The organism is Acidovorax sp. LjRoot117 (assembly GCF_964252695.1).
GTDB lineage: Bacteria > Pseudomonadota > Gammaproteobacteria > Burkholderiales > Burkholderiaceae_C > Acidovorax.
In genome coordinates, this window is sequence record NZ_CAXUPO020000003.1 from 169470 (window position 1) to 223657 (window position 54188).

General features: G+C 66.4%; 60 protein-coding genes (1 of these 60 only partly in view). 22 read left to right on the forward strand and 38 right to left on the reverse strand.

Annotated elements, in window-relative coordinates; genetic code table 11:
* The 6 genes from ACSQ3D_RS10380 to ACSQ3D_RS10405 form a co-directional block, all read right to left on the reverse strand.
* A protein-coding gene (locus tag ACSQ3D_RS10380; protein WP_436126828.1) for an alpha/beta fold hydrolase crosses the window boundary here: on the reverse strand, positions 1-13 show its start. Its footprint begins 734 nt before the window's first position; the window shows 13 of its 747 coding nt (coding positions 1-13); the start codon lies at positions 11-13; its stop codon lies beyond the left edge, outside the window.
* Between the two features lie 75 nt (positions 14-88).
* Complete coding sequence (locus ACSQ3D_RS10385) at positions 89-1222, reverse strand: zinc-binding metallopeptidase family protein (RefSeq protein WP_436126829.1); 1134 nt, start codon at positions 1220-1222, stop codon at positions 89-91.
* A gap of 173 nt (positions 1223-1395) precedes the next feature.
* Complete coding sequence (locus ACSQ3D_RS10390) at positions 1396-1713, reverse strand: BON domain-containing protein (RefSeq protein ID WP_056161625.1); 318 nt, start codon at positions 1711-1713, stop codon at positions 1396-1398.
* A 217-nt stretch (positions 1714-1930) separates the two neighbouring features.
* Positions 1931-2323: a hypothetical protein gene (locus ACSQ3D_RS10395; protein ID WP_056418061.1), complete on the reverse strand. Its 393-nt coding sequence runs from the start codon at positions 2321-2323 to the stop codon at positions 1931-1933.
* 56 nt (positions 2324-2379) lie between these two features.
* A complete protein-coding gene (locus ACSQ3D_RS10400; RefSeq protein WP_082485988.1) occupies positions 2380-2544 on the reverse strand; it encodes a DUF1328 domain-containing protein in 165 nt (54 codons plus the stop codon).
* Between the two features lie 335 nt (positions 2545-2879).
* Complete coding sequence (locus tag ACSQ3D_RS10405) at positions 2880-4343, reverse strand: sensor histidine kinase (protein ID WP_436126830.1); 1464 nt, start codon at positions 4341-4343, stop codon at positions 2880-2882.
* Between the two features lie 125 nt (positions 4344-4468).
* Between ACSQ3D_RS10405 and ACSQ3D_RS10410 the strand changes: the two genes are divergently transcribed.
* A complete protein-coding gene (locus ACSQ3D_RS10410) occupies positions 4469-5101 on the forward strand; it encodes a response regulator (RefSeq protein WP_056418058.1) in 633 nt (210 codons plus the stop codon).
* 117 nt (positions 5102-5218) lie between these two features.
* On the opposite strand, the gene ACSQ3D_RS10415 is transcribed toward ACSQ3D_RS10410, so the two are convergent.
* The 4 genes from ACSQ3D_RS10415 to gpmA form a co-directional block, all read right to left on the reverse strand.
* Complete coding sequence (locus tag ACSQ3D_RS10415) at positions 5219-5644, reverse strand: response regulator (protein WP_056418372.1); 426 nt, start codon at positions 5642-5644, stop codon at positions 5219-5221.
* 114 nt (positions 5645-5758) lie between these two features.
* Entirely contained in the window at positions 5759-6508 is a 750-nt protein-coding gene (locus ACSQ3D_RS10420; protein WP_436126831.1) for a HesA/MoeB/ThiF family protein, read from the reverse strand.
* Between the two features lie 95 nt (positions 6509-6603).
* Positions 6604-8040, reverse strand: coding sequence for a S41 family peptidase (locus tag ACSQ3D_RS10425; RefSeq protein WP_056418052.1), 1437 nt, complete (start codon positions 8038-8040; stop codon positions 6604-6606).
* 122 nt (positions 8041-8162) lie between these two features.
* A complete protein-coding gene (gene gpmA / locus ACSQ3D_RS10430) occupies positions 8163-8906 on the reverse strand; it encodes a 2,3-diphosphoglycerate-dependent phosphoglycerate mutase (protein WP_436126832.1) in 744 nt (247 codons plus the stop codon).
* Between the two features lie 64 nt (positions 8907-8970).
* On the opposite strand from gpmA, the gene ACSQ3D_RS10435 reads away from it, so the two are divergent.
* The 4 genes from ACSQ3D_RS10435 to ACSQ3D_RS10450 all read left to right on the forward strand — a co-directional run bounded on the left by ACSQ3D_RS10435 (position 8971) and on the right by ACSQ3D_RS10450 (position 11524).
* Positions 8971-9378 carry a rhodanese-like domain-containing protein gene (locus ACSQ3D_RS10435; protein WP_396503811.1) on the forward strand — a complete coding sequence of 136 codons (408 nt, stop codon included), beginning with the start codon at positions 8971-8973 and terminating at the stop codon, positions 9376-9378.
* A 78-nt stretch (positions 9379-9456) separates the two neighbouring features.
* A complete protein-coding gene (gene grxC / locus ACSQ3D_RS10440; RefSeq protein ID WP_396503812.1) occupies positions 9457-9720 on the forward strand; it encodes a glutaredoxin 3 in 264 nt (87 codons plus the stop codon).
* A 110-nt stretch (positions 9721-9830) separates the two neighbouring features.
* On the forward strand, positions 9831-10289 hold the full coding sequence (secB, locus tag ACSQ3D_RS10445) for a protein-export chaperone SecB (protein ID WP_056161602.1): 459 nt from the start codon (positions 9831-9833) through the stop codon (positions 10287-10289).
* 221 nt (positions 10290-10510) lie between these two features.
* Positions 10511-11524, forward strand: a complete 1014-nt coding sequence (locus tag ACSQ3D_RS10450; RefSeq protein WP_436126833.1) for an NAD(P)H-dependent glycerol-3-phosphate dehydrogenase — start codon at positions 10511-10513, stop codon at positions 11522-11524.
* A 79-nt stretch (positions 11525-11603) separates the two neighbouring features.
* Here the strand turns inward: ACSQ3D_RS10450 and ACSQ3D_RS10455 are convergent, their stop codons facing one another.
* Both ACSQ3D_RS10455 and lysA read right to left on the reverse strand, forming a co-directional pair.
* Positions 11604-12293 carry an N-acyl amino acid synthase FeeM domain-containing protein gene (locus ACSQ3D_RS10455; protein WP_396503814.1) on the reverse strand — a complete coding sequence of 230 codons (690 nt, stop codon included), beginning with the start codon at positions 12291-12293 and terminating at the stop codon, positions 11604-11606.
* Between the two features lie 477 nt (positions 12294-12770).
* Positions 12771-14018 (reverse strand): diaminopimelate decarboxylase, encoded by a 1248-nt coding sequence (lysA, locus tag ACSQ3D_RS10460; RefSeq protein ID WP_436126834.1) that lies wholly within the window; start codon positions 14016-14018, stop codon positions 12771-12773.
* A gap of 111 nt (positions 14019-14129) precedes the next feature.
* Here lysA and ACSQ3D_RS10465 point away from each other — a divergent pair, with 111 nt between their 5' ends.
* Entirely contained in the window at positions 14130-15086 is a 957-nt protein-coding gene (locus tag ACSQ3D_RS10465; protein WP_436126835.1) for a LysR family transcriptional regulator, read from the forward strand.
* Between the two features lie 166 nt (positions 15087-15252).
* Here ACSQ3D_RS10465 and coaD read toward each other — a convergent pair whose 3' ends face one another.
* Positions 15253-15753, reverse strand: a complete 501-nt coding sequence (gene coaD, locus ACSQ3D_RS10470; RefSeq protein WP_056161593.1) for a pantetheine-phosphate adenylyltransferase — start codon at positions 15751-15753, stop codon at positions 15253-15255.
* Positions 15754-15936: 183 nt separating this feature from the next.
* Positions 15937-17139, reverse strand: a complete 1203-nt coding sequence (locus ACSQ3D_RS10475; protein ID WP_235507216.1) for a helix-turn-helix transcriptional regulator — start codon at positions 17137-17139, stop codon at positions 15937-15939.
* 364 nt (positions 17140-17503) lie between these two features.
* Here ACSQ3D_RS10475 and ACSQ3D_RS10480 point away from each other — a divergent pair, with 364 nt between their 5' ends.
* The 8 genes from ACSQ3D_RS10480 to ACSQ3D_RS10515 all read left to right on the forward strand — a co-directional run bounded on the left by ACSQ3D_RS10480 (position 17504) and on the right by ACSQ3D_RS10515 (position 23531).
* Positions 17504-17785: an IPTL-CTERM sorting domain-containing protein gene (locus tag ACSQ3D_RS10480; RefSeq protein ID WP_436126836.1), complete on the forward strand. Its 282-nt coding sequence runs from the start codon at positions 17504-17506 to the stop codon at positions 17783-17785.
* Between the two features lie 222 nt (positions 17786-18007).
* Positions 18008-18787 (forward strand): hypothetical protein, encoded by a 780-nt coding sequence (locus ACSQ3D_RS10485; protein ID WP_436126837.1) that lies wholly within the window; start codon positions 18008-18010, stop codon positions 18785-18787.
* Positions 18788-19295: 508 nt separating this feature from the next.
* On the forward strand, positions 19296-20471 hold the full coding sequence (locus ACSQ3D_RS10490) for a helix-turn-helix transcriptional regulator (RefSeq protein WP_436126838.1): 1176 nt from the start codon (positions 19296-19298) through the stop codon (positions 20469-20471).
* A gap of 53 nt (positions 20472-20524) precedes the next feature.
* Positions 20525-22267: a TPM domain-containing protein gene (locus tag ACSQ3D_RS10495; RefSeq protein WP_436126839.1), complete on the forward strand. Its 1743-nt coding sequence runs from the start codon at positions 20525-20527 to the stop codon at positions 22265-22267.
* Positions 22268-22275: 8 nt separating this feature from the next.
* Positions 22276-22596, forward strand: coding sequence for a hypothetical protein (locus ACSQ3D_RS10500; protein WP_436126840.1), 321 nt, complete (start codon positions 22276-22278; stop codon positions 22594-22596).
* A gap of 77 nt (positions 22597-22673) precedes the next feature.
* Complete coding sequence (locus ACSQ3D_RS10505) at positions 22674-22817, forward strand: hypothetical protein (protein ID WP_436126841.1); 144 nt, start codon at positions 22674-22676, stop codon at positions 22815-22817.
* A complete protein-coding gene (locus ACSQ3D_RS10510; RefSeq protein WP_436126842.1) occupies positions 22814-23107 on the forward strand; it encodes a lysozyme inhibitor LprI family protein in 294 nt (97 codons plus the stop codon). The genes ACSQ3D_RS10505 and ACSQ3D_RS10510 overlap by 4 nt, the downstream gene beginning before the upstream one ends.
* A complete protein-coding gene (locus ACSQ3D_RS10515; protein WP_436126843.1) occupies positions 23100-23531 on the forward strand; it encodes a hypothetical protein in 432 nt (143 codons plus the stop codon). Before ACSQ3D_RS10510 ends, ACSQ3D_RS10515 begins: the two co-directional genes overlap by 8 nt.
* 285 nt (positions 23532-23816) lie before the next feature.
* Here the strand turns inward: ACSQ3D_RS10515 and rsmD are convergent, their stop codons facing one another.
* From rsmD to ACSQ3D_RS10530, 3 genes are read right to left on the reverse strand one after another with little or no spacing between them, the layout of a single operon-like run.
* Positions 23817-24524, reverse strand: coding sequence for a 16S rRNA (guanine(966)-N(2))-methyltransferase RsmD (rsmD, locus tag ACSQ3D_RS10520; RefSeq protein ID WP_436126844.1), 708 nt, complete (start codon positions 24522-24524; stop codon positions 23817-23819).
* The gene (locus tag ACSQ3D_RS10525; protein ID WP_056417998.1) at positions 24521-25867 is read right to left on the reverse strand and encodes a M16 family metallopeptidase; all 1347 of its coding nucleotides are present in this window, start codon (positions 25865-25867) and stop codon (positions 24521-24523) included. Before ACSQ3D_RS10525 ends, rsmD begins: the two co-directional genes overlap by 4 nt.
* A gap of 22 nt (positions 25868-25889) precedes the next feature.
* Complete coding sequence (locus ACSQ3D_RS10530; RefSeq protein WP_396503826.1) at positions 25890-27323, reverse strand: M16 family metallopeptidase; 1434 nt, start codon at positions 27321-27323, stop codon at positions 25890-25892.
* Between the two features lie 381 nt (positions 27324-27704).
* On the opposite strand from ACSQ3D_RS10530, the gene ftsY reads away from it, so the two are divergent.
* Entirely contained in the window at positions 27705-28841 is a 1137-nt protein-coding gene (ftsY, locus tag ACSQ3D_RS10535) for a signal recognition particle-docking protein FtsY (RefSeq protein ID WP_436127201.1), read from the forward strand.
* Positions 28842-28963: 122 nt separating this feature from the next.
* Positions 28964-31621 carry an EAL domain-containing protein gene (locus ACSQ3D_RS10540; RefSeq protein WP_396503827.1) on the forward strand — a complete coding sequence of 886 codons (2658 nt, stop codon included), beginning with the start codon at positions 28964-28966 and terminating at the stop codon, positions 31619-31621.
* Between the two features lie 113 nt (positions 31622-31734).
* Here ACSQ3D_RS10540 and ACSQ3D_RS10545 read toward each other — a convergent pair whose 3' ends face one another.
* Together ACSQ3D_RS10545 and ACSQ3D_RS10550 are read right to left on the reverse strand one after the other, a co-directional pair.
* On the reverse strand, positions 31735-32028 hold the full coding sequence (locus ACSQ3D_RS10545) for a hypothetical protein (RefSeq protein WP_056167760.1): 294 nt from the start codon (positions 32026-32028) through the stop codon (positions 31735-31737).
* Positions 32029-32119: 91 nt separating this feature from the next.
* A complete protein-coding gene (locus ACSQ3D_RS10550; RefSeq protein WP_056415001.1) occupies positions 32120-32407 on the reverse strand; it encodes a hypothetical protein in 288 nt (95 codons plus the stop codon).
* A 491-nt stretch (positions 32408-32898) separates the two neighbouring features.
* Here ACSQ3D_RS10550 and rpoH point away from each other — a divergent pair, with 491 nt between their 5' ends.
* A complete protein-coding gene (rpoH, locus tag ACSQ3D_RS10555) occupies positions 32899-33840 on the forward strand; it encodes an RNA polymerase sigma factor RpoH (RefSeq protein WP_056417989.1) in 942 nt (313 codons plus the stop codon).
* Between the two features lie 133 nt (positions 33841-33973).
* Positions 33974-35032 carry a Bug family tripartite tricarboxylate transporter substrate binding protein gene (locus ACSQ3D_RS10560; protein ID WP_396503829.1) on the forward strand — a complete coding sequence of 353 codons (1059 nt, stop codon included), beginning with the start codon at positions 33974-33976 and terminating at the stop codon, positions 35030-35032.
* 125 nt (positions 35033-35157) lie between these two features.
* Here the strand turns inward: ACSQ3D_RS10560 and ACSQ3D_RS10565 are convergent, their stop codons facing one another.
* The 5 genes from ACSQ3D_RS10565 to ACSQ3D_RS10585 are packed head-to-tail and all read right to left on the reverse strand — an operon-like array spanning position 35158 to position 39328.
* Positions 35158-35769, reverse strand: a complete 612-nt coding sequence (locus tag ACSQ3D_RS10565) for an SCO family protein (protein WP_436126845.1) — start codon at positions 35767-35769, stop codon at positions 35158-35160.
* A 5-nt stretch (positions 35770-35774) separates the two neighbouring features.
* The gene (gene cyoE / locus ACSQ3D_RS10570) at positions 35775-36674 is read right to left on the reverse strand and encodes a heme o synthase (protein ID WP_056417983.1); all 900 of its coding nucleotides are present in this window, start codon (positions 36672-36674) and stop codon (positions 35775-35777) included.
* Positions 36671-37852 (reverse strand): COX15/CtaA family protein, encoded by a 1182-nt coding sequence (locus tag ACSQ3D_RS10575; RefSeq protein WP_436126846.1) that lies wholly within the window; start codon positions 37850-37852, stop codon positions 36671-36673. The genes cyoE and ACSQ3D_RS10575 overlap by 4 nt, the downstream gene beginning before the upstream one ends.
* Before the next feature lie 2 nt (positions 37853-37854).
* The gene (locus ACSQ3D_RS10580) at positions 37855-38601 is read right to left on the reverse strand and encodes a hypothetical protein (protein ID WP_436126847.1); all 747 of its coding nucleotides are present in this window, start codon (positions 38599-38601) and stop codon (positions 37855-37857) included.
* Entirely contained in the window at positions 38543-39328 is a 786-nt protein-coding gene (locus ACSQ3D_RS10585) for an SURF1 family protein (protein ID WP_436126848.1), read from the reverse strand. The genes ACSQ3D_RS10580 and ACSQ3D_RS10585 overlap by 59 nt, the downstream gene beginning before the upstream one ends.
* A gap of 15 nt (positions 39329-39343) precedes the next feature.
* Between ACSQ3D_RS10585 and ACSQ3D_RS10590 the strand changes: the two genes are divergently transcribed.
* Positions 39344-39574 carry a twin transmembrane helix small protein gene (locus ACSQ3D_RS10590; RefSeq protein WP_396503920.1) on the forward strand — a complete coding sequence of 77 codons (231 nt, stop codon included), beginning with the start codon at positions 39344-39346 and terminating at the stop codon, positions 39572-39574.
* Positions 39575-39730: 156 nt separating this feature from the next.
* On the opposite strand, the gene ACSQ3D_RS10595 is transcribed toward ACSQ3D_RS10590, so the two are convergent.
* The 8 genes from ACSQ3D_RS10595 to ACSQ3D_RS10630 form a co-directional block, all read right to left on the reverse strand.
* The gene (locus ACSQ3D_RS10595) at positions 39731-40612 is read right to left on the reverse strand and encodes a cytochrome c oxidase subunit 3 (protein ID WP_056417971.1); all 882 of its coding nucleotides are present in this window, start codon (positions 40610-40612) and stop codon (positions 39731-39733) included.
* Between the two features lie 103 nt (positions 40613-40715).
* Positions 40716-40946 (reverse strand): DUF2970 domain-containing protein, encoded by a 231-nt coding sequence (locus ACSQ3D_RS10600; protein ID WP_056417968.1) that lies wholly within the window; start codon positions 40944-40946, stop codon positions 40716-40718.
* Positions 40943-41575 (reverse strand): cytochrome c oxidase assembly protein, encoded by a 633-nt coding sequence (locus tag ACSQ3D_RS10605; protein ID WP_436126849.1) that lies wholly within the window; start codon positions 41573-41575, stop codon positions 40943-40945. Before ACSQ3D_RS10605 ends, ACSQ3D_RS10600 begins: the two co-directional genes overlap by 4 nt.
* 17 nt (positions 41576-41592) lie before the next feature.
* Positions 41593-41703 carry a cytochrome oxidase small assembly protein gene (locus ACSQ3D_RS10610; protein WP_232727916.1) on the reverse strand — a complete coding sequence of 37 codons (111 nt, stop codon included), beginning with the start codon at positions 41701-41703 and terminating at the stop codon, positions 41593-41595.
* 10 nt (positions 41704-41713) lie between these two features.
* Entirely contained in the window at positions 41714-43345 is a 1632-nt protein-coding gene (gene ctaD, locus ACSQ3D_RS10615) for a cytochrome c oxidase subunit I (protein WP_056167726.1), read from the reverse strand.
* 33 nt (positions 43346-43378) lie between these two features.
* A complete protein-coding gene (gene coxB, locus ACSQ3D_RS10620) occupies positions 43379-44548 on the reverse strand; it encodes a cytochrome c oxidase subunit II (RefSeq protein WP_056417962.1) in 1170 nt (389 codons plus the stop codon).
* A gap of 59 nt (positions 44549-44607) precedes the next feature.
* Complete coding sequence (locus ACSQ3D_RS10625) at positions 44608-45084, reverse strand: DUF2244 domain-containing protein (protein WP_056417959.1); 477 nt, start codon at positions 45082-45084, stop codon at positions 44608-44610.
* Between the two features lie 241 nt (positions 45085-45325).
* Entirely contained in the window at positions 45326-46252 is a 927-nt protein-coding gene (locus ACSQ3D_RS10630; protein WP_436126850.1) for a biotin synthase, read from the reverse strand.
* Between the two features lie 38 nt (positions 46253-46290).
* Between ACSQ3D_RS10630 and ACSQ3D_RS10635 the strand changes: the two genes are divergently transcribed.
* Positions 46291-47013 (forward strand): ComF family protein, encoded by a 723-nt coding sequence (locus tag ACSQ3D_RS10635; protein WP_436126851.1) that lies wholly within the window; start codon positions 46291-46293, stop codon positions 47011-47013.
* A gap of 63 nt (positions 47014-47076) precedes the next feature.
* Complete coding sequence (locus ACSQ3D_RS10640; RefSeq protein ID WP_396503838.1) at positions 47077-47604, forward strand: tRNA (cytidine(34)-2'-O)-methyltransferase; 528 nt, start codon at positions 47077-47079, stop codon at positions 47602-47604.
* 188 nt (positions 47605-47792) lie between these two features.
* On the opposite strand, the gene ACSQ3D_RS10645 is transcribed toward ACSQ3D_RS10640, so the two are convergent.
* From ACSQ3D_RS10645 to ACSQ3D_RS10665, 5 genes are all read right to left on the reverse strand, one after another.
* Positions 47793-48056, reverse strand: a complete 264-nt coding sequence (locus ACSQ3D_RS10645) for a hypothetical protein (RefSeq protein ID WP_436126852.1) — start codon at positions 48054-48056, stop codon at positions 47793-47795.
* Between the two features lie 28 nt (positions 48057-48084).
* Positions 48085-49026: a LysR family transcriptional regulator gene (locus ACSQ3D_RS10650; RefSeq protein WP_056417948.1), complete on the reverse strand. Its 942-nt coding sequence runs from the start codon at positions 49024-49026 to the stop codon at positions 48085-48087.
* A gap of 209 nt (positions 49027-49235) precedes the next feature.
* Positions 49236-49700: a MaoC family dehydratase gene (locus tag ACSQ3D_RS10655; RefSeq protein WP_056417946.1), complete on the reverse strand. Its 465-nt coding sequence runs from the start codon at positions 49698-49700 to the stop codon at positions 49236-49238.
* Between the two features lie 105 nt (positions 49701-49805).
* Positions 49806-50423: an AAA family ATPase gene (locus ACSQ3D_RS10660; protein WP_436126853.1), complete on the reverse strand. Its 618-nt coding sequence runs from the start codon at positions 50421-50423 to the stop codon at positions 49806-49808.
* A gap of 171 nt (positions 50424-50594) precedes the next feature.
* Positions 50595-51233 carry a LysE family transporter gene (locus ACSQ3D_RS10665; protein ID WP_056417939.1) on the reverse strand — a complete coding sequence of 213 codons (639 nt, stop codon included), beginning with the start codon at positions 51231-51233 and terminating at the stop codon, positions 50595-50597.
* Positions 51234-51592: 359 nt separating this feature from the next.
* On the opposite strand from ACSQ3D_RS10665, the gene kefC reads away from it, so the two are divergent.
* Complete coding sequence (gene kefC / locus ACSQ3D_RS10670) at positions 51593-53497, forward strand: glutathione-regulated potassium-efflux system protein KefC (protein ID WP_436126854.1); 1905 nt, start codon at positions 51593-51595, stop codon at positions 53495-53497.
* 128 nt (positions 53498-53625) lie between these two features.
* Here the strand turns inward: kefC and ACSQ3D_RS10675 are convergent, their stop codons facing one another.
* Positions 53626-54111, reverse strand: a complete 486-nt coding sequence (locus ACSQ3D_RS10675; protein WP_436126855.1) for a hypothetical protein — start codon at positions 54109-54111, stop codon at positions 53626-53628.
* Between the last annotated feature and the right edge of the window lie 77 nt (positions 54112-54188).

The following is a 54188-nucleotide window of genomic DNA, read 5'->3' on the forward strand; positions in this document are numbered from 1 at the left end:
AAGATGTCGTCATGTCCGCCAGTGTCGCAAGGATCGCGCCGGGCTGCTGGCCGCGGCGCGGGAGGCCGTCCGCCGGCCGGGGGCGATCTCAGATGGCTGTGGGCACGCCGGGGTCTGGCACGCCTGCATCCGGCCGGCCGCCGGCCTGGGTCTGCGCCCGCACCAGGTCGTGCACGAACCGCAGCTTGCGCATGGCGCCCGCCGACAGCGCAAACGGATAGGCGTCGTGCTGGCCCAGGCTGCGGCTCAGGCTGTTGAGCATGAGCGTGAGCGGCACCCACTGGCGCACCATGTCCTGGAACCCGGGGCGCGGCATCGCAAACGGGTCGGTGACATGGTGGCGCACACTGCCGCGCGGGTCGGGCACGGTGACGCCGGCCGAGTAACTGGCGGCGGTCTCCAGCAGGTCGATCATGTGCAGGTAGTGCGCCCAGGTTTCGGCCCAGTCTTCCCACGGGTGCGAGGCCGCGTAGGCGCTGACGTGGCGCGTGGCCCAGTCGCCCAACTCGCCCTGCTTGGCGTAGTGGGCATCGAGCGCGGCGGAGTAATCCTGGCGCTCGTCGCCGAAAAGGTCACGGAACGACTCCAGCAGGCCTCCGTCGCGCACCAGCTGGTCCCAGTAGAAGTGGCCGGATTCGTGGCGCAGGTGCCCGATCAGCGTGCGGTACGGCTCGCCCAGCGCGATGCGCCGGCGCGCCCGCTCATCGTCGTCGGCCTCTGCGATGTTGAGCGTGATGATGCCGCCCAGGTGCCCGGTGAGGATGGGCGGCCCGCCCGGCATGTCTGCCAGGAACTCGAACACCGGCCCCGCCCGGCCCGGCACGGGCTCCAGCCCCAGCCGCGCCAGCGTGTAGAACAGCTGGCGCTTGGCGCCTTCGATCTGCTTCCAGCGCCGCATGTTGGCGTAAGCCGACAGGTCGGGCAGAAACCGGGTTTGCCGGCACGACGCGCACAGGTCGGCAAAGTCATTGGCCGGGATGGCGAAATTGCACGCCTGGTATTCGGTATGGTTGCGGCACATGCGGTACAGGCGCCCGGTGTGCTGCGTGCTGCCCTCCTGGCTCCTGCGCCGCCACAGCCCATCACCGTCCTGCGGAGCGGGCGTCAGCGCAGCCAATGTCATCTGGTCGGGCAGAAACGCCAGCGTGCTCCCGCAGTTCAGGCACTGCACGCTATCGAAGAAAACCAGGTGACCGCAATGGTCGCAATTGAATACGCGCATGGTGGTGAGCTTAAACCCTGGTGCGCTCTTCGGCACACGGTGTGCGTGTCAAAGAGGAAAACAACGTATGTCAATGAAAAAGAGCAGGCTCCAGGGGACCCTGGAGCCTGCTCAGTTCTCGTCCCGGCGGGCGACGGCCTGAATGGCCGTCACCCTGGGGTCAAGCGTTCCGCTCAGGGACGGACAACGATGCTGTTGCGCACTTCGCGCACATGCTTGGTGTTGCGGGCAATGGCTTCAGCCTGGTTCTTTTCGGTTTGCGACTTGGCAAAGCCAGACAGCTGCACCGTACCGTTCAGCGTTTCCACGCTGATGGAGGTAGCGGACACGCTCTTGTCTTCAGCCATCTTGGCCTTCACAGCCGTGGTGATGCCTGCATCATCAACGTAGGAACCCATAGTTTGCTGGTCGCGAGCCACCGAGCAGCCCGTGGCCGTGACGATGGTGATGCCAGCTACTGCGGCGAAAGCGAGGGCACGTGCGTATTTCATGATGTTGTCCTTGTTGAAAAATGGTTGGGAACGCGGGTGCTGGAGTTATCTCAGTCTGCCGGCCTGTTGCACCCTCCGCGGCCAGCGGACTGTGGGGGATCGATGAAGTGTCTGGGGGTTGCCCTGTCACCTGGGTTGCGTGTCCTTCAGCGTCTTGGTGAGCCAGAGGACCTGCGGGTCAGGCGGCGTGGAGCAACTCGCACGATTTGATTTTGAGTTAGTACGCTGGGCGGCGGCGCGAGGCCCACAGCAGCAGGGTGGCCAAAGCGGCGCCCGATGCGGCGGCAATCACCAGCGACTTGGCGGGCTCTTCGGCCACGTAACGCGTGGTGGCCTCAGCAGCTTGCTGCATCTGGCGGCGGGCACGGGCACTGGTTTCTGCGCAGTAGTCGATACCGCGGCTGGCCAGTTCCTGGGCGCGGGCTGCCAGGTCGTCGATGACGGGGTCGGTCTGCTCGCGCAGGCTACGCACGCCTTCTTCGGCTTTTTCGAGCGACTTGTCGGCGGCCTTGCGGGTGGATGTCACGGCGTCTTGGGCGCTTTGCAGAACGTCGTCAGCCAGGTGGCGGGCGTTGTCGGCGACTTTATCGGTGGCGGTCTGGATGCTCATTGTTCAAACTCCTGGTAAATGGGGATGCTGGTGTGCGGTCGGGTTGCCGGCGGGCGTCAGCCCTTTCGCAGCAGCCCCAGGACAAAGGTCACAACGGCCATGATCACGAACACGAAGAACAGGATCTTGGCAATGCCCACGGCGCCAGCAGCGATGCCGCCAAAGCCGAACAGTGCCGCGATCAGCGCGATCACCAGAAAAACAACTGCGTAGTGCAACATTTCCTTCTCCTTGTGAGGGGCCGGGCTGGCCGGCTGGTCGGTCGGTTGGCACGAGAACTTCAGCGCCTGGGGTCAACTGTATGGATGAACCAGGCTGGCCGATGCCGGTGCCCGGCGCGCCCCCGTGTCGGCGGCACCGCGCGGGCCGTGTAGGACGGCGCCGTGTAGATGGCGAATTGACTGCGCGACTGCGGGCGCAGCGCCATGCGCTCTGGCCCCAGAGCGCAGCAAAGGTCACCAAGGGAAAGAGGCGCTGCGATGACGCAGCGCGCACCGGCGCAGGTGCCGTGTACCTGCAAGCCCGCCGTGGATCGGCGCGCCCGTGGCGCACCGGCTCAGAAGGTCGAGGAAGAAACGGGCGCCGCAGCCACAGTCGCTGACGTGGCTTGAGCGGTCTGGGTCGCGTTGTCTTGCTGAGAGGACTCGTCGCCCTCTTCGCGCTTCAAGGGCAGGACCGCAGATACCAGCGTGCCGTTACCCGGCCGCGAGGTGATCGACAGGCGGCCGCCGGCAGCCTCCACCCGGTGGCGCATGCCGGACAGCCCGTGCGAGGTGGGCCGCACGCTGCTGGGGTCGAAGCCCTGGCCGTTGTCGCGCACCTGCACCGAGACATGCGTGGGATAGGCGTGCACCGACACCAGCACCTTGTCGGCCTTGGCGTACTTGCCGATGTTGGTGAGGGCCTCCTGCACCATGCGGTACACGGTGAGTTGGGAGGCATCGGGCAGCTGCACGGATTCGAGGCTGGTCTCGACCTCGATGGCGGCGCGCTCGGCATATTCGCGCGTGAGGATTTCGATGGCCGCAGTCAGCCCCAGGTTGGACAGCGAGGAAGGCCGCAGGTCTTCGATGATGCGGCGCTTGAGCGCGATGCCACTGTTGAGCGTCTCGGTCAGGTGCTTGAGCCGTTCCGAGACATCCGGCGCGGTGGCGTCGATCTTGGACTTGAGCCGTGCCACATCGAGCTTGGCCGCCGTCAGCAGCGCACCCAGTTCGTCGTGCAGTTCGCGCGCCAGGTGGGCGCGCTCTTCCTCGCGCACCTGCTGCAGGTGGTTCGCCAGTTCGGACAGCGTGGCCGTACGCTCCTTCACCAGGCCTTCGAGCCGGTCGCGCTCGCGCTCAAGCAGCGCCTGCTCGCGCTGGCTCACCTGCTGCACGGCCTGCGTCTGGCGCAGGTACATGTAGAACGCCAGCAGGCCGATGGCCGTCACGGTGGCAATGCCGATGCGCGAGAGCATGAGGGACTGCTCCACCTGCTGCTGCCCCTGCTGCACATAGCGGTCGCTGCGGGCGATCAACTCCTGCGAGTGCTTGCGGATCGCCTCCATGTGCTCCTTGCCCAGGTCGGTGTGCAGGATGAACTTCCAGGCGTCGTCGTTGCCCTGGCGGCGCAGCCGCAGGCTGAGCTCCATCTCGGCGAGCTTGCGCGAGATCTGCCGCGACAGCAGCGCGAATTCCTGCATGTCGTCGGGGGCATCCATGAACTGCTGGCGCAGCCCGTCCAGATTGGTCTGCACCGTGGCGACAGCCTTGTCGTACGGCTCCAGGTAAGCTTCATTGCCGGTGAGCAGGTAGCCGCGCTGGCCGGTCTCCGCGTCCAGCATGCTCTGCAGCAGCGAATTGACGGCCTTGCGCGTATCCTGGCCATGCGCCATCTGCGCCACGGCGTCCTGCGACCGCATGTGCCCGGTCTCGTTGATACCCACCAGCACCATGGCTGCCAGCAGGGCCATTGGCAGGCTGATCGCCATCCTCCGGACCTTGGGTAACCATCGACGGGTGTTTTCTTTGAGGCTCATACGCGTTATTCTGGATAATGTCCGGTGACCCGGGCGTCATGTTGCCATTGCGCAGCATGAGGCTGGAGAACCTGTGCAACCAACAAGCATCGGGTGCGGCACCCCGCCCTGTGAAAGAAAGATCGATGATCAAGATTGGTATTGTGGATGACCACGCGATTGTTCGCTCCGGCCTGCGGCAGTTTCTGTCGGAGCATGTAGACCTGCGGGTCGAAGGTGAGGCCTCCAATGGCCGCGAAGCCATCGATCTCGTGCGCAACAAGGAAATCGATGTCCTGCTGATGGACCTGTCCATGCCCGGCCAAAGCGGCCTGGACGCCCTCGCCATGCTGCGCGCCAAGGCCCCCGACATGGGGATCCTCATCCTGAGCGGCTACCCCGAAGAGCACTACGCGATCAACCTGATCCGCCAGGGCGCCAGCGGCTACCTCAACAAGGAATGCGAGCCTGCGGAGATCGTGGAAGCGATCCGCACCATTGCATTGGGCCGCCGCTACCTCACGCCCGCCGTGGCCGAGCTGCTGGCGCAGCAGCTCAACCGCAAGGACGACGCACCACCGCACGAGCAGCTGTCGGAGCGTGAGTTCCAGGTGTTCCTGAAGCTGGCCAAGGGCGAGACGGCGGGCGATATCGCCAAGGCCCTGTCGCTCAGCGTGAAGACCGTGAGCACCTACCGCACACGGCTGATGGAAAAGATGAGCCTGTCGTCCAACAGCGACCTGACGTACTACGCGCTCAAGAATCGCCTGATCGACTGACATGCTGTGCCAACGGCCTCTAGTCCGGACCGGCCGGACAGGGCCGGCCATGGCTGTCGCACCACACACACGGGTAAAAAACGAGCCTCCCGCATGCGACGGGGAGGCTGCGAGGGATCACAAGGGCTGACCAGGCGCCGCCAAGGGCTGGCCAGATTCCAAGACGGCGGGGGCTGTGCTGTGCTGGACACAGTAGTCCACCAGCGCGTCGATTTCATTGGATTTGTCGAACACGGCATCCACACCCAGTTGCGCACAACGCATGCGGACATCGGGGGTGGCATAGTTGCTCAGCACTACCATCTTCTGGCCCGGCCGGCGCGTGCGGCAGGCCGCCAGCACTCCCAGCCCGCTGCCCTGGCGCAGAAACAGGTCCACGATGGCCAGGTCCCACATGCCGGCATTGGCGGACAGCCAGTTCTTGCCTTCATCTTCCGTTTCTGCAACCCCCACGGCCTCTACCGACGCCAACTCTTCGAGGGTTCCGATCAGGTTCTCACGAATGGTCGCGTTGTCTTCAACAATGTAGGTGCGCAGTTTCACAGGAGTATCCAGTTTCACGAGCAACGCCGGGTTGACGTTGGTCGAGCCTCAAATTTAGATGCTCATGACTTGGGATTCTGCCAGCGGCCGGACGCGAGGCCTGTAGGAACATTCCTACCGCGCAACACATACTGCGCAATCAGGGGCGCGCGGCACATGCATCGTGCTCCATTCCATGGTGCGACCATCCAGCATCAAGAGCCGGCCCGCTAAAGACGTGCCCACGCCGGCCACCAGCTTCAGGGCCTCGGCCGCCTGCATGGCGCCCACGATGCCCACCAGCGGCGCAAACACGCCCATGGTGGAGCAACGCACTTCCTCGAACTGGGCCTGCGGCGCAAAGATGCAGGCGTAGCACGGGCAGGCGGCGTCGCGCGGGTCGACCACGGTGATCTGCGCATCAAAGCGGATCGCCGCCCCCGCCACCAGGGGCTTGCCATGGCGCACGCACGCCCGGTTGACCGCGTGGCGGGTGGTGTAGTTGTCGCAGCAGTCGAGCACCACCGTGGCATCGCGCACCAGCACGTCGAGCGCCTGGTCATCGACCCGCGTCTTGAGCGCAGTGACCTTCACCTCGGGGTTGATGGCCGCCATGGCCGCTGCCGCGGACGTCACCTTGGCCTGCCCCACCCGCTCCGTGGTGTGCGCGATCTGCCGCTGCAGGTTGGTCAGGTCGACCACATCGTCGTCCACGAGCGTGATGTGCCCGACGCCTGCCGAGGCCAGGTACAGGGCTGCGGGCGAGCCCAGCCCCCCCGCGCCGATGACGACCGCATGCGCTGCCAGCAGCCGCTCCTGCCCTTCGATACCGATGTCATCGAGCAGGATGTGGCGGGAGTACCGCAGGAGCTGGTCGTCGGTCATGGGGGCAATCTCAGGCTGGAAAACACAATCGGTGGCGCAAAAGCAAAAAGCCGGATTCCGCAGGAATCCGGCTTTCAGGGCTCAGAAGCGAAAGCTCAATTCTCTTTCTTTTCTTCCTTGCGTTCGGTCTGCGTCTTGCTGACCAGCACCGCACGGCCCTTGAGCTGGTTGAGCGCCTGCACGAGCTGGAAGTCCTTGTCCGAACCGAACTCGGGGATCTTGCGGTCCGCAGCGGGCTTCTTGGCTTCTTCTTCCAGGCGCTTGCGGGCATCCTCGCGGGCCTTTTCACGGGCCTCGTCCTTCTTCTCTTCGCCCTGGCCGCTGTTCAAGTGCTTGTCCAGGTCGGCCTCGCGCATGCGCAGGGCGGCAAAGATGTTGCCCTCTTCCGACTCGTCGATCATCACGTCGGGCACGATGCCCTTGGCCTGGATCGACTTGCCGCTCGGGGTGTAGTAGCGCGCTGTGGTCAGCTTGATGCCGGTGTCGGGCCCCAGCGGACGCACGGTCTGCACCGAGCCCTTGCCGAAGGTCTGGCTGCCCATCACGGTGGCACGCTTGTGGTCTTGCAACGCACCGGCCACGATTTCGCTGGCCGAGGCCGAGCCTTCGTTCACCAGCACCACCAGCGGCACCGACTTGAGCGCGGCCGGCAGGCGGCGCAGCGGGTCGCCGCCGCCACGGCGCTGATAGAAGTCCGGCGAGGCCTTGTACGTGGCCTTGCTATCGGCCAGCTGGCCGTTGGTACTGACCACCGTGACGTTCTCGGGCAGGAATGCGGCCGAGATGGCGACGGCCGCATCGAGCAGGCCACCGGGGTCATTGCGCAGGTCGAGCACCAGGCCCTTGAGGTTGGGCTCCTGCTTGTAGACCTCTTCCACCTTGCGCACGAAGTCATCGACCGTGCGCTCCTGGAACTGCGACAGGCGGATCCAGGCGTAACCGGGCTCCACGACCTTGCCCTTGACGGACTGGGTCTTGATCTCTTCCCGCGTGATGTTCACGGGGAAGGAGCGGTTCTCGTCCTTGCGGAAGATGGTCAGCGTGACCTTGGTGTTGGGCTCGCCGCGCATGCGCTTGACGGCGTCGTTGAGCGACAGGCCCTTGACCGCGGTTTCGTCGATCTTGGTGATCAGGTCGTTGGTCTTGAGGCCTGCGCGGAAAGCGGGAGAGCCTTCGATGGGGGAGACCACCTTGATGAGCCCGTCTTCCTGGGTGATCTCGATGCCCACGCCCACGAAGCGGCCGGAGGTGCCCTCGCGGAATTCCTTGAAGGACTTCTTGTCGAAGTACTGGGAGTGCGGATCCAGGCTCGACACCATGCCCGAGATGGCGTCGGTGATGAGCTTCTTGTCATCCACAGGTTCGACGTAATCGGTCTTCACGAGCCCGAAAACCGCCGACAACTGCTGGATTTCCTCCAGCGGCAGCGGCGTCATCGCCCCGCGCGCCACTGTCTGCAGCGACACGGTGGTGAGCGCACCCGCCACCACACCTACCGACACCCATCCCGCAATTTTGAGTTTCTGGCCCATAGAGCACCTTTTACCGCTTCGAAATCAATATACACCTTGGAGGGGTAGAACCCGCCGCAGTTCCGCTCGGGCGCTCGTTCTGACGGGGGATTTGGCTGGTTTTCCCCGTCTTTACGCGACTTTTACGCCTTGCCTTGCGATGCCACGGCCGCTGCAGCCTTCGCCGCCGCTTCGGCGTCACCCAGATAGTAGTGACGGATGGGCTTGAGGTCGGCGTCCAGTTCGTATACCAGTGGAATTCCGTTGGGAATGTTCAGGCCCACGATGTCCGAGTCGGAGACGCCGTCCAGGTACTTCACCAGCGCGCGGATGGAGTTGCCGTGGGCTGCCACCACCACACGCTTGCCCGAACGGATGGCCGGGGCCATGGCGTCGTTCCAGAACGGCAGCACGCGCTCCACGGTGTCCTTGAGGCATTCGGTCAGGGGCACGTTGCCTTCGGCCAGGTTGGCGTAGCGGCGGTCGCTGCGCTCGCTGCGGGCGTCGGTCGCTTCCAGGGCTGGCGGGGGCGTGTCGTAGCTGCGGCGCCAGACCAGCACCTGCGCATCGCCGTATTGCTTGGCCATGTCGGCCTTGTTCAGGCCCTGCAGGGCGCCGTAGTGGCGCTCGTTCAGGCGCCAGTCCTTCACCACGGGCAGCCAGGTGGAGTCCATCTCGTCGAGCGTGTACCACAGCGTATGGATGGCGCGCTTGAGCACGCTGGTGAAGGCCAGGTCGAACTCGTAACCTTCTGCCTTGAGCAGCTTGCCGGCGGACATGGCCTGCGACACGCCGGTCGGCGTGAGGTCCACATCGGTCCAACCGGTGAAGCGGTTTTCAAGGTTCCAGGTGGATTCGCCGTGGCGGATCAGGACGAGTTTGTACATGGCTTCCCTAAGGTCAAAACTGAGCATTCTAAAATTACGCCGTTCGCCAACCCAAGGAATCTTCGTGAAATTCATTATCGACAACTGGTATCTGATCTTTGTTGCACTGGCTTCGGGCGGCATGTTGCTGTGGCCGGTCCTCAAAAGCGCCAGTGGCGGCTCGCTGACCCCGGCCGGGGCCGTGCAGCTCATCAACCGTGAAAAAGCCGTCGTCATCGACGTGTGCGAGACCGAGGAATTCGCCGCCGGCCACGTGAACGGCGCCAAGAACGTGCCCCTGGGCCAGCTCGAAGAGCGCCTGCCCACGGTCGTGAAGAACAAGGCCTTGCCGCTGGTGCTGGTGTGCGCGAGCGGCGCCCGCGCCAACCGTGCGGTGGGCATCGCCAAGAAGCTGGGCTACGAGAACGCCCAGGCCCTGGCCGGCGGCCTCAAGGCCTGGCGTGAAGCCAGCCTGCCTGTGGAAAAAGCCTGATTCGCCCCCAGCTATTCCCATCGCGATAGGCTGGCAACCCGTTTTGTTGCCCCACAGGAAAGAAAAGGAAGGATCGCCATGCAACCCGTGAAGATGTACACCACCGCTGTCTGCCCCTACTGCATCCGGGCCAAGCAGATCCTCAAGTCCAAGGGCGTCGAGCAGATCGAGGAGATCCGCATCGACACCGACCCCGCGGCGCGCAACCACATGATGGAGATCACCGGGCGCCGCACCGTGCCCCAGATCTTCATCGGCACGACGCACGTGGGCGGCCACGACGACCTGGTGGCCCTGGACGGCCGCGGCGAGCTCATGCCCCTGCTGGGCGCCACGGCCTGACCCCACCCCGGGCGGCTGCATAATGCTGCCCCATGTGCCCGCTGCGGGAGTTGTCCCCCGGCGGGTTTTGTTTTGCTGAAAATTCCGTTAGAGCAAAGAGACTATCCACCATGGCCGATCAAGAAAACCCCGTCTTCCAGATTCAGCGCGTCTACCTCAAGGACCTGTCGCTGGAGCAACCCAACTCCCCCGGCATCCTGCTCGAACAGGAGCAGCCCAGCGTGGACATCCAGCTCGGCGTGGAAGCCACCCCTGTGGCCGAAGGCATCTTTGAAGTCGCGGTGACCGCCACGGTGCAGACCAAGATCAAGGACAAGACCGTGTTCCTGGTCGAAGCCAAGCAAGCCGGCATCTTCGAGATCCGCAACATTCCCGAAGACCAGATGGGCCCCATCATGGGCATCGCCTGCCCCCAGATCGTGTACCCCTACCTGCGCGGCAACGTGGCCGACCTGATCAACCGCGCCGGCTTCCCGCCCGTGCACCTGGCAGAAATCAACTTCCAGGCCATGTACGAACAGCAGCAGGCCCAGGCCGCCGGCCAGCCTTCGCCGATCATCACGCAGTGATGCAACGCGGCCCCTGGGCCGCATCGCGCCTTCCTTTCCCCTGTCTCGTCGCGCTGCGCGCACGGGATGGGGACGCAGCCGGGGGTCTGCCCAAGCCAGTTCCGCGGCGGCCTCGCCCGGACAGTGCTGTCCGGTGGGCTGAGGGCGAGATGCAGCATCAGGGACGATTGAATTCACAATCTTTTGGGACTCCAGCGCTTACCTGACAAGCGCAAGCAGCTATGAAAATCATAGTATTGGGCGCTGGCGCCTGGGGTTCGGCCGTCGCCATGAGCGCGGCCCAGCACCCGGCCGGGCATGCCGTCACCCTCTGGGCCCGTGACACGGCCCAGGCGCAGCAGATGCGCAGCCAGGGGCGGAACGCGCGTTACCTGCCCGACATCGCCTTTCCCCCTTCCCTCACCTTGGCCGACGGCGACTTTGCCGCCCTGCTGCCCGGTGCCGACCTGGTCATCGTTGCCACGCCCATGGCCGCCCTGCGTGGCATGCTGGTGTCGTTGCGCGGCTGTACCGCACCGGTGGCCTGGCTGTGCAAGGGCTTCGAGGCGGTGGCCCCGGGTGCGGATGTACAGGGTTTCGGGCTGCTGGCGCATGAGGTACAGGCGCTGGTAGCTCCTGATTTAATAGCAGGCGTCTTCAGCGGCCCCAGTTTTGCGCAGGAAGTGGCGCTGGGCCAGCCCACGGCGCTGGTCGCCGCCAGCAGCCACGCCGCCGTGCGCGACGCGCTGGTGGCGGCGTTTCACAGCAAGAGCGTGCGCGTGTACGCCAACGAAGACATCGTGGGCGTGGAAGTGGGCGGCGCCGTGAAGAACGTGCTGGCCATTGCCACCGGCCTGTGCGACGGCCTGGCGCTGGGGCTCAATGCCCGCGCGGCGCTCATCACCCGCGGCCTGGCAGAGATGACACGCCTGGGCCTGGCGCTGGGTGCGCGCCCCGACACCTTCATGGGCCTGTCGGGCCTGGGCGACCTCGTGCTCACCGCCACCGGGGACCTGTCGCGCAACCGGCGCGTGGGCATGCTGATGGCGCAAGGCCACAGCCTGGCCCAGGCCGTGGAGTCATTGGGGCACGTGGCGGAGGGGGTCTACAGCGCCCGCACCGTGGTGCAGCGGGCGCAGGCTCTGGGGGTGGACATGCCGATCGCGCAGGCTGCCGTGGCGCTGCTCGATGGTGAGGTCCAGCCTGCCGAAGCGGTGGCGCAGCTGATGGGGCGCGGGCCCCGCGACGAAATTTGATCGGTGACCCCGGGCCCGGTGTGCCCGTGGCCCTGCCCGGGTTCCCGCCGCGCAAACTGACGCACCGCTGAACGCTGGACTACCCACCCACCGACAACCGCAGCAGCAGGCCCTCTTCATCGTCGGGATGAAAGAAATACGGGTAGAAGCTGCGCTCGTCCTTGGACAGGCTGGGCCGGCCGCCAAACTGGTCGATGAGCCGGCGCGCCTTCTCCGCACTCATGTGCAACAGCACCGCCGGGGCTCCCACCCGCTGGCAGATGCGTTCGGGCCCCAGTTCGTCGAAGCGCAGCATGCGTTTGTAGAACGGCGCGTGGCGCGGATTCACCTCCACGATGATGTCGGTCGCCCGCCGTGCCCGAAAGGCCACGATGCAACCGATGTGGAAGATCGCGCCCAGCACCTGCTTGGAGCGCACGCCGGGGTCCATGGCCAGCTTGCCGATCTCGCAGATCCGGGCCCCGCGCGCGCGCAGGGCCTCGATGTATTCGGGGTACTGCTCCTCGGCCCCCAGGTGGCCGTCGTCCATGTGGACTGACAACGTGCCCTGGGCCTGCCCGTCGATCTGCACCACGATGCTGCTCAGGTCGCTGTCGTGCGACAGCGTGGCCTGCATGTGATAGCCCCGGCTGGCATACATGCGGGCCAGCAGGCCCTGGCCTTTGCGCGACAGGCGGATCTTGCAGGTCTTGGTCTCGACGCCGCCCAGGACGCTCAGGTACTCCCCCGGATAGGCGAGCTCGACGATGGTGTGTCCTTCGGCATGCATGGACGGCTTCCCTGTGTTGGAGGACCGGCCGACAGCGATGCACGGGGCCTACAGCCAAGTCCCTGGTGTGTGTTGAGACTGCCAGCTTAGCGGGATGCGGGGCGCCTGTCGTGACAGGGTTTTATAGTGCGACGAACGGCGCATTGCGGTATGCCAGCGGCATCTGCGGCGCACGGAGCATGATGCGGCGAGCCAACAAAAAACGCCGCCCGGCGCTTTTGCAAGCGCCGGGCGGCGTCATACCTTGGAGGGTGACGGGTCAGAACACGCCGAACAGCATGAGCAGCAGTACGACAGACAGTGGGACGCCGAGAAGCCAGGCAATGATGGGCATGGTGAACTCCTTGAAGGGGTGAGGTGTTGAGATGTGTTCACCTTATCGCCCACCCCGGCAGCAGAATGTGCGCCACCACTGCGCATGCGCGTAGTCCCCTGCCTACCGGGTGTCGGCCCTGCGCCCGCCGCGCGCTACTGCTCTCAAAGCCCCAGTTCGAGCGCGAGCAATTCGTCCACCGTCTGGCGGCGGCGAATCAAGCGGGCCTGGCCGCCGTCCACCAGCACTTCGGCGATCAAGGGGCGCGTGTTGTAGTTGGAGGACATCGATGCGCCATAGGCACCGGTGTCGTGGATCACCAGCAGGTCGCCCACCTGCGCCGCAGGCAAGTCGCGCGGCAGCACCACGCCGCCGTCACCCTGGGTGAACACGTCGCCCGACTCGCACAGCGGCCCCGCCACCACGGTGGGTTGCGATGCACCGGTGGTGGTGCCATCGCGGCGCAGCAGCTCCATGGCGTGGAAGCTGCCGTACATCGAGGGGCGCATGAGTTCGTTGAAGCCCGTATCGACCAGCACGAAGCGGTTGTTGCCCGCGTTCTTGGTGGCACGCACCTCGCCGATCAGCACGCCGGACTCAGCGACCAGAAAACGGCCCGGCTCGATCTCCAGCCCCAGCTTGTGGCCCACCACCGCCTCGGCCTGCTGGCGCGCCGCGTCCCACAGGCCGTGGTAGTGCTGGGTGTCCACCACCGGGTCACCACTGCGGTACGGAATGGACAGCCCGCCGCCAGCCGAAATGGCGTGCAGGTCGTGCCCCGTCGCGTGCGTGGTGCGCACCAGGTTGACCATGGCGCCGCACACTTCAGCCAGGTGGCTGTAGTCTACGCCGGAGCCGATGTGCATGTGCAGGCCCACGAGCTTCAGGCCGTGCTGGGCGATCGCAGCCAGCGCCGCGGGCAGGTCGGTGTGCCAGATGCCGTGCTTGCTGTGCTCGCCGCCGGTGTTGGTCTTGTTGCTGTGCCCGTGGCCAAAGCCAGGGTTGATGCGCAGCCAGACGCCGTGGCCTGGCGAGCGCCGGCCCAGTTGGTGCAGCATGTCGATCGAGCCCGCATTCACAGGCACGCCGTGCTCGACCACGCAGTCGAGCGTGGCGGCATCGAACAGGTCGGCGGTGAAGACGATCTCGGACGACTCGCCGCCCGCCACATAGCCAGCGGCCAGTGCCCGCAGGATCTCGCCGCGCGAGACGGCATCCACCTTCACGCCCTGCTCGCGCATGAGCTTCAAGATGTGGATGTTGGAACACGCCTTCTGCGCAAACCGCACGGTCTCGAAGTTGGACACCTGCGCAATGCGCTGGCGGATGGTGGCCGCGTCATACACCCAGGTGGGGGTGCCGAACTGGTCGGCCAGGGCCCACAGCTGGGCGGGCGAGAAAGGGTTGGACATGCAGAAGTCTCCAGAAGGCGCTGTGTCAAAGCCGGAATGATGCCGACCGTTGCCCATTTCATCAAATACCGAAATGTGCACACCCCATTCATAATGGATATGCTCTCAACCATGCCCTCCCCCACCCAGAGCGCCCCTGCACCGCCCCTGGCCAGCCGCATCTCCCACCGACACATCGAAGTCTTCCGCGCCGTGATGACGGCGGGCGGTGCCACGGGTGCGGCCGACCTGCTGCACAGCTCCCAGCCCACCGTGAGCCGCGAACTGGCGCGGCTGGAGTCCTTGCTGGGCTACGCGCTGTTCGAACGTGCCCAGGGCCGCTTGCGCCCCAATGCCCGCGCGCTGGCGCTGTGGGACGAGGTCCAGCGGTCCTGGCAAGGGCTGGAGCGGGTGGTGGACCGCGCAGTCGCCCTGGGGCGCGACGGCGCAGTGCAACTGTCGGTGCTCTGCCTGCCCGCACTCGCCCATGCGCTGCTGCCCGCTGCGGCCGCGCAGCTGGTGCAGACCCACCCGGATACCCGACTGGCGGTCACGCCGCAGGAATCACCGCTGCTGGAGGAATGGATGAGCGCCCAGCGCTTCGACCTGGGCCTGTGCGAGCAGACCGCCGCACCGCCCGGCACCAGCGCCGAAGTGCTGCTCACGCTGGATGAGGTGGCCGTGCTGCCCGCAGGCCATGCGCTGGCGCACCAGGCGGTCCTGCAGCTGCAGGATTTCGCCGGCCAGCCGTTCGTGAGCCTTTCACCCGACGACCCCTACCGCCGCCAGATCGATGCGCGCTTTGCCGAAGCAGGCATCACCCGCAGCCAGCGCGTGGAAACCCACAGCGCTGCCGCCGTCTGCGCCATGGTGCAGCACGGCCTGGGCGTGGCCATCGTGAACCCGCTGACGGCCCTGGCCGAGGCGAGCGACCGGCTGGTGGTGCGACGGCTCGGGTTTTCGATCCCGTTCAGCGTGACGGCGCTGCGCCCTTTGTACCGACCACCGCAGCCCGAGCTGGAGCCCATGCTCGACGCCCTCCGGCAGCAGGCCGAAGTCCTTGAGAAGCAGTGGGCGCGGATTGCCTAGTGCCAGGCCCGAGCGCGGCAAAACGGCAATCCCGTAATCTCGATGCAAAGCCGTGCGTGGCCCCGCGCAGGCACCCAGTCTTTCTCACCAGGCCAAAACCCATTGCTATTCTTTAAATAGCACAAAATCCACTATAGGCAAGCGGTATAGGCGTTTTTCCCCTGAATCAGGGCGGCGTGAGGCTGCGCACCTTCACCGCCAGGCGCTCCTGCACGGAAGGCGACACGAATTTGACCACCTCACCACCCAGCACCGCGATCTCGCGCACGAAGGTGCTGCTGATGAACTGGTACTTGTCGCTGGGCGTGAGGAACACGGTCTCGACCTGCGGCATCAGGCTGCGGTTCATGCCGGCGAGCTGGAACTCGTAGTCGAAGTCGGTCACCGCCCGCAGGCCGCGCACCATGGCCTTGCCGCCGCGCGCCACCACGAAGTCGCGCAGCAGGCCCGAAAAGGCTTCCACCTGCACCTGCGGGTAGTTCTTGACGGCTTCCTGGACCATGTCGATGCGCTCTTCCAGCGAGAACAGGGTCTTCTTGTGGTGCCCCGCCGCCACGGCGACGATCACGCGCTCGAACAACTGGGTGGCCCTGCGCACCACGTCTTCATGCCCCAGCGTGATGGGGTCGAAGGTTCCGGGGTATACGGCGAGCACGTTCTGGGCCATGGCTGGTTGTCTCCTGTCTGGCGAATGACGTTGGCCCCGGCCTCTGGAAGCCAGGGCTCCCGGGGCCTGCCGGGCCGCGTGCGCGCATTATGCAGTGCAGTGCAACATGAAACGGGGCGGGTGCTCTGTGGTCCCCCACCTGTCCACCGCCACAGGACGGCGCCTCAGTGACGTCAGGCCAGCTCAGGCCAGCGGCTGCCCACCCGGCGCCAGCAGCATCAGGCGCGCCACCAGCGCCACCAGGTCCTGTTGGCGCACCGTGCGGGTCTTGAACAAAAGCGCACTGAGCTGCGTGCGCACGGTGGTGATGCGCACCCCGCGTGCATCGGCAAAGTCCTGCGGCGTCTGCCCGCGCATCAGCGCCTGCAGCAGGTCCGCCTCTGCCGGGCTCAGGCGATACGCCTGGCGCGCCAGCGCCACCGCCGCCTCGCAGCCCAGGCTGCGCTGCATCACCACCCAGGCCACGCCCGGCGCCTGCTGCAGCATGCCGAGCGATGCCAGGTCGCTGATCGACAACGCGACCAGCAACAGCCCGCCGTCGAGCTCCACACAGCCACTGTGCCCCTGCAGCGACTGCACGAACAGTGCGCGCAGGGTCGGGTCGGCCGTGCTTGCCAAGAGCGGGCCGCGCTGCAGCGTCTGCAGCAAGCCGCCTTGCCCTGCCCCAGCCCAGAGCGCGCGCACCCGGGCATTGGCGTGCAGCAGCCGGCCAGCGGTGTCGAAGAACAGGATGCCCATCGGCATCTGCTCCATCAGCGCCTCCATGCCGCGCGTGCGCGCACGCAGGGCCACCATCTCTCGGTGCAGGTAGGCGGCGCGCTGCACGGTGGCGAATTCCGCCTCGAAGCGGGCCACCTCCTCGCGCGAGAAGCCCTCGTCGTCGCCCTGGCGGAACATCGACATGAACAGATTGCCCACCGGGCTCGACGCGCCCTGGCTGCCCCCGAACATGCGCGTGCCGATGCCGTATTGCCGCAAGAAGTCGTTGTAGATCTCGGTGCGGCGAAAGCCCCGCGTGGCCTCCAGCGGCGCATCGGTGGCCACCCAGACACCCGACAGCCCCATGCGCGCACGCCGTGCCATGGCGTCGTCCCAAAGCGGGTCGCTCAGCCGGTAGTGCGTGGCGTAGCGCTGTGCGGCTTCGGGCGTGACGCCCATGGCCAGCAGCGCGGGAGCGCCGTCGCTCGACGGCGACTGCAGCCAGTAATCCACCTCGGGATGCGCGGCAAACTGCGCGCCCCATTGCGCCAGTTGGTCCAGCCCGCTGGCCAGGAAGGCACCGCCCAGCAGGTCGGCACGAAAGCTCGCGGCGTAGCCCGACAGCGCCTCGCTGAAACGCTCGCCGTCGGCCACCGAACCCATCAGATTGCCCAAGGCAGGATGCAAGGGGAAGTCCTTGTGAAAAGGGGCGGATGCTAGGCACATCCGCTGCAGGCGTCATCGTCCATATGAATGATGTTGCGGCGCAGCACCGACTCGTTCACCTGGCGGATGGGCGGCGGACACAGGCGTTTTTACAGTCCCGCCAAGCTGCAGTCAAACCGGGCTGCGGCCATGTGTGACCGTTACTTTTCATCCAGCTGCCCATGAACCTCCATCGCCCATTGTTCCGCCTCGCCCTTGCCAGCCTTGCGCTGGCAGCGCCCCTTGCCGCGCAAGCGCAATGGGCCGTCATCAACCCGATCAGCCAGCCTGCAGGCCAGTTCACCATCACCTGTACCGACTACCCCATTCCCTCCAGCCAGCAAGTTTGCGCGGTCACGCCGCCGCCTTCCGCAGCGGGGGGCACCGTCAGCGGCAACTGTGGCGGGCAGTTGCGCCTGCCGACGACCCGCTCCAGCCCAATACCTGGCTCTACCAGGTAGGCCCTCGGCCGGCCAACCCGCCCACCGCCACCTGCGATCTGCGGGTCACCGCAGCGCCCACCGCTGGCACGGCGGCCATCCCCACGCTGAGCGAATGGGCGCTGATCGTCATGGCGCTGGTGGCCGCAGCCGTGGGCCTGGGAGCGCTGCGCCACAAGAGAATTTAAGGTCATTCCCACCTGCCGGCGCGCACCCAGCAGGCGCCAGCAGCCATCAAAAAAGGAGCACTCCCTGGTTCTACCGGCGGGCACCAAAACATCGATGCGACGGGCACACGGGCACACGGGCACACGGGCAAGCGTCGGGGCTTTTCACATCATTCACCTGAACGATGCCAAGCACGGGCTCGCCGCCCTACGATGCGCAGCCCTTGCCTTGATGCCCCACCCGTGACCTCCCTCACCACCGACGCGATTTTCGACACCCCGCAGTGCCTGAACTGCACCGCCCTGCTCACCGGCCCCTACTGCGCGCAGTGCGGGCAAAAGAAGGCCGGCCGCATGGGCGCGGCGACGGTGCGCAAAGAGGCATGGGCCCGGTTTCGTTGGTTTGAATGGGAGGTGATCCGCCACGCCCTGCGCGTGCTGCCGCAGCCAGGCACGCTGGCGCGCGAATACGTGCTCGGGCAGCGCAAGGACCATCCGCACCCGCTCACGCTGCTGTGCCTGGCCATCGGCCTGCTGCTGATCGTGCTGGGCCACACCGATTACCTCAAGCCCGAATTTCCGAGCGAGGCCGCCGCCAGCATGTATGCCCTGGTGAGCGCCTATTCGAAGTGGTCGTTTTCGCTGGGCGCGGTGGCCGCATTCGCCAGCGCCTGGCTGCTGTTTCGACGCCGGCTGGGCTACAACGCCACCGAGCTGCTGACGCTGGCGCTGTACTGCCAGTCGGTGTTCATCGCGCTGCAGATGGCCAACCAGTTGCCCCTGGTGCTGGCGCATTCGCCCGCCCTGCTCAAGTGGCACAAGCAGTGGTCTCCCTGGTACATGACCGCACTGCAGGCTTTGGCGTTCATGCTGGCCCTGCGGCAGTTCTACCTGCTCGATGTGCGGCGCGACGCGGTGCGTCTGCTGCTGGCCGGCGCGCTGTTCGCCGTGCTCAAGTGGCAGGCGACGGCGCTGTATGCCCGCGGCATGGTCGAGATCGTGCTGTGGCAGATGGGGCTCTAGGGATCCTCTGCACGCATCGAGCTGCCAAGTGTGCGCTGCGGATCGGGATGGCGTGCAAGGCGCAAAACGCAGCCATAGCCGTAGCTATTGCGAGTATTTGCAACGCCGCAGGCCGCCCGAGACCGCAGATGCACACGGCGCGATGATTCGTGTAGAGGGTCCCTAGGGATCCTCTGCACGAATCGAGCTGCCAAGTGTGCACTGCGGATCGGGAAGGAGTGCAAGGCGCAAAACGCAGCCATAGCCGTAGCTATTGCGAGTATTTGCAACGCCGCAGGCCGCCCGAGACCGCAGATGCACACGGCGCGATGATTCGTGCAGAGGGTCCCCAGAGCGTGCGGCGATCGCGCCGGACGGCGCAGGTTCGGCACGCACGGCCGCCACAACGCTCCTCAAGACTTCATGAAATGTGTGAAAAGTCCGCCACATCATTCACCTGAATGATGTGACTGCGAGCCTGCCGCTCCTACCATCCGGCGCATTCATCGACACAACCGGGGAGCGCGCATTGAGCAGCAAGGATTGGCATGGGCAACAGCTCGGAATTGCAGGGTTCGAGACCCTGATGGCCGAGAGCCTGGAAGCCCTGGGCGAGCCCGACATGGCGCCGCGCCTGCTGCGCCACCTGGGCGAGGCCCTGGGCAGCCACAAGCTCGTGCTGTTTTGCCCGCTGCCCGGCGAAGGCGACCCGCTCGCGGCCAGCCAGTGGGGCATGCCCGACGACTTTCTGCAGCGCTACGCCGACCTCATCCAGGTGAAGGACGCCTGGAGCGACGCGCTGGAGCGGCAGCACGAGCAGGCGCTGGCACGCGGCGGCTCCCTCAGCCAGCAGCTGGTGGCCACCAGCGCGCTGAAAAAAAGCGCGTTCTACGCCGACTATCTGCGGCCCCTGGGCATCGACGCCATGGTCAACAGCATCGTCGAAGCGTCGCCCGAGTGCGGCATGCACGTGCTGGCGCTGTACAACGAACTGGGCCAACCCGAATTCACCCCCGCCCAGTTCGCCCAGTTGCGCGCGGTCACGCCCTGGGTGCGCAGCCTCATGCGCGCCCAGCGCCGCCTGCGCCTGGCCGAGCGCCACACCGCCGCGCTGGAGCGCACGCTGGACCAGTTGCCGCTGGGCCTGCTGCATGTGAACCCCCACGGCACGGTGCGCTACCTGAACGACCACGCTCGCCACTGGCTGGGCGTGCAGGACGATTGCCGCGTGCTGCTGCGCCATGCCACGGGCTGGCATGCGCGCCAGCCGCTGCAGCTCGCCCAGGTCCACGCAGCCTTGCCGCCGCTGCTCACGGCCTGCCTGAGCACACGCACACCGGTGTCGGCACGCCTGCAGACCCCGCACCACCACGCGCTGGTCGCCCTGGCCGCGCCCCTGCGCGGCCAGCCGGGGGCGGCACTGCAAGACCCGCTGGTGCAGTTCGTTCTGGTGCCGGAGACCGTGCAGGACACCCAGGCCGCGATGCCCGTGTGCAGCGCGCTGTACGGCCTCACGCCCGCTGAAGGCGCGCTGCTGCCGCTGCTGCTGCAGGGCATGACCCCGCGCGAGATGGCCGACAACCAGGGCGTGAAGATGCCCACGGTGCGCACCCAGCTGGCCAGCCTGTATGCCAAGACGGGCACCCGCGGCCAGACCGAACTGGCCCAGCGCGTGCTGCGCGTGGCGGCCCTCGTCCAGCCCTGAATTTCCATCCCTCTCATTCTCCATACATATCCCAGACCCAGGAGCCTGACCGCATGAATCACATCCCCACCGCCAACATCCGCCCCGTCGCCATCGCCTGCGCCGCCCTGCTGGGCCTGGCCTGCGCGGGCGTCGCACTGGCGCAAAAGGCCGCCGCCACCGCGGGCCCCAAGCCCACCAAGGCGCAGCTCGTGGCCGAGCTGGCCGCCACGCTGCAGGCCTGCTCGTACGACGGCAGCCCGGTGGCGTTCTCGCCGCCTGACCTGTCCAAGGGCGGCGGCACCGGCAAGCAGGTGGTGGCCGAGATCATGAAATACACCGGCCTGCCCGCCAACTTCGTGGTGGTGGAAGGCCAGGTGCCCAACGCGGCGGCCGTCATCATGCAGGGCCCCGACAAGGTGCCGCGCCGCGTGATCGCCTACAACCCGTCCTTCATGGGCGACGTGATCCGTGCCACCAAGGCCAACAACTGGGCGCCCGTGAGCATCATGGCGCACGAGATCGGGCACCACCTGTCGGGGCACACGATCGTGCCCGGCGGCAGCCAGCCGCCCATCGAGCTGGAATCGGACAAGTTCAGCGGCTTCGTGCTGTACAAGATGGGCGCGCCGCTCAAGGACGCGCAGAACGCCATCGCCACGCTGATCCCCGAGAAGGACGGCGAGACCCACCCCGGCCGCCGCAAGCGCCTGGCCGCCATTGCCGCAGGCTGGACGGAAGCCTGCGAGCTGCAGGGCGGTGGCGCTGCATGCCAGGGCGGCACCCCAGGCGGCAAGTCGGTCGCCGTGGCCCAGGGGCCTGCGCCAGCGGCCACTCCTGCGCCTGCAGCGACCGCAGCCACCCCAGCACAGACGACAGTCGCCAAGCCCGCCCCTGCACCCGCCAATGCCCCTGCCATTGCGGCAGCGCCCGCACCGGCGCCCGCCGCCACGGCAGCCGTGGCCCAGGTCCTGCCCAAGGCAGACGCCAACGCCCTGCCCTCCAAGGGGGTCCAGTTCATCTACGACGAGTTCGGCATCCTCGACCCTGCGATCCGCGCACAGTTCGAAAAGCAGATGCACGACCATGCACAGAAGACCGGCGTGGAGATCGTCACCCTGCTGGTGAAGGACCTGAACGGCAAGACCGCCGAGGAATACGCCCAGGCCATGATGCGCCAGCTGCGCGTGGGCAAGCTCGACGTGGGCAACGGCGCCGTGCTGGTGGTCGCCCCGGAGCAGGGCCAGGCCGCGGCCGTGCTGGGCGCGGGCGTGGCACTGGACATGGGCAGCCAGGACAAGGCTGCCCAGCTCGACCGCTGGATCAAGACTGCCTGGACCCTGTGCAAAAAGAAGAACGCGTGCGGCAACTGGACGGAAAACCTGATGCTCGCGGCCGACCACATCCGCCGCGACACCAGCCATTCGGACTGGACCATCGCCTACAGCTCTCTGGGTGACCTGCAAAAAACCGATGCCGCCGAGAACGGCAAGGTGACGGACCCCAAGCAAAGCAAGACCTGGCGCAAGATCACCCGCCTGTCGGGCACCGTGGAAAACCTGGCACCGCCCGCTGGCGTCAAGAGCGCCTGGGTGAACGAGGCAAAGTTGAAGGCCGGCACGAAAGCCGTGCTCATGCGCAGCGCCGAGGGCCTGACCACCATGCTCTACATCGACCCACGCACCGAGGCCCTGATGCCCGGCGGCAAACTCGAGCAGGGCAAGACCTACACCGTGATCGCGCGCGCGGCCGGCCTGTCGTGGAACCCCAAGGACACGCAGTCGCTGGACCTGCTGAGCTACGCGGTCACGGAGTGACCACCGGCATGCGCACCACCACCTTGGCCATGGCGCTCACCGGCGCCGCCAACCTGCTGCCCGCGCTGTTCTTCATGTTCACCGTCCTGCTGGGCAGCAACGGCCTCAACTCCACACAGGGCGCCCGCCTGCTGGGCACGATGGCACTGCTGCTGGCGCTCATCTGGATCGCGGGCCTGTTCCTGGCCCGGCACATGGCGCAGTGGGGGATGGAGCGCGGCTGGTCGGGCCTGGCCAGCGTAGCGGCAGCTGGCACATGCGCCGTAGCGGTCTATACCGTTATGGCGGTGCTGGCTACGTTCATGGTGCTGCTGTGGGTGGGTGCATGAACGAGTGCCGCCGCATCCCGCAATGCGGGCACCAACGCCTGGGCTATATGAAAAGCGACAACCTTTCCCAACCCACCATGCTCCGCACCCTGCACACCATCACCCTCGCCCTGCTCATGGCCTCCAGCGCCGCCCACGCAGCCGAGCACTTCTGCGCCAGCCCACCGCCCACCCGATCGACAAGGCCCTTAGCGCTGCGTCCGCGCGCAGCGGTGGCGTGACCGTCGAACTGCACGACGCCCAGTCCGCCGCCTATGCGGCGTGGGACAAGGAGCTCAACCGCATCTACGCCCAGACACTCAAGGCCGCAGGCCCTGCCCGGCGTGATGCGCTGCGTGCGGCGCAGCGCGCATGGCTGGCTTTCGACACCGCACAGGGCCAATGGGACGTCGCGATGCATGCCGACCAAGGCAGTTCGGCCGCCCTGAACATTGGCGGGGCCGCCCTGGAGCGCCGGCGCGCCCGCGTGTGCGACCTGAGCCGCGACCTGCAAAGCCTGAAAAATGAATGAGCGGCCTGCTGCCCGCCGAGCCCTGCTGGCCGCGTGGTGCGCACTGCTGGCCCACCCAGGCCGCGCCCAGGGCGGCGCACGCGTGTGGCTGCGCATCCGCAACGACTCCCATGAACCCTTCGAGCAAGTGTGGCAGGGCCTGCCCACCCACGGTACCGCCGTGGCACTGGGCCCCCTGGCCCCGGGCCAGACAAGCCGCTGGCACGCCCTGCCGGCAGAGCCTGCCGCGCACTACCGCAAGACGCGCATCCAGCTGGCCCGGCGCCAGATCATCCACGTGAACGATGGTGCCTACCCCGATGGCCGGGCCACACTCGCTGCCAACCACCGCTACACCTTGGCCTACGCACTGACCGACCGCGGACTGGCACTGACCGTGATCGAAGAAGGCACCCGGCCGCCAGATACAGCCTCACAGTCCTGATTGCCCCTGAAAGCATAGGTATTTGCGCACTGCAGACAAGCGCAAGCAGCACTGGAGACGCCACATTCCACGACCGTACGAGACACCACCCCAACCGCAGCAGTGGGACCTGGCGCGCGGAGCACGACAAACGATTGCGCAGAGCAAAATTTTGCGTGAGGCCGTGACGTCGTACACATCGGCCCAGCTCGCCTCCACCACACACCGTAAAGTCTGGAAGCCCAACGCTGGGGCGCTTCAACCCCCACCAGACGCCAGATCGCCACGAACGACGAGCGGACCTATTCAGGTGCTGACCGCTCCCCGGCGCAGCAAGTGCGCGTGCACCGCCCCCGCCTTCAGATGCCGGTGCACCACCAGACCCCAATCCGCCAGTTCCTCGTCCACCCACACCCGCGGTGCTTCCAGGTAGATGTGCCCATCGGCCGCCACGGCGCGTGCTGCGGCCTGCAATGCCTTGCCGAAGATATCGCTGCCAAACGGGGGGTCGAGCAGGATCAGGTCGAGGCTACCGGGGCCGGCCTGTTGCAGCGCGGACAGGCCGTCGCCGCGGGTCACGCGCACGGTGGTGGCCTTCAGACGCTGCTGCTGGGTGTTCAGCTGCGCGACCAGGGCGGCATCGTTTTCGACCAGTTGCACGGCTGCGGCGCCGCGCGACGCGGCTTCCAGGCCCAGGGCACCGGTGCCGGCGAAGGCGTCCAGGCAGCGCCAGCCGGTCAGGTCCTGGCCCAGCCAGTTGAAGAGCGTTTCGCGCACGCGGTCGGGAGTGGGCCGCAGGCCCGGGTGGCGGGCCACGGACAGGCGGGTGCGCTTCCACTGGCCGCCGATGATGCGGATCTCGCCCGCGCCCTTGTGCACCACGGCAGATGCGGCGGGGTCCTTGGGCGTTTTCTTGGTAGGCGCTGGCGCAACTACACCGGCCTTGCCGCCAGCGGGTCCGCCACCGGGCAGGATGCGCGACAGTGCGCCTGGGCGCAGGGTGGAGCGGCTCATGGCTTGCCTCCCACCACCACGGTCACCATGCGCTCGGGCTGCAGCTTGCGGGCCATGGCGGCGCGCACTTCGGCCACCGTGAGGGCATCGACCTTTTGGGTCCACTTGTCCAGGTAGTCGAGCGGTAGGTCGTTCCAGGCGATGTTGGCCACGTTGCCCAGCAGCTTCTTGTTGCTGTCGATGCGCAGCGCAAAGCCGCCGATGAGGTTGTCCTTGGCCGCGCGCAGCTCGGCCTCGGTGGGGCCTTCGGCCACGAAGCGGGCGATGACGTCGCGCGAGACCTTGACGGCCTGGGCCGCCTGGTCCGGGCGGGTCTGCAGGCCCACGGTGAAGGCACCGGCATGCATGCCGGCCGCAAAGTAGCTGTACACGCTGTACGAGAGGCCGCGCTTTTCCCGCACCTCGTTGGTCAGGCGCGATACGAAGCCACCGCCGCCCAGGATGTGGTTGCCCACCAGCAGCGCGATGAAGTCCGGGTCGCGGCGCTGAAAACCGGGCTGGCCGATCAGCACATGGGCCTGGGCCGACGCGAACGGGATGTTCTGCTCGGCCGGCGCAGCCAGCGCGTTGATCTCGCCCACCGCTGGCAGCGGCGCACAGCCCGACGTGGCGGGCAGGCGCGAGAGCAGCGTGGCCACCAGTGTCTGTGCCTGTGCACGCGAGACGGCGCCCACGATGCTGACCTTGGCGCGGCAGGCCGCGATGAGCTGGGTGTGGAAGGTCTGCATGTCCGCGATGTTGACGCGGGCGAGGCTCTCTTCGGTGGTGCGCCGGCCGTACGGGTGGCTGCCGTACACGGCCGAGGCGAACGCGTAGCCCGCCACGGTCGCCGGACGCGTGTTGGCTTCCTTCAGGCTGGCGGTCCAGCGTGCGCGGTCGCGGGGCCAGACATCGGCGGGCCAGCTGGGCTCGCCGATCTGGCGCGCGGCCAGGCGGGCGGCCTTGTCGAGCAGTGGCGGGTCGGTGAGCGAACGCAGGGAATAGTGCAGGACGTCGTTCTCGGCGCCGGCTTCGAAGTTCGCGCCCAGGTCGGCCCACGCCTCGCCCAGGCCGTTTTCGTCCAGCGCGGGCTCATTGCCCGCGGCCTTGACGCCCTTGGACGCCATGGCGGCCACGGCGCTGGCCAGGCCCTCCTGCCCCGCAGGGTCGCGGCGGCTGCCGGCATCGAAGTCGATCTGCACGTCCACCATCGGGATGACCGGGCTTTCGACCAGGTAGATCTTGGCGCCGTTGGCCTCCGTCCAGTGCTGGATGGGCAGCAGAGCCCAGGCCGGGCTTGAAGAAAAAATTGCTCCAGCGCTTATCAGACAAGCGCGAGCAGCTATATTTTTGATAGTAATCATGTGCAATGGCCCCAGTGCGGGTTCAACGGATCACAGCGCCGGGCGGCAGTGTGGGGCGGGGGCGGGGTCCATCCAGCGGCTGCGGCAGCAGCGTGCCGACGGTCAGTTGGTCGTCGCCGAAGTACTTGGCGGCCACGGCCTGCACCTGCGCGGGCGTCACGGTGCGCAGCAGCGCCAGCAGGCGCTCGTTGGCGTCGAGCGGAAAGCCCTGGATCCAGTTGCCGCCCAGCTCCTGGGCCTGGTTCATGACGGAGTCGCGCTCGTACACGGTGGAAGCGATCCACTGCGTCTTGACGCGTGCGAGTTCGGCCTCGCTCACGCCGTCACGCGCCACGCGGGTGACTTCGGCGCGCAGCGCGTCTTCGACCTGCTGCGCCGTCTTGCCCGCAGCCGGCACGCCGCTGAGCATGAACAGGCTGGGACCGCGGCCCGTGACCATGGCGCCGCTGTTGGCACTGTCGGCCACACGGTTCTCGCCCTGGGTCAGGGCGCGGTCCAGGCGGGCGCCGTCGTAGCCGCTGAACACGGCCGACAGGACCATCAATGCCAAAGCGTCGTTGTCGGCGTCGGTGAGCTTGTCCAGCCGCTCCAGGCTGGGCGTGCGAAACGCCAGCGCCACGTAGGCCTGCTCCGCAGGGGCCTTGACGGCGATGCGGCGCATGCCCTGCTGCACGGGCTCGATGCGCGGCTTGCGCTCGGGCAGCGCATGGGCGGGGATGCTGCCGTAGTACTTTTCGGCCCACGCGCGTACCTTGGCGGGCTCCACATCGCCGGCCACCACGACCACCGCATTGGTGGGCGTGTACCACTGGCGGTAGAAGGCGCGGGCGTCGTTGGGGGTGAGCGCATCCAGGTCGCTCATCCAGCCGATGATGGGGCGCCGGTAGGGCGATGCGATGAAGGTGGTGGCAAAAAGCTGCTCGGACAGCATGGCCCGGGGCTGGTCTTCGGTGCGCAGGCGGCGCTCTTCCTTCACCACCTCCAGCTCCTTCTTGAACTCCTCGTCCGGCCACTGGTTGTTGGCAAACCGGTCGGACTCGAGCTTCATCACGTCTTCGAGCCGGTTGGACGGGATCTGCTGGTAGTAGCCCGTGTAGTCGCGGCTGGTGAAGGCGTTCTCCCTCCCGCCCAGGGCCGCGACGCGGCGCGAGAAGTCGCCGGGCGGCAGCGTCTTGGTGCCCTTGAACATCATGTGCTCGAGCACGTGGGCGACGCCCGTGACGCCGTCGACCTCGTCCATGGAGCCCACGCGCACCCACACCATGTGCACCGCGGTCGGCGCGCGGCGGTCCGGCTGCACGATGAGCTGCATGCCGTTTTTGAGCGTGAACAGCTCTGCGCCAGAGGCCGTACTCGACGGCGTGGCGGGGGTTGGGACAGCCGGGGTGGTCGCCGCAAAGGCAGCCCCGGACGAGAGGCAGGCCACCAGGGCCAGGAGGGTGAAAGCGCGTTTCATAGAATGGCTGATTCTAAGAACCCGCCAATGTTCAGTTTTTTCAAGAAAAAGCCCTCCCCAGAGTCCACCCCGGCCCCGGAAGCCGCCGCACCTGCGGACGCGCCCCCGGCCACAGCCGCGCCGACGCCGCCCATCGCCCCCACAGCCCCTGTAGCCGCGCCCGTGCCATCGTCGTGGCCTGCCGCGCCGGCCACCCAGGCTCCGGCGCCGGTGCCCCCCGTGCCCCCGGTCGCAGCACCGGCCCCGTCGGCCTTTGGCTGGCTGCGCAATCCCTTCGGCAACAAGGCGGCGGAGCCTGCACCCGCGGCACCGGCAGCCGTACCGGTGGCTGCACCTGCAACCGCACCTGCAACCGCACCCGCACCGGTATCTGCTCCTGCGGTGGCACCTGCAGCCACACCGGTGTTTTCGCCCGTCCCGGTGACGCCGTCGGTGCCCGCACCGGCGCCTGCGCCCACGTCACTCCCCACCTCACCTCCCGCGCTGTCCCCCGCGCTTCGGGTACCAGCACCTTCGCCGTCCATCCCGGCACCAGCCCCGGTGCTCGCCCCCGTGCCGCCCGCGCCTGCCCTGACGCCCGCACCGGCACCGGCCCCCGCCGTCGCGCCGCCACCGGCGGAACGCACGGGCTGGCTCGACCGCCTCAAGTCCGGCCTGCGCAAGACCGGCACCAGCATCACCACGGTCTTCACCGGCACGCAGATCGACGATGCGCTGTATGAAGAACTGGAAGAAGCCCTGCTCATGGCCGACACCGGCGTCAAGGCCACCACGCACCTGCTGCTGGACCTCAAGCGCCGGGTGAAGGAGGCCAAGGCCACCGATCCCGCCGCGGTCAAGGGCTTGCTGGCGGACGCCTTGGCCGACCTGCTGCGCCCGCTGGAAAAGCCGCTGGTCATCGGCGAGTTCACGCCCACCGTGATCATGGTGGCGGGCGTCAATGGCGCGGGCAAGACCACGTCCATCGGCAAGCTCACCAAGCACCTGGCCGACGAAGGCGCCGCCGTGCTGCTGGCCGCGGCCGACACCTTCCGCGCCGCAGCGCGTGAGCAGCTGGGTGTCTGGGCCGACCGCAACACGGTGGAGATCGTGAGCCAGGAAGGCGGCGACCCCGCTGCCGTGAGCTTCGATGCCGTGACGGCCGGCAAGGCACGCGGCAAGGACGTGGTGCTGGTGGATACGGCCGGCCGCCTGCCCACGCAACTGCACCTGATGGAAGAGCTGAAAAAGATCCGCCGCGTGGTCACCAAGGCCGATGCCACGGCGCCGCACGAGGTGCTGCTGGTCATCGACGGCAACACCGGCCAGAACGCGCTGGCCCAGGTACGGTCCTTTGACGATGCCCTGCAGCTCACCGGCCTGATCGTGACCAAGCTCGACGGCACGGCCAAGGGCGGCGTGCTGGCCGCCATCGCGCAGGAGCGCCCCATCCCGGTGTACTTCATCGGCGTGGGCGAGAAGCTGGAAGACCTGGAAACCTTCAACGCCCGCGAATTCGCGCAGGCACTGCTGAACTGACCCTGGCACCACGCTCCGCCCGACACCATGGCCCCGCCCCGGGGCCATTTTCACGTTTACGGATCCCGGCAATTCCCCCATGATGGGGCTTTCCCCTTCTGGAAGAAGCGTGCGGAAGGCCCATGTTCATTGAGCTGGTCAAAGGTCTCGCCCTGTTGCTGGCTCTGTGTTTTCTGCACAGCACCAGCATTCGCCTGTGGCGCCAGCACCCACTGACCGGGCAGGCCGTCTCCGGCGTGTTGTTCGGCGGCATCTGCGTGGTCGGCATGCTGACCCCCGTGGTGCTGATGCCGGGGGTGATCTTCGACGCGCGGTCGGTGGTGCTCAGCATGGCCGGCCTCTTCGGCGGCCCGCTGGTGGCCTGCATCGCCGCCGCCTTGGCCGCGGCAGGCCGGCTGTGGCTGGGCGGCGGCGGCACCGCCGTGGGCCTGGCCAGCATCGCGCTGTGCACGGTGCTCGGGCTGCTCTACCGTGAAGCCCGCACGCGCGGACACCTGAGCGTGAAGCCGCTGCCGCTGGCACTGTTCGGGCTGCTGGTGCACGCGGCGCTGCTGGGCGTGTTCCAGTGGCTGCCAGCCGCGGTGGTGGCGCGTGTGAACGAGACGCTGGCGCTGCCCTTCTTGCTCACCTTCACGCCTGCCACGGTGGCGCTGGGCCTGCTGCTGCGCGACGTGGAGCAGCGCCTGGCCACCGAACGCGCGCTGGCGGGCAGCGCCGCCCGGCTGCGGGCCATTGCGCATGCGATCCCGGACGTGCTGCTGGTGCTCGATGCACAAGGCCGCTATGTGGAGGTCTTGTCGCCCGACGATGCGGCGCTGGCGGCCCGCCCGTCGCACCTCATCGGGCAGCGGCTGCATGACGTGCTGCCCGCCGGGCAGGCAGACAGATTCCTGCACCTGGTCACGCAGACACTCGCGTCGGGCCAGACACACAGCATGGAGTACGAGATGCAGACGTTGTCCGGGCTGCGGCATTTCGAGGGGCGTGCGCAGCCACTGGGCGTGACGGTGAGCGGCCAGCCGGCGGTGGTGTTCCTCGCGCGCGACATCACCCACCGCAAGCAGGCCGAGAGCGCGCTGCGCGAGTCGGAACTGCGCTTTCGGTCGCTGCTGCGCAACATACCGTCCATCTCGGTGCAGGGCTACCTGGCCGACGGCACCACGAGCTACTGGAACCAGGCCTCCGAGCACCTATACGGCTACACGGCCGAAGAGGCGCTGGGCAGCAACCTGCTGGACCTGATCATCCCGCCGCCGATGCGCGAGGCGGTGCGTCAGAACGTGCAGCAGATGTTCGCCACCGGCGAGGCCATCCCCGCGGGCGAGTTGCAACTGCGCCGCAAGGACGGCACGCCCGTGCACGTTTTCTCCAGCCACGCCTACATCCACGTGCCCGGCCAGCCGGCCGAGATGTTCTGCATCGACATCGACATCTCGGGACGCAAGGCCGCCGAAGACGAGGCGCGGTACCTGGCGTTCTACGACGCGCTGACCCAGTTGCCCAACCGCCGCCTGCTGGTGGACCGCCTGCAACAGGTGCTGGCCAGCGGCGCGCGCTCGGGCCTGACCACGGCGGTGCTTTTTGTGGACCTGGACAACTTCAAGACGCTGAACGACACCCGCGGCCACGAGGTGGGCGACCTGCTGCTCAGGGACATGGCCGACCAGCTGCGCCGCTGCGTGCGCGAGCAGGACACCGTGGCCCGCCTGGGCGGCGACGAGTTCGTGGTGGTGCTGCAGGCGCTGAGCAGCGATGCAGCGGAGGCCGCCGCACAGGCGCGCACGCTGGGCGAGCAGATCCTGGCCCAGTTGCGCCAGCCCTCGGTCCTGGCAGGCCACGAGCACCATTTTTCGGCCAGCATCGGCATCACGCTGCTGCGCGGTCACCAGGACTCGGTGGACGAAGTGCTCAAGCAGGCCGACATGGCGATGTACCGCGCCAAGGATGCCGGGCGCAACACCCTGCGGTTTTTCGACCCCGACATGCAGCAGGCCGTGAACCGCCGCGCCCAGCTGGAAACCGAGCTGCATGCGGGCCTGCGGCAGTCGCAGTTCCTGCTGCTCTACCAGCCGCAGGTGGACAGCCACGGGCACGTCATCGGCGCCGAAGCCCTGGTGCGATGGATGCATCCGGTGCGCGGCATGGTGCCGCCGGCGGAGTTCATTGCGCCGGCCGAGGAGTCCGGCCAGATCGTGCCGCTGGGCCGCTGGGTCTTGCAGACCGCGCTGCGCCAGCAGGCGCTGTGGCGCGCGCACCCCGCACTGGCCCGGCTGGCGCTGGCCATCAACGTGAGCGCGCGGCAGTTCCTGCAGGACGACTTCGTGGCCCAGGTGCTGCAGCTGCTGCAGGACACCGGCGCGGACCCCACGCGCATCAAGCTGGAGCTGACCGAGAGCCTGCTGCTGGACAACGTGGACAGCGTGATCGCCACCATGCGCGCCCTGAGGGCCCACGGCGTGGGCTTTTCGCTGGATGATTTCGGCACGGGGTACTCGTCGCTGAGCTATCTCAAGCGCCTGCCGCTGGACCAGATCAAGATCGACCAGGGCTTTGTGCGCGGGGTGCTGCAAGAGCCCAACGACGCGGCGATCGCACGCTCCATCATCGCGCTGGCAGGCAGCCTGGGCCTGGACGTGATCGCCGAAGGCGTGGAAACCGTGGCGCACCACGAGTTTCTGCTGGCGCACGGCTGCCGGTCCTTCCAGGGCTACCTGTTCGGGCGGCCGCTGGCGCTCGATGTGTTCGAGCGTCAGGCGCGCGAATCATCGTTGCCTGGCTGATTTGCACCTCGCAAGCCTTGCTCCCCGGCCAGCGCCCGGCGCCGCACAGTGCGCCCGGCCACAAAAAAAGCGCCCGAGGCGCCTTTCTTGTCAGCGGGGCCAGAGCCCAGCCATTACATCGCGCTGATTTCGCCCGACGAGATCTGGCCTGCGCGCAGAGCCTGGGCAGCCTGGGCCTGCACGGCAGCGCGGTCAGCGGTGGACTTGTAGGTCACCACGCGGGAGCCTGCGGGTTCGATGCTGCGGGTCTGGGCGACGCTGGTCGCTTCAGCAGCCACTTCGGCGCGGGTGCGGTTGGTGTCGAACTTGGCGGCGAACTGAGAAGCATCGGCTTCGTCAGCGTGGGCGCCGAAAGCAGCGAAAGCGGACACAGCGGCGATGGAGAGGAAGCGTGCGGTCTTGTTCATGATGGAACTCCTGTGATGCGGTGAATAAGGATGAGGATCGAAAGTACCTAGGTACTCAGTGATACGGGGCGCTGAATCGATTGGATTCAGATCAACCCTGCTCACCCGAAGGGATCTGGCCGGTGCGCACAGCGTCAGCAGCCTGGGCACGCACGGCAGCGCGGTCGGCGGTGGATTTGTAGGTCACGACGCGGGAGCCTGCGGGCTCGATGCTGCGGGTCTGGGCGACGGTGGAGGCTTCGGCAGCCACTTCAGCGCGGGTGCGGTTCGTGTCGAACTTCGTGGCGAATTGCGAAGCATCGGCTTCGTCAGCGTGGGCGCCGAAGGCAGCGAAAGCGGACACAGCGGCAATGGAGAGGAAGCGTGCGGTCTTGTTCATGATGAAAGTCCTTGAAGTTGAAAGCGTCTCAATAAAGCCGGTACAAAAACCATTCTTGAACCGGGTTCGGTGAGTCGCCTTGCGGGTTCGGCTCATCGATGGGTTGAACTGTACGCCGGTGGTGTTCAAAGAAAAACCGCTTGGTCGCGAACTGACTGTTCTGTAAATGGCAACAATCGCTTTTCAGCACCGAATACACGCAATGAACGCAGGAATCATCGAAATTTTGTTCTTTTAGCCGCACACAATGCAGCAATAGGACTCCTTTTCAAACACCCTCGCAGTGATTGGCCGGGCGTTGTAGTTTTCATAAATTCCATATGAATCAATGGCCTGCGTGCGAATTGGCCGACATCCGCGACGCATGCCGCCCTACCCATGGCTGCCTGCATGCCATGGCACGATGGTTGAACAACCAGAGGGAACTTGGGGCTTAGCACTCGATCAGAACGAGTGCTAATATTCACGGCTTAGAGGAAAGGATTCCTGGAATGAACATTCAGTATGGAACCGCGACGACGACTTTGGCGCCTTCCAACCCTTGGGCGCTCGTGCCCCCGCTGGGCAATTTGGACGCCTACATTTCGGCCGTCAACCGCCTGCCGCTGCTGACCCCCGAGGAAGAGCAGACCTACGCCCGCCAACTGCGCGACCACAGCGATGTGGACGCTGCCGGACGCCTCGTGATGTCGCACCTGCGCCTCGTGGTGTCGATCGCTCGCCAGTACCTCGGCTATGGCCTGCCCCATGGCGACCTGATCCAGGAAGGCAACGTGGGCCTGATGAAGGCCGTCAAGCGCTTCGACCCTGAACAGGGCGTGCGCCTGGTGAGCTACGCCATGCACTGGATCAAGGCCGAAATCCACGAATACATCCTGAAGAACTGGCGCATGGTGAAGGTGGCGACCACCAAGGCCCAGCGCAAGCTGTTCTTCAACCTGCGGTCCATGAAGCAGGGTTTCAAGGCAGACGCTGCTGCGGCCGATGCTGCGACCCACCGCGACACCCTGTCGGACAGCGAGATCAACGCGGTGGCCGCGCAGCTCAACGTCAAGCGCGAGGAAGTGATCGAGATGGAAACCCGGATGTCGGGCGGCGACGTGCTGCTGGACCCGGCTCCGTCGGACGACGGCGAGCAGGCGTTCGGCCCCATCGCCTACCTGGCCGACGCTTCGCACGAGCCCACCGCCATGATCGAGTCGCGCCAGCGTGACGCGCTGGCCACCGACGGCATCGCCACGGCCCTGGAAAGCCTGGACGACCGCAGCCGCCGCATCGTCGAAGAGCGCTGGCTCAAGGTCAACGACGACGGCACCGGCGGCATGACGCTGCACGAGCTGGCGGCGGTCTACGGTGTGAGCGCCGAGCGCATCCGCCAGATCGAAGTGGCTGCGATGAAGAAGATGAAGAAGGCACTGGCTGAATACGCATAAGCTTCCGCACCGTTAGCCAGAGGCAGCACGAAGTAGCGCGTTAACATCGCTGCTTCGCGGCTGGCACAACCACCAGAGGGCCCCGTCGGGGCCCTCTGTCATTCCAGCCTACCGAACGAACAATTCCAAGGAGATGCTCTTGTCACGCCCTGTTCCCCGCCGCGCCGCCCTGGCATTGGCGCTTGCCGCCCTGTCGCCATGGGCCCTTGCACAGCAGTCCCCGCAGAAGCCCGCCACCAAACCTGCGGCGGCGGCTGCCCCCGCTGCGGCTGCGGCACCCGTGGCGTGGCCCACCAAGCCAGTGCGCATCATCGTGGGCTTTCCCGCAGGCTCTTCGCCGGACCTGACGGCACGCACCATCGCCGAGCCCCTGTCCAAGGCGCTGGGCCAACCGGTGATCGTGGAGAACAAGGTGGGTGCGGGCGGCAACATCGGCGCCGATGCAGTGGCCAAGGCGCGTGACGACCACACCATCGGCCTGATGATCAACGGCAACATGACCATCGCCAAGATGCTCAACCCCGCCGTGCCCTATGACCCCATCAAGGACCTTGCGCCGCTGAGCCTGATCGGCACCTCGCCGCTGGTGCTGACCGCGCCCGTGAGCCAGCCCGGCGTATCCGCCACGGCCGATGCCCGCGAATTCTTCGTGGCCGCCCGCAATGGTGGCGACAAGTGGAGCTACGGCACGCCGGGCGTGGGCACGGTCGGCCACATCGGCACCGAACTGCTCAAGTCGCGCAGCAACATCAACCCCGTGCACGTGCCCTACCCCGGCTACCCGCAGGTGGCCACGGCCATGTTGGGCGGCCAATTGCAGATGGCGCTGCTGCCCCCCGCCCTGGCCCAGGCCCAGGTCAAGGCCGGCAAGCTGCGCGCCATCGGCGTCACGTCCGCGGGCCGCAGCCCGCTGGTGCCGGACGTACCGAGCCTCGCGGAGGCCGGCATCACGAACTTCAACCTCGAGATCTGGAACGCCTTCGCGGCACCAGCCACCATGCCCAAGCCCATCCAGGCCAAGGTGGCGGCACTGATCAGCGAGATCGCCCGCAGCCCCGACGTGCGCAGCAAGCTGTTCCAGCAGGGCTGGCAGGTGGTGGGCACCTCGCCCGAGGGCCTGGCCAACCGCATCAAGGCAGACACCAACCTGCTGGGCGGCGTGATCGCCATGCGGGGCATCAAGGCCGAATAAGGGCCTCGGCTGTACCTGATAAAAACCAAGGGCCCGCAAGCGGGCCCTTTTTGTTTCGCCACGCGTTGCCGATGCAGACGTGGTGGAAGTGACTGAGGTGGTGGCGGCGAGGATCGCTCGGCCGCTCAGCCCGCTTCGCCCAGCAGCGCCTTCACGTCCGAAGCCAGTGCCTGTGCGCCGCTGCCGTAGCGGTTGTACACCCGCAGGCGTCCTGCCGTGTCGTACACGTAGCTGCCGGCGGAGTGGTCCATGGTGTAGCTCGTGGGCGTCTTGCCGTCGACCTTCTTGTAGTAGATCTTGAAGTCCTTGGCGACCGCAGCCAGCTCTTCGGGTGTGCCGCGCAGGGCCAGGAAGCTGGGGTCGAAGTTGGTCATGTAGGCCTTGAGCACTTCGGGCGTGTCGCGCTCCGGGTCGACCGTGACGAAGATGCCCTGCAGGCGATCGCCATCCTTGCCCAGCATCTGCTTGACCTCGGCCAGCTCCTGCATCGACGTGGGGCAGACATCGGGGCACTGCGTGAAGCCGAAGAACACCACCACCACCTTGCCCGCAAAGTCCTTGATGTGGCGCGGCTGGCCGTTGTGGTCGGTCAGGGGCAGGTCGCGTGCATAATCGGCGCCGGTGATGTCCACGCCACGGAACTCGGCCTTTTTCTCGGTGCATGCCGTCAAAAGCCCGCCACCGCTGATGGACAGGGCGGCAACAGCTATCGTTTTAAGAGCATTTCTCTTGAGCATGGTATTTACAGCACATAGTGGTCCACCAGCAGCGCCGCGAACAGCACGCTCAGGTGGATGAGTGAAAAACGGAAGGTCTTGCGCGCCAGCGCGTCCGAGTAGTTGCGCCACAGTGCAAAGCCGTAGCCGCAAAAGCCCGCGCTGAGCACCACCGCAGCCGCCAGGTAGATCCACGAGCTCATGCCATACACGAAGGGCATGAGGCAGCCCGCGAACAGGATCAGCGTGTAGAGGAACACCTGCAGCCGCGTGAACTCGTTGCCGTGGGTCACCGGCAGCATGGGCAGGCCGGACTTGCGGTAGTCCTCCACGCGGTACAGCGCCAGCGCCCAGAAGTGCGGCGGCGTCCACAGGAAGATGATGAGGAACAGGATCAGCGCCTCGGGGCCCACATCGTTCGTCATGGCCGCCCAGCCCAGCACCGGGGGCATGGCGCCGGACGCGCCGCCAATCACGATGTTCTGCGGCGTGAGGGGTTTGAGGATCACCGTGTACACGACGGCATAGCCGACGAACGTGGCGAAGGTGAGCCACATGGTCAGCGGGTTCACCCAGAAGTAGAGCAGCAGCGACCCGGCTGCGCACAGCGCCGCCGAAAACAGTAGCGTCTGGGCATTGGAAAGCTCGCCCTTGGCCGTGGGGCGCCAGGCGGTGCGCTTCATCTTGGCGTCGATGCCCTGCTCCACGATGCAGTTGAACGCGGCGGCCGCGCCGGCGACCAGCCACACCCCCACGCAGGCGATGAGCATCAGGCCGAACTGCGCCGCGGTGGGCATGCCCGGCACCGCCAGCACCATGCCGATGAGCGCGCAGAACACGATGAGTTGCACCACGCGCGGCTTGGTCAGGGCATAGAACTGCGCAAAGCGCGATGGCGGGGCAGCAAGGGCGGGGACAGCGGTCATGCAGAGACTCTCGGTGCGGTGGAACGCACAGGAAAATTGTGGGTGGCGGCAGCCACGCGGCTGGACGCCAGGGCCCAGGTCAGCACCACCACCAACGCAGCAGCGCCGCCGGTGTGCAGCACGGCGGCGACCAGGGGCCAGTCCAGCACCACGTTCGACAGGCCCGTGGCCAGCTGCAGCAGCGCCAGGCCTGCCAGCCACCGCGCCTGCACCGGCAGCGCGCCGGTGCGGTGCAGGCGCCATGCGGTCAGGCCCAGCGCCAGCAGCACCACATAGGCCGCGAGCCGGTGCACATAGTGGATAGCGGTCAGGCCCGCAAAACTGATGTGGCTGCCGTCTTGCAGCATGCCGAGCGCGCGCCAGATCTGAAAGCCCTGCGCAAACTCCATGTCGGGCCACCAGCTGCCCTGGCAGGTGGGGAAGGTCGTGCAGGCCAGCACGGCGTAGTTGGTGCTGACCCAGCCGCCCAGGACCACCTGCGCACTGACCAATACGCCCGTCCACACCAGCGCACGGCGCAGACCTGGGGACACCGCCACGGGGACCCTGCCCAGTGCGGTGTGGGTGTGGCGCACGGCCTGCACACAGAGGAGCGCCAGCAGCACCAAGCCGCCGATCAGGTGGAGCGTGACGATGGCAGGAAAGAGCTTCATGGTCACCGTCAGCGCGCCAAAGGCGCCCTGCAGGCACACCCAGAACAGCGTGAACGTCGGCCACCAGGGGCTCAGCGGCGGTCGCTCGCCCTCGCCCCGCGCCGCGCGGCGGTGCTGCACCCAGGCAGAGACCGTGAGCACAATGATGAGCACGCCCACGCCGGTGGCCAGGTAGCGGTGGATCATTTCGACCCAGGCCTTGCCGTGCGTCACCGGGCCGGTGGGCATGGCCTCCTGTGCGGCCGCGATTTCGCTGCGGGCGCCCACGGGACTGGCGCTGCCATAGCAGCCGGGCCAGTCCGGGCAGCCCAGGCCCGAGTCGGTCAGGCGCGTGAACGCACCGAACAGCACCAGATCGAAGGTGAGGAACAGCGTGAGCACCGTGAGGGCCTGCAGGCGGCGCAATGGCGTCGTGCCGCGGTTGCGCAGCCCCACCCACACGAGCGGGCCCAGCGCGATCACCACGCCCAGCAGCATCATGCGGGCCAGCGGCGCGAGGTCGTACAAAGGCTGTGAAGCGTCCATCGTCAGGGCGTTCCTGGCCGGCCGGCCTCGTCCCAGGACGACGACGCGCGCAGCAGGCGTTCCAGGTCACGCTTGGCCTTGGCCGCACCGCTGCTGTCCATGGCAGCCGGAAAACGCATCATCCAGTTGCCCATGGGATCGACCACGTACAGGTGGTCGGTCAACTGATGGCCATCGGCCGGGGCCAGCCAGGCACCCAGCGCCGCAGCGTCCACCCGCAGCGCCGTGGCCTTCTGCAGCGCGGGCTGCAGCTCGGCAGGCACGGGCGCGCCATCGTTCACGAGCCACACCCAGTCCACGCGGTCCTTCTCCCTGCCAACGCTCTCGCGCAGTTGCCGCTGCAGGTACAGGTGCTTCTGGCACGCAGCATCGCAAGCCCCCCCGGCCACGCTGACCAGGAGCCATTGGCCCTTGAGCGAGGACAGCGGCACCGGGCTGCCATCGAGCGCCGTGGCGGTCAAGGCCGGCATGGTGCGCTGGGGATCGATCAGCTCGCCATAGTTGCGCCGGCCTTCGGGGCGGATGACGTAGTAGGTGAAATAAGAGGCGACGACCGGGGCCGCGCAGATGAGCAGCACGCCCAGCATCTTCCAGCGGCCGTGGTGCGTGCGCTGTGCCGACGCCACCGCATCGCCAGCGGCAGGCAGCGTGTGCACGGTCAGGCCCAGGGGATGCTCGTCCCCCTGGCCCTCAGGCGGCAGGCTGGCTGCGCGGGCGAATGAACCGTCGGACGAGTTGGAACCAGACATAGAGAAGTGCAATCAGGCCGCAGAGCCCGAACCATTGAAATGCGTAACCGTAGTGTTTGTCGACACCGGCGCCGACCACAGGCCAGTCGCGTTGCAAGCCTTCGCTTGCCGTGCCGGTCTGGAGCACCGTGAGGTTGGCGAGCGCAAGACCGGTTTCGGTGCGGTACGCTGCCAGGTCGAGATTTTGCCGGATGCGAGAAGACCCCTGAGCACTATCGGCGCCCTGGAACTCATACAGCCGCGATGGCGACGCTGCCACGCGGCCCTCCACCCGGACCAAGGCATCTGCCGGCGTCTGGATGAGCGGCAACTGGGTGCGGTCCTGGAAATTGCGTGGCGCCCAGCCGCGCTGCACCAGCACCACCCCACCGCCGGGCGCGCTCAGCTGCAGCGGCGTGAGCACGAAAAACCCCGGGCGGCCCTGCATCTGGCGGTTGTCGAGGTACACCGTGTGCGCAGGCAGCCAACGCCCCTCGATCTGCACCGCACGGTGCACCAGCGCCTGCGTGTCTGCGGCTGGCACTGCGGGGCCCGCGCTGGCGAACAGGCTCACCCCATCGATCGCGGGCAGCCGCCCGCGCTCGTCCAGCGCAGCCTGCAGCGCCTCTTTCTCGGCCGCGCGCGACAGCTGCCAGCGGCCCAGCGAAGCCGTGATGGCCATGCCTACCAGCGCAGCCAGCGCGATCAGCCAAAAACGCAGGCCCACAGGACGTTGGACAGTGGTCACGGGATAATGGGCTCCATGAAATATCTTGTGGTGATGGCGTTCATTGCTATTTTGGCGAGCCTCGCGTCGGCGCTGTTCTTCATGATGCGCAGAGGCCGGAGCGAGAAGGACGACCGGGCCAAGGGCAACCACATGGCCAAGGCCCTGGCAGTCCGGGTCGGATTGTCCATTGTGCTGTTTTTGTGCCTGCTGCTGGCCTGGAAGCTCGGCTACATCCAACCCACTGGGCTGCCTGCGAGCCGCTGAACGCCCTTTGGGGTGCGCGCCCCTGGTCGCCGCAGCCAAGGATCCCGGCAGGGCCCACCAAGCTGCCTGCAGCCGCGAGCGGTGCGCCTTGGCTGGTCCAACAACCAACAAAAAAGCGCCTTGCGGCGCTTTTTTTGTCAGTGCCTGGCGCTCTGCCTACATCCAGTAGACCAGCACGTACAGGCCCAGCCAGACCACGTCCACAAAGTGCCAGTACCAGGCAGCGCCTTCGAAGCCGAAGTGCTTGTCGGCCGTGAAATGGCCCTTTTGCAGGCGCAGCGTGATCACCAGCAGCATCAGCATGCCCAGGAACACGTGGAAGCCGTGGAAGCCGGTCAACATGAAGAAGGTGGAGCCGAACACGCCCGAGTTGAGCTTGAGGTTCAGGTCGGTGTACAGGTGGTAGTACTCGTAGCCCTGCACGCACAGGAAGACGAAGCCCAGCAGCACCGTGGCCCACATGAAGGCGATGGTCTTGCCGCGGTGGTTTTCACGCAGTGCGTGGTGGGCGATGGTCAGCGTCACGCCCGAGGTCAGCAGCAGCGCGGTGTTGATCGTGGGCAGCCAGAAGGGACCGACGGTCTGGAAGGGCTCCACGATGCCGGCGGGCGATGCCGTGACGCCCGCGGCGATGCTGGGCCAGACGGCCTTGAAGTCAGGCCAGAGCAGCGCGTTGTCCAGGCTGCCCAGTGCGGGCACCGAGTGCGAGCGCGCCCACCACAGGGCCGTGAAGAACGCGCCGAAGAACATCACCTCGGAGAAGATGAACCAGCTCATGCTCCAGCGGTAGGAGATATCGATCTTGTGGCCGTACAGGCCACCCTGGCTCTCGCGCACGGCGTCGCCGAACCACTGGTACAGCACGAACAGCCACCACACCATGCCCAGGGCCAGGGAATACTTGCCCCAGTCGTGGCCGTTGATCCATTGGCCTGCGCCCAGGATGACGAAAAACAGCCCAGCTGCCGCCATCACCGGGTGGCGAGACTCTGCAGGCACGTAGTAGTACGGGGTTCCGCCGTGGGTCGATGCACTCATTTCAGCTCCTGGCTCTCAAAATCTTTGTTTGTCTCGGTCTTGTCTTCGGAGTACGTCGTCCCCCACCCGATTCGACCAATATTCATCTACTTATTCACGCAACTCAAACGATCCAGTTCACCAGCCCGATCAAGCCGATCACCAGCAGGAAGACAGCCACCAGGCCGACCACGATGATGTGCAGCGGATTGAGCTTCTCCACATCCTGCTGGTACTCGCTGCCCTTGCGCAGGCCGATCAGCGACCAGGCCACGGCGCGCACCGTGCGCAGCAGCGAGCCCTTGCGCTCGTGCGGCTTCGCCGCCACGGCGGGTTGCTCCACCGGCGCATTCATGAACCGGCCCCCGTCGCCAGTGCGGCTGGCAACACAGGGCTCACGGCTGCGGTCGATTCGGGTGCCGCAGGCGTCTTGCCACCGACTTCGAAGAAGGTGTAGGACAGCGTGATCGTGGTCACGTCCTTGGACAGGCGCGGGTCGATCACGAAGGCCACCGGCCACTCCTTCTTCTCACCGGGCTCGAGCGTGTACTGGTTGAAGCAAAAGCACTCGAGCTTGTTGAAGTGCGCTGCCGCCTGACGGGGCGCATAGCTTGGGATGGCCTGAGCCGCCATGCGGCGGTTCTGGATGTTCTGGAACTCGTACATCACTGTCGTCAGCTCGCCAGGGTGCACCTGCACCGAACGCTGCGCGGGCTTGAAGTCCCAGGGGCCGCGCGCATTGGCGTCGAACTCGACGGTGATGGTGCGGGTCTTGTCCACCTGCGTGTTGGCAGGCACCTTCACGTCCTTGCCCGCCACGCCGTTGCCCGGCACCTGACGCTCGGAGAGCGACAGGATGTTGATGCCCGTCATCTCGCAGATGTGCTTGTAGATGGGGATCAGCACATAGCCGAAGGCGAACATGCCGGCCGCGATCACGACCAGCTTGCCGACCATCTTGGCGTTTTCGCGGTGCAGGCTCATGGCAGTCGGTGCGTTGTTCAGCGGGACATCAGCACGACCTTGACCATGAACCCGACGAAGAAGACGACGGCCACGGAAGCAAGGATCAATGCCATCCGCAGGTTGCTCTTCTTTTGTTCGGGCGTCATGGGCATGGCATCAACCGATCACGCGGGTTGCCGTGGCATCCAGCTTGGGTGGGTTTTCAAAGGTGTGGAACGGTGCAGGCGATGGCACTTCCCACTCCAGGCCTTCGGCTCCGTCCCAGGGCTTGGCGGGGGCCTTTTCGCCCTTGCCGCGCATCGCGGGGACCACCACGGCCAGGAAGAAGTACACCTGCATCAGGCCGAAACCGAACGCGCCCACCGAAGCGATGGCGTTGAAGTCTGCGAACTGCATGGGGTAGTCGGCATAGCGGCGGGGCATGCCGGCCAGGCCCAGGAAGTGCATCGGGAAGAACGTGATGTTGAAGGTGATCAGCGAGCCCCAGAAGTGGATCTGGCCGCGCTTTTCGGAGTACATCACGCCGGTCCACTTGGGCAGCCAGTAGTAGACGCCAGCGAACATGGAGAACAGCGAGCCGGCCACCAGCACGTAGTGGAAGTGGGCCACCACGTAGTAGGTGTCCTGCAGCTGGATGTCGATGGGCGCCATGGCCAGGATCAGGCCCGTGAAGCCACCCATCGTGAACACGAAGATGAAACCCACTGCGAACAGCATGGGGGTCTCGAACGTCATGGAGCCGCGCCACATCGTGGCGATCCAGTTGAAGATCTTCACGGCCGTGGGCACGGAGATCAGCATGGTGGCATACATGAAGAACAGCTGGCCCGTCACAGGCATGCCGGTCGTGAACATGTGGTGGGCCCACACGATGAACGACAGGATGGCGATCGACGAGGTGGCGTACACCATGGAGGCGTAGCCGAACAGCTTCTTGCGGGCGAACGCGGGCACGATCTGGCTGATGATGCCGAAGGCCGGCAAGATCATGATGTACACCTCGGGGTGGCCGAAGAACCAGAAGATGTGCTGGTACATCACCGGGTCGCCGCCGCCGGCGGGGTTGAAGAAGCTGGTGCCGAAGTGGCGGTCCGTCAGCGTCATGGTGATGGCGCCAGCCAGCACGGGCATCACGGCGATCAGCAGGTAGGCGGTGATGAGCCAGGTCCAGGCGAACATGGGCATCTTCATCAGCGTCATGCCGGGGGCGCGCATGTTCAGGATGGTCACGATGATGTTGATCGAGCCCATGATGGACGAGGCACCCAGGATGTGCATCGCGAAGATGCCAGCGTCCATGGAGGGGCCCATCTGCAGCGTCAGCGGTGCGTACAGCGTCCAGCCGGCAGCGGGTGCGCCACCGGGCATGAAGAACGAGCTCACGAGCATCAGCGCCGCAGGAATCATCAGCCAGAAGCTGAAGTTGTTCATGCGCGCGAAGGCCATGTCGGAGGCGCCGATCTGCAGCGGGATCATCCAGTTCGCAAAGCCCACGAAGGCCGGCATGATGGCGCCGAACACCATGATCAGGCCGTGCATGGTGGTGAGCTGGTTGAACAGCTCGGGATTGACCAGCTGCAGGCCGGGCTGGAACAGCTCGGCGCGGATCAAGAGGGCCAGGATGCCGCCCACCATCAGCATGGTGAAGGAGAACAGCAGGTACAGCGTACCGATGTCCTTGTGGTTGGTAGCGAACACCCAGCGGCGCCAGCCGGTGGGACCATGGTGGCCATGGTCGTCGTGTGCGTGGTCGCCAGCGTGCCCGTGGTTGTCGAGAACTGCGCTCATGTTGGATTCCTCAATCAATACGTAGGGCGATGATTACTTGCCGCGCTGGGCCACGATTTCAGCCGGCTGCACCAGCTGTCCGGTCTTGTTGGACCAGGAGTTCTTCGTGTAGGTCACCACAGAGGCGATATCGGTATCGCTGAGCTGCGCCCAGGACGGCATCGCACCATTGGCCGCGCCCTTGAGCAGGATCTGGATCTGCTTGGCGTGGTCGGCATCGAGCACGATGGCCGAGCCGTCCAGTGGCTTGATGGGGCCGGCGCCCTTGCCGTTGGCCTGGTGGCAGGCTGCGCAGTTGGCGGCATACACCTTCTCGCCGCGCTTCATGATGTCGTCCATCGTCCAGACCTTGGTCGGGTCGTCCAGCTTGGCGGCGGCCTTCTTCTTCTGGTCGGCCACCCACGCCGTGTAGTCCTCGGCGGAGACGACCTTCACGTGGATGGGCATGTAGGCGTGTTCCTTGCCGCACAGCTCGGCGCACTGGCCGTAGTAGTCGCCGATCTTCTCGGCGCGGAACCAGGTGTCGCGCACGAAGCCAGGGATCGCATCCTGCTTGATGCCGAAGGCGGGCACCATGAACGCGTGGATCACGTCGTTGGCGGTGGTGATGATGCGGATCTTCTTGTTGACCGGCACCACCATCGGGTTGTCGACCTTGAGCAGGTAGTTGGCGGGCGCTTCCTTGACGTTGCCGCTGTCGGACATCACGCGGTGGCTGCTGTCCAGCGTGGAGATGAAGGCCAGGCCCTCGCCTTCGCCGGTGATGTAGTCGTAGCCCCACTTCCACTGGTAGCCCGTGGTCTTGATGGTGAGGTCGGCGTTGGTCGTGTCCTTTTGCGCCACCAGCACCTTGGTCGCCGGCAGGGCCATCAGGATCACGATGATGAAGGGGACGATGGTCCAGACCACTTCGACAGTGACGGACTCATGGAAGTTGGCCGCCTTGGCACCCTTGGAGCGGCGATGTTTCCAGATCGAGTAGAACATCACGGAGAACACTGCCACGAAGATCACCGTGCAGATGATCAGCATCATCCAGTGCAGGAAATGCTGCTCTTCTGCGATCTTGGTGACGGGCGGGGCCAGGTTCAGCTGGTTGACTGCGGGGCCGCCAGGCAGGTCCTGAACGGCATGGGCTACGGAACCTACCCATGCACCGGCAATCAGCAGCAGAGAAGCCAGCTTGTTGGAAATGCTCTTCATAGTTCTCACTTACTTCTAAGCCTCAATTTAACCAATCCCCTGTGTGCGCCTGCGTGGGGTCAGGCTGCGCGCAAGGCCATGCGGATCTCCGATGCCAGGGCCGGGCGAAGCTCGGGGCGCACGTAACGCCCCACGTCTATCGACCGTCCTTGGCCAGACAAGGTGATCAGCGATCGGTCGCCGGTCTTGGGTTCCACACGGACCCAGTGCCGGTCGAATTCGGCGCGTTTCAGCTTGCCTGCTGTCTCCTGCTCCACCACCAGGCGCGAGCCCTGCAGTGAAATCCTCTCGCCGTCGGCCGCATGACGTCCGTACATGGCGAATGCCCATCCAACAACCACTATCTCCAGCCATGCGAACGGCATGACCAGCCGGGCTCCGAGCATCCAGAAAAAAGTCGCAATGCCCAGTGATACCGAACACAGCGACAGGTACATCCACCCCATCTGCGCGGGGGTGACCGAGCAGTTGCGAGCCAGGCGCCAATCGATGCGCTGGCCCGAGACAGTGGCAAAACGAAAGATCAAGCCTGTCACCGGTGGTGCTCACAAGACCGGCGACTGCCGCCGCACCAGCAAAAATACCGGTGCTGCATGCGCAGCCGCCACGTTGCGCGGGAGGATGTGCCCGAAATCCCAATAACCCTGAATTGTACCGTGCCTTGTTCCACATCATTGACACGCTGTTGCAAGTGAAGGCCATACCCCCATATGGGTGCGCCGCGTTCGCAACACTCTCGAAAAGCAAGTCTGGAAAACCCTGTGCGGGCCTGCCCGGTCAGGGGTTGCGCGGCCCGCCGTTGTGACCGTCCTTGCTGCCCTGGCGCAGCATGGCGCGCATGTCCTGCAGCGACACGGCGCTGCTCTCGCTCACGCGCAGGCGGGGCGCGGGCTTGAAGGCGTGGCCGTAGATGATCTCGAAGGTCAGTGCCAGCTGCCCGCCTTCCGCCGGGTCGGGCAGCCGCTCTGCCAGCGCCTCGTACAGGCGGTCCCGCCAGCGCCGGCCGCGCAGCGCGCCGAAGCGCTCGGGATGCAGATTGCAGCCGAGTTCGCGCAGCTCCTGCACCAGCCGCTCGGGCGTGGCAAAGGTCAGCCGGATGCGCTCCATGTCCATCACGGGCTCGGCGAAGCCGGCGTGCACCAGCATGTCGCCCCAGTCGTGCATGTCCGTGAAGGCATGGCCTGCCGGCGGCCAGCCCAGTGCGGCGTAGACGGCATGCAGCTCGCGCAGGGTGTCCGGGCCCAGGCACGAGAACATCAGGTAGCCGTCCACCGCCAGGGCACGGTGCCACTGGCCGATCAGCGCCTGCGGGTCGGCGGCGGTGTGCAGCGCCATGTTGGCCCACAGCATCTGCACGCTTGCATCCGGCGGCATGCCGAACTGCGGGCTGCCCGCACCCCAGCGCGCGGGGCTCCACCAGGGCTTGGCCAGGGAATGCTGCGCTGCGCCGTCAAGCCGGGGCGCGCTTTCGTAGACCTGGCAACGTGCCTTGGGATAGCGGGCACTCACCAGCGCATGGCCCTGCAGGCCGCCGCGCAGGGCGTCCCAGTGGCACCAGGATTCGGGGGGCTTGCGTATCCACTGCAGGCGGTCTTCCATGCGGCGCGCCACTTCTTCGTGCAGCCAGGGCGATGTGGCGGGCGCAGCCGCATGCCAGCGGGCTGCGGCGGTGGGGTCGATGGTGGGGGGACGCTCGGAAGACATGGAGGGGTGTGCACGGGGACGCGCGAGTATATTGATTCATGCTCTTCAAGGCCCTTCTAGGGATTTCCCGCCGCACGCGCGCCTCGGCCGCCCACATTCCCAGCCAGTGCGCGGTGTGCCATGCCTGGCCGTCGCAAAGGGTGTGCAATGCCTGCGCCGCGCGGTTCGCCCAGCCGACTGCACGCTGCCAGCGCTGCGCCCTGCGCGTGCCGGACGGAGTCGACGTCTGCGGGGCCTGCACGTTGCACCCTCCGCTGTTCGATGCCTGCATCGCCGCGGTGGACTACGCCTACCCCTGGGCGGACATCCTGGGCGACTTCAAGTTCCGCGGCGATGCAGGGTGGGCGGCCACGCTGGCGACACTGATGCGCAGCACGCCCTGGATCGAACCCGCGCTCGAAGCCGCCGACCGCGTGCTGCCCGTGCCGTTGTCCACCGACCGCCTGCGCGAGCGGGGCTTCAACCAGTCGGCACTGCTGGCGCGGCAACTGGCTGGCGCCAAGGCCGACGCGCTCACCCTGCTGCGCATCCATGCCACCGAAGCCCAGAGCAGCCTGCCGCGCGCGCAGCGCCTGCGCAACCTCCACGGCGCCTTTGCGGTGGAACCGGCACGCGCCGCCCGCCTGCAGGGCCAGCGCGTCGTGCTGCTGGACGACGTGATGACCACCGGAGCGACCCTGCATGCCGCCACACAAGCCCTGCGCGAAGCCGGCGCGGCGCACGTCACGGCCATCGTGCTGGCCCGCACCGGGGCCGACTGACGGGATACTTTTGATTACCAGCGGTTGCTCAACTCACACTTGCGACGATGACAATAGGGGCCTATGTTCCATATCGTCCTCGTCGAGCCCGAGATCCCGCCCAACACGGGGAATGTGATTCGCCTGGCGGCCAACACGGGCTGCACGCTCCATCTGATCGAACCCCTGGGGTTCTCGATGGACGACCGGCAGATGCGCCGTGCCGGGCTGGATTACCACGAATACGCCCAGGTGCAATGCCACGCCGGGTGGACCGCCTTCCTGCGCGACGCGCAGCCGGACCCGGCGCGCATGTTCGCCATGACCACGCACGGCTCGCAGCCGGTGCACTCCACCCCGTTCTTCCTGGGCGACTGGCTGGTCTTCGGCGCCGAGACGCGCGGCCTGCCGCCCGAGCTGCGCGACAGCTTCCCGCCCGCCCAGCGCCTGCGCCTGCCCATGGTGGCGGGCCAGCGCAGCCTGAACCTGTCCAACGCGGTGGCGGTGACCGTGTTCGAGGCGTGGCGCCAGAACAGCTTCGCCATGCCCGATGGCGGCATCGAAGTGGAACCTGAAGGTACGATCATCAGCGGCTTTGCGCAGCTGAGCTGATCCAGGCCGGCTTCGCTTGCGGCAAAGCGCCCGGACTGCACTGCCTGGGCTCAAGACAGGCCGCACCAGCACGGTAATGGCACCACGCATTACCCGGCACGTTGGAGTGTGAACAAGGCAGGCAAAACGCCTTGCCTGGCTGCCTTGCCTGCCCTGCCTCGCCCGGTCCAACCCATCCCAGTCAGGACCTAGGGATCCTTTGCACGCATCGAGCTGCCACGTGTGCGCTGCGGATCGGGATGGAGTGCAAGGCGCAAAACGCAGCCATAGCCATAGCCATAGCCATAGCCATAGCCATAGCCATAGCCATAGCCATAGCCATAGCCATAGCCATAGCCATAGCCATAGCCATAGCCATAGCCATAGCCATAGCCATAGCCATAGCCATAGCCGTAGCCATAGCCATTGCGAGTATTGGCAACGCCGCAGGCCGCCCGAGACCGCAGATGCACACGGCGCGATGGTTCGTGCAGAGGGTCCCTAGCTCTTCTGGCGCTGCTGCTCCGCCATCGCCAGCGGCACCTGCTCGCTGAGGAAATCCAGAAACACCTTGGTGCGTGCCGGCAGCATGCGGCCCGAGGGCAACGCAGCGTAGACGGTGTAGCGCGAGAAGATCCACGCGGGCAGGATGTGCACCAGCTCGCCCCGTGCGAGGTGCTCTTCCGCCAGCAGGCGCGAAGTGACGGCCACGCCGGCACCGTCCACGGCGGCGCGCAGCAGCAGCTCGGTGCTCACGGACTGCAGCACCGCGGGCATGTCGATTTCCTGCGCGGGCTGCTTGCCGCTGAGCGACTGCAGGCGCAGCTTGCGCCCGGGCCCCGCTTGCGAGCGCGCGGCCATGCCCGAGTCGCGCAGGTGGTCGTGGTGCACCAGGTCCTGCGGTTCGCGCGGAATGCCGCGGCGCTCCAGGTAGTCGGGCGATGCGACCACGATCGCTTCGCCCTGCAGCAGGGGCCGCGCCACGATGTTGGCGTCGAAGTCCTCGCCCGCGACCATGATGGTCACATCGAACTCGTCCACGCGCGCCATCGCGAAAGCGTCGATGCTGATGTCCAGCATCAGCTTGGGGTAGTGGGCATGCCACAGCGCCACCATGGGCGCGAGGAAATTGCTGGCCAGCACGGGCGCTGCCACGATGCGGATCGTGCCGCGCAGGTCGCGCGTGCTGGCGGCGGCCGCGGCTTCGGCGTCATCGATCTCGTGCAGGATGGTGTGCACGCGCTGCAGGTACGACTCCCCCGCGTCGGTGAGCGCCAGCTTGCGCGTCGTGCGCTGCAGCAGGCGCGTGCCCAGGTGCTGCTCCAGCTCGGCCACCATGCGGGTGACCACCGGGGGCGACATGTCCATGGCGCGGGCGGCGGCGGCAAAGCCGCCCTCCTCCACCACGCGCTCGAAGACTTTCATGGCTTGCAGGCGGTCCATGGTTCAAGCCTCCTGCCTAAAAACACGAGCGTCTAACGAGAGCGCAGTCCGTGGAACACGCGCGATCCAGGCCAGCGACCGCCGCGCAAGGGCCGCCCAAGCTGAGCAGCGGCGCTTCCCTTGCGTGCGCTGGCGGTGTCCCCCTTCCCGAATGGCGCAGCCATTCGAGAGAAGGGGGAAGCGGCACAGCCGCTCAGGGGGTTGTCCTTCTACGCCGGAGCGCCGAAGTTGCGCGCCAGCGATTCCGCCACGCACACCGGCTTGTCGCTGCCCTCGCGCTCCACGGTCACCAGCCACGTCATCTGCATGCCATCGGGCGCCACGGGCTCGGCGGCCTGCAGCGTCAGGCGCGCACGCAGGCGGCTGCCCACCGGCACCGGCGCGGTGAAGCGCACCTTGTTGAGCCCGTAGTTCACGCCCATGCGCGAGCCCTCGATGGCCAGGCCCGTCTCGAAGAACTGCGGGATCAGCGACAGCGTGAGAAACCCGTGCGCGATCGGCGCGCCGAACGGCCCGGCCTTCGCACGCTCGGGGTCCACATGGATCCACTGGTGGTCGCCCGTGGCCTGGGCGAACAGGTTGACCTGTTCCTGCGTGATGGTGATCCAGTCGGTCACGGCGACCTCCTGGCCGACGCTGGCGCTGACTTCGGAGTAGGAGCGAAAGATTTTCATCGCCCCAATGTAGCGCCGCACCCGGGCGCGCCTTGTCTGGCGCGGGACAGCAGGTGTTTTCCCGCAGGATTTCTTGTTTCACAGCGTCCTTCAAAACCGCGTCCGTCATGCGTCGAGCCAGGTGCGGATGCCTTGCCATTGCTCCAGATCGCGCGCCACGCGGCCCGGCGCCACGTCGAACAGCGTGAGGCCGTGCGCCGCCAGGTGCACATAGTTCTGCGTGTCGCGCAGATAGCCCAGGACCGGAAACCCGAGGTTGTCCACGAAGTGGTGCAACTGCTCGGCCGCCTTGGTGCGCCCATCCACCCGCATGCCCACGATGCCCACTGGCACACCCGCTGCGTGGCGGTGCTCGGCCAACTGGTCCAGGAAGCTGCGCGTGGCGAAGATGTCGAACACGCTGGGCTGCAGCGGCACGATGACCTTGTCGGCCAGCTTGAGCACGTCGTTCAGCCGCCAGCCATGCAGGCCGGCAGGCGTGTCCAGCACGGCGTGCGTCGTGCCCTTGGGCGGGCGGCTGATCACGTCCGAGCTGGCATCCCAGGCGCCGATGGTGCGTGCGGCCGGAGGCCGCAGGCCCAGCCACAGTTTGGCGGACTCCTGCCGGTCCGTGTCGCCCAGGATCACGGGGTGCCCCTGGCTCGCAAAGTAGCCCGCGATGTTGGTGGACAGCGTGGACTTGCCCACGCCGCCCTTGGGATTGGCGACAACGATCACTGGCATGGCGAGCTCCTTCGAATCTTTGGGTTCATGAAAACTTCAAGCCAAATCGTGCCCTACCGCTTGATGGATAGGCGCTAGCAGCTATTAAATTCAGAGCAAAACCGTGCAGACCGCACGGACCGCACAGACCACCTGCACGGCGGCGCTGCAGCCACCTGGGACGGTCCGCCCTCAGGCGTGCTGCCCGCCCCGCTTCACAAAGAACAGCCCCGCACCCACCGCCATCAGCAGCCCGCCGAACACCCGGTTCTGCGTGCGCACGGCCCGCGCGCTGCGCATGAGGCGGCGCAGCGCGCTGGCCCCGAAAGCGTAGCCGTGCATCACCACCACGTCCACCGTCAGCGTGGTGGCGGCCATCACCAGCAGTTGCGTCCACAGCGGGCGGGTGTCGGTCATGAACTGTGGCAGCACGGCCACCATGAAGATGATGCCCTTGGGGTTGGTGGCATTGGTCAAAAAGCCTGTCAGGCAGCGCTTTTGCCAGGTGCCCGCCGACGCGGCCTCGTCGCCCTGCACGGGCGACGCATCGCCCGCGCGCCATTGGTTGAAGCCGACGTAGATCAGGTAGCAGGCGCCCAGCACCTTCACGATGCTGAAGGCCACCTCGGACGCCAGCAGCAGCGAGCCCACACCCGCGCCTGCGACCAGCAAGATCAGCAGCAGCCCCAGCTGCAGGCCCAGGATGGTGGCGCCCGTCTTGCGCACGCCGTACGACAGGCCGTGGCTCATCGACAGCACGGCGCCGGAGCCCGGCGACACCGCTATCAGGCACGATGCCGCAAAAAACGCCAGCCAGGTCTGCAAGTCCATGAGGTCACACCAAGAGAAAGCCAAGAGGGGCCCGCATCTTAGCAACGCGGCCTGCCTGGCGGCTTGACGCAGGCAAAAACAGCCGCTCGCGCTCAGCCACCCAGCGCAAGCAGCTATCAAAAAAGAAGCACGCCGGTGGACTGCCGCGCAACCACGTCAGGCTGGTGCAGTAAACACGGCACACCCGCTGCCGCGCGGCCTCAGCGGTGCCAAAATCCATGCCATCCGTACGCCTTTAGCACGGGCATGCGGACGTGCGGCCTCAAGCCCCGCACAGGCCCGCTCGTATGTTCCGCACACGCTCCCCCACACCTTGAACAGGCCACGGCTTTGGCCGTCGCCCCAGCCTTTATTCAGACATGGAACACGCCCCCACCTGGCTCACCTACGGCTTCCTGTACCTCACCGCCGCGGTGCTGGCCGTGCCCATTGCCAAGGCGCTGGGCCTCGGGGCCATCATCGGCTACCTGGCGGCGGGCATCGCCATCGGGCCCTGGGGCCTGGGGCTGGTGAGCAACGTGCAGGACATCCTGCACTTCGCTGAATTCGGCGTGGTGTTGATGCTGTTCCTCGTCGGGCTGGAGCTGCAACCGAGCCGCCTGTGGGCGCTGCGCCGCCCCATCTTCGGCACGGGCTCCGCGCAGGTGCTGGGCTGTGCGGCCGTGCTGTTTGCGCTGGGTGCCCTTGCCGGACTGCCCTGGCGCGTGAGCCTGGTGGGCGCCCTGGGCCTGGCCTTGTCATCCACCGCCATCGCGCTGCAGTCGCTGGCCGAGCGCAACCTCATGCGCACCCAGAGCGGGCAAGCGGGCTTCTCCATCCTGCTGTTCCAGGACGTGGCGGCCATCCCCATCCTGGCGCTGCTGCCGGTGCTGGGCGCCGCTGCGGGCGACGGCGCGGGCCACACGCCGGGCGAGATGGCGCTGGAGGTGCTCAAGATCGTGGGCGTGATCGCCGCCATCATCCTGGGCGGGCGCCTGCTGCTGCGCCCCGTGCTGCGCTGGATCGCCAAGAGCAACACGCCCGAGATCTTCACCGCCGCTGCGCTGCTGCTGGTGGTGGGCATCGCTTACCTGATGGTGATGGTGGGCCTGTCGATGGCGCTGGGCGCCTTTCTGGCCGGCGTGCTGCTGGCCGACAGCGAGTACCGGCGCGAGCTCGAAGCCGACATCGAGCCCTTCAAGGGCCTGCTGCTCGGGCTGTTCTTCATCGCCGTGGGGATGAGCATCGACTTCGGCGTGATCCTGCGCTCGCCCGGCCTCATGGCCGCCATCCTGGTCGGCTTTCTCGCAGCCAAGGCGATCGTCATCTACACCCTGGCCAAGCTCGTCAACATCCCCTACCAGGAGCGCCCGGTGTTCACGCTGCTGCTGGCCCAGGGCGGCGAGTTCGCTTTCGTGGTGTTCCAGGCCGCCGCCGGTGCCAGCGTGTTCCCGGCCGAGACCGCATCGCTGCTGATCGGCGCGGTGGCGCTGTCGATGCTGATCAGCCCGCTGCTGCTGGTGGTGCTCGACCGGGCGCTGCTGCGCCGCTACGCACACGTCAAGGCCCCCGCGGCCGAGGAAATCTCCGAGCCGCAAGAGGCGCCCATCATCATCGCGGGCTTCGGGCGCTACGGGCAGATCGTCTCGCGCGTGCTGCTGGCCCAGGGCTTTCGCACCACAGTCCTGGACCACAGCGTGGAGATGCTGGAAGTGGCGCGCACCTTCGGCTACCGCGTGTTCTACGGTGACGCCACGCGCCTGGACCTGCTGCGCATCGCGGGCGCCGAGCACGCCCGCATCCTGGTGGTGGCGGTGGACGACGCCGAGCAATCCCTCAAGATCGCCAAGCTCGCACGCGAGCACTTCCCCCACCTGCAGATCGTGGCCCGCGCCCGCGACGTCACCCACTGGAACAAGCTGCGCGACGCAGGCGTCACGCTGGTGCAGCGCGAGCTGTTCGAGTCCAGCCTGCAAAGCGCGCACACCGTGCTGGAACTGATGGGCCTGAAACCCGCCGAAGCCACCGCCATCGCCCAGCGCTTTCGCGCCCACAACATCGCGCTGGCCGACCGCATGTACCCCCACCACAAAGACCGCGCCAAGTTCATCGCCGTGGCGCGCGAAGGGCGCAACCAGTTCGCGGAGCAAATGGCGAGGGAGCGGCAGGAGAGCGCGGCGTTGGATGCTGCGGGTGGCGCGTATCCGGGGTATGGCGCGGCGGAAAGTAGGGATGGTGGTGAAGTGCCTGCCAGCATTCAAAAATTGGATGAAAACAAGCCCTAGCCCTGATCACCGAAAATTCATATCGCCAAGCATTGCGCTTTGGCAACTGGTGCAGTCAGAGTTCTGCGCGCCGCATACGGAGAATGGGTGTGGTTTGAGATGGGTCTGGCTGGGATCCATTCCACCGACTATGCAGATAGCGTTTTCTGAAAAGCTTTGAAGTCTTCGGAGAGGCTTTTTTTGAAACGGTCTGTCGTGCGTGACTCTGGCTTCCAGCGGTCCGTTTTGGCCAACCACTGACGGAAATTCGCCCGCATAAACATCTGCCCCGAGTCTTTAAGATCCATGTCGGAGAGGTAAAAGTGCTCGGGCTTCTCTCGATACCTCGTGACCAAGCTCACAGTTGCAAGACTCATTTCATCCAAGGCCTGCGCAACGCCCAAGGAGATGCACAGCGCCCTATCCCGATAAGCTGTGTTCTTGTTGCGCGGAAGGAGCAGAGGATTTGAGAGGTAGAGATCCCCAAACTTCCGGCAGAGAGCGTCATGCAACTCGGTGAGGGTCTTGTCGGTTGCCTCCCTGACGCAAGACATGCAGACACCCTGGGCCGCCTTCAGAGTCTCTTCGAGCGCTAGCCGTCCGCACGCGCTGCAAACCCCACGAGCGGGTTCCATAGAAATCTCCCGAAGTAAAAATGCGATCTTGGTCCAGCAGCTTTTGGGGCTGCATGGAAAGGCTCCGTTCAAATAGC

Excerpts from the sequence above, each read along its gene's own strand:
- ACSQ3D_RS10665 (WP_056417939.1), bottom strand. The coding sequence starts at position 51,233 with ATGGACTTGCAGACCTGGCTGGCGTTTTTTGCGGCATCGTGCCTGATA.
- ACSQ3D_RS10650 (WP_056417948.1), bottom strand. The coding sequence starts at position 49,026 with ATGGACCGCCTGCAAGCCATGAAAGTCTTCGAGCGCGTGGTGGAGGAG.
- rpoH (WP_056417989.1), top strand. The coding sequence starts at position 32,899 with ATGAACATTCAGTATGGAACCGCGACGACGACTTTGGCGCCTTCCAAC.
- ACSQ3D_RS10385 (WP_436126829.1), bottom strand. The coding sequence starts at position 1,222 with ATGCGCGTATTCAATTGCGACCATTGCGGTCACCTGGTTTTCTTCGAT.
- cyoE (WP_056417983.1), bottom strand. The coding sequence starts at position 36,674 with ATGACCGCTGTCCCCGCCCTTGCTGCCCCGCCATCGCGCTTTGCGCAG.
- ACSQ3D_RS10420 (WP_436126831.1), bottom strand. The coding sequence starts at position 6,508 with ATGACCGACGACCAGCTCCTGCGGTACTCCCGCCACATCCTGCTCGAT.
- coaD (WP_056161593.1), bottom strand. The coding sequence starts at position 15,753 with ATGGCCCAGAACGTGCTCGCCGTATACCCCGGAACCTTCGACCCCATC.
- ACSQ3D_RS10450 (WP_436126833.1), top strand. The coding sequence starts at position 10,511 with ATGAAAATCATAGTATTGGGCGCTGGCGCCTGGGGTTCGGCCGTCGCC.
- ACSQ3D_RS10495 (WP_436126839.1), top strand. The coding sequence starts at position 20,525 with ATGAATCACATCCCCACCGCCAACATCCGCCCCGTCGCCATCGCCTGC.
- rsmD (WP_436126844.1), bottom strand. The coding sequence starts at position 24,524 with ATGAGCCGCTCCACCCTGCGCCCAGGCGCACTGTCGCGCATCCTGCCC.
- ACSQ3D_RS10515 (WP_436126843.1), top strand. The coding sequence starts at position 23,100 with ATGAATGAGCGGCCTGCTGCCCGCCGAGCCCTGCTGGCCGCGTGGTGC.
- ACSQ3D_RS10580 (WP_436126847.1), bottom strand. The coding sequence starts at position 38,601 with ATGTCTGGTTCCAACTCGTCCGACGGTTCATTCGCCCGCGCAGCCAGC.
- ctaD (WP_056167726.1), bottom strand. The coding sequence starts at position 43,345 with ATGAGCGCAGTTCTCGACAACCACGGGCACGCTGGCGACCACGCACAC.
- ACSQ3D_RS10595 (WP_056417971.1), bottom strand. The coding sequence starts at position 40,612 with ATGAGTGCATCGACCCACGGCGGAACCCCGTACTACTACGTGCCTGCA.
- ACSQ3D_RS10655 (WP_056417946.1), bottom strand. The coding sequence starts at position 49,700 with ATGAAAATCTTTCGCTCCTACTCCGAAGTCAGCGCCAGCGTCGGCCAG.
- ACSQ3D_RS10675 (WP_436126855.1), bottom strand. The coding sequence starts at position 54,111 with ATGGAACCCGCTCGTGGGGTTTGCAGCGCGTGCGGACGGCTAGCGCTC.
- ACSQ3D_RS10565 (WP_436126845.1), bottom strand. The coding sequence starts at position 35,769 with ATGCTCAAGAGAAATGCTCTTAAAACGATAGCTGTTGCCGCCCTGTCC.
- ACSQ3D_RS10545 (WP_056167760.1), bottom strand. The coding sequence starts at position 32,028 with ATGAACAAGACCGCACGCTTCCTCTCCATCGCCGCTGTGTCCGCTTTC.
- ACSQ3D_RS10560 (WP_396503829.1), top strand. The coding sequence starts at position 33,974 with ATGCTCTTGTCACGCCCTGTTCCCCGCCGCGCCGCCCTGGCATTGGCG.
- ACSQ3D_RS10505 (WP_436126841.1), top strand. The coding sequence starts at position 22,674 with ATGCTCCGCACCCTGCACACCATCACCCTCGCCCTGCTCATGGCCTCC.
- gpmA (WP_436126832.1), bottom strand. The coding sequence starts at position 8,906 with ATGTACAAACTCGTCCTGATCCGCCACGGCGAATCCACCTGGAACCTT.
- ACSQ3D_RS10405 (WP_436126830.1), bottom strand. The coding sequence starts at position 4,343 with ATGAGCCTCAAAGAAAACACCCGTCGATGGTTACCCAAGGTCCGGAGG.
- ACSQ3D_RS10390 (WP_056161625.1), bottom strand. The coding sequence starts at position 1,713 with ATGAAATACGCACGTGCCCTCGCTTTCGCCGCAGTAGCTGGCATCACC.
- ACSQ3D_RS10610 (WP_232727916.1), bottom strand. The coding sequence starts at position 41,703 with ATGACGCCCGAACAAAAGAAGAGCAACCTGCGGATGGCATTGATCCTT.
- ACSQ3D_RS10635 (WP_436126851.1), top strand. The coding sequence starts at position 46,291 with ATGCTCTTCAAGGCCCTTCTAGGGATTTCCCGCCGCACGCGCGCCTCG.
- ACSQ3D_RS10630 (WP_436126850.1), bottom strand. The coding sequence starts at position 46,252 with ATGTCTTCCGAGCGTCCCCCCACCATCGACCCCACCGCCGCAGCCCGC.
- ACSQ3D_RS10410 (WP_056418058.1), top strand. The coding sequence starts at position 4,469 with ATGATCAAGATTGGTATTGTGGATGACCACGCGATTGTTCGCTCCGGC.
- lysA (WP_436126834.1), bottom strand. The coding sequence starts at position 14,018 with ATGTCCAACCCTTTCTCGCCCGCCCAGCTGTGGGCCCTGGCCGACCAG.
- ACSQ3D_RS10640 (WP_396503838.1), top strand. The coding sequence starts at position 47,077 with ATGTTCCATATCGTCCTCGTCGAGCCCGAGATCCCGCCCAACACGGGG.
- ACSQ3D_RS10540 (WP_396503827.1), top strand. The coding sequence starts at position 28,964 with ATGTTCATTGAGCTGGTCAAAGGTCTCGCCCTGTTGCTGGCTCTGTGT.
- ACSQ3D_RS10455 (WP_396503814.1), bottom strand. The coding sequence starts at position 12,293 with ATGCATGCCGAAGGACACACCATCGTCGAGCTCGCCTATCCGGGGGAG.
- ACSQ3D_RS10395 (WP_056418061.1), bottom strand. The coding sequence starts at position 2,323 with ATGAGCATCCAGACCGCCACCGATAAAGTCGCCGACAACGCCCGCCAC.
- grxC (WP_396503812.1), top strand. The coding sequence starts at position 9,457 with ATGCAACCCGTGAAGATGTACACCACCGCTGTCTGCCCCTACTGCATC.
- coxB (WP_056417962.1), bottom strand. The coding sequence starts at position 44,548 with ATGAAGAGCATTTCCAACAAGCTGGCTTCTCTGCTGCTGATTGCCGGT.
- ACSQ3D_RS10530 (WP_396503826.1), bottom strand. The coding sequence starts at position 27,323 with ATGAAACGCGCTTTCACCCTCCTGGCCCTGGTGGCCTGCCTCTCGTCC.
- secB (WP_056161602.1), top strand. The coding sequence starts at position 9,831 with ATGGCCGATCAAGAAAACCCCGTCTTCCAGATTCAGCGCGTCTACCTC.
- ACSQ3D_RS10590 (WP_396503920.1), top strand. The coding sequence starts at position 39,344 with ATGAAATATCTTGTGGTGATGGCGTTCATTGCTATTTTGGCGAGCCTC.
- ACSQ3D_RS10605 (WP_436126849.1), bottom strand. The coding sequence starts at position 41,575 with ATGAGCCTGCACCGCGAAAACGCCAAGATGGTCGGCAAGCTGGTCGTG.
- ACSQ3D_RS10425 (WP_056418052.1), bottom strand. The coding sequence starts at position 8,040 with ATGGGCCAGAAACTCAAAATTGCGGGATGGGTGTCGGTAGGTGTGGTG.
- kefC (WP_436126854.1), top strand. The coding sequence starts at position 51,593 with ATGGAACACGCCCCCACCTGGCTCACCTACGGCTTCCTGTACCTCACC.
- ACSQ3D_RS10600 (WP_056417968.1), bottom strand. The coding sequence starts at position 40,946 with ATGAATGCGCCGGTGGAGCAACCCGCCGTGGCGGCGAAGCCGCACGAG.
- ACSQ3D_RS10575 (WP_436126846.1), bottom strand. The coding sequence starts at position 37,852 with ATGGACGCTTCACAGCCTTTGTACGACCTCGCGCCGCTGGCCCGCATG.
- ACSQ3D_RS10550 (WP_056415001.1), bottom strand. The coding sequence starts at position 32,407 with ATGAACAAGACCGCACGCTTCCTCTCCATTGCCGCTGTGTCCGCTTTC.
- ACSQ3D_RS10465 (WP_436126835.1), top strand. The coding sequence starts at position 14,130 with ATGCCCTCCCCCACCCAGAGCGCCCCTGCACCGCCCCTGGCCAGCCGC.
- ACSQ3D_RS10500 (WP_436126840.1), top strand. The coding sequence starts at position 22,276 with ATGCGCACCACCACCTTGGCCATGGCGCTCACCGGCGCCGCCAACCTG.
- ACSQ3D_RS10525 (WP_056417998.1), bottom strand. The coding sequence starts at position 25,867 with ATGATTACTATCAAAAATATAGCTGCTCGCGCTTGTCTGATAAGCGCT.
- ACSQ3D_RS10660 (WP_436126853.1), bottom strand. The coding sequence starts at position 50,423 with ATGCCAGTGATCGTTGTCGCCAATCCCAAGGGCGGCGTGGGCAAGTCC.
- ACSQ3D_RS10400 (WP_082485988.1), bottom strand. The coding sequence starts at position 2,544 with ATGTTGCACTACGCAGTTGTTTTTCTGGTGATCGCGCTGATCGCGGCA.